54 protein-coding genes, 1 tRNA gene and 1 pseudogene (2 of these 56 running past the window's edge) are annotated in these 56,590 nt (G+C 58.5%); 24 read left to right on the forward strand and 32 right to left on the reverse strand.

Translation table 11 applies throughout. The features are described 5' to 3' along the window. From AC2FFD_RS05705 to AC2FFD_RS05730, 6 genes are all read left to right on the forward strand, one after another. Positions 1–665, forward strand: partial view of an AEC family transporter gene (locus tag AC2FFD_RS05705; RefSeq protein WP_170345299.1) — the 3' portion only. Its footprint begins 265 nt before the window's first position; the window shows 665 of its 930 coding nt (coding positions 266–930); the start codon falls outside the window, past its left edge; the stop codon is at positions 663–665. A gap of 103 nt (positions 666–768) precedes the next feature. Further along, positions 769–1,602: an S-formylglutathione hydrolase gene (gene fghA / locus AC2FFD_RS05710; RefSeq protein WP_496872409.1), complete on the forward strand. Its 834-nt coding sequence runs from the start codon at positions 769–771 to the stop codon at positions 1,600–1,602. Positions 1,603–1,605: 3 nt separating this feature from the next. After that, the gene (sthA, locus tag AC2FFD_RS05715; protein WP_496872411.1) at positions 1,606–3,063 is read left to right on the forward strand and encodes a Si-specific NAD(P)(+) transhydrogenase; all 1,458 of its coding nucleotides are present in this window, start codon (positions 1,606–1,608) and stop codon (positions 3,061–3,063) included. Then, positions 3,060–3,515 (forward strand): YaiI/YqxD family protein, encoded by a 456-nt coding sequence (locus tag AC2FFD_RS05720; RefSeq protein WP_496872412.1) that lies wholly within the window; start codon positions 3,060–3,062, stop codon positions 3,513–3,515. Before sthA ends, AC2FFD_RS05720 begins: the two co-directional genes overlap by 4 nt. 121 nt (positions 3,516–3,636) lie before the next feature. After that, entirely contained in the window at positions 3,637–4,731 is a 1,095-nt protein-coding gene (gene mtnA, locus AC2FFD_RS05725; RefSeq protein ID WP_496872414.1) for an S-methyl-5-thioribose-1-phosphate isomerase, read from the forward strand. Positions 4,732–4,806: 75 nt separating this feature from the next. Further along, positions 4,807–6,846: a bifunctional aldolase/short-chain dehydrogenase gene (locus tag AC2FFD_RS05730; RefSeq protein ID WP_496872416.1), complete on the forward strand. Its 2,040-nt coding sequence runs from the start codon at positions 4,807–4,809 to the stop codon at positions 6,844–6,846. Between the two features lie 45 nt (positions 6,847–6,891). On the opposite strand, the gene AC2FFD_RS05735 is transcribed toward AC2FFD_RS05730, so the two are convergent. After that, positions 6,892–8,127: an MFS transporter gene (locus tag AC2FFD_RS05735; RefSeq protein WP_496872417.1), complete on the reverse strand. Its 1,236-nt coding sequence runs from the start codon at positions 8,125–8,127 to the stop codon at positions 6,892–6,894. A gap of 148 nt (positions 8,128–8,275) precedes the next feature. On the opposite strand from AC2FFD_RS05735, the gene zapE reads away from it, so the two are divergent. Next, positions 8,276–9,343 (forward strand): cell division protein ZapE, encoded by a 1,068-nt coding sequence (gene zapE / locus AC2FFD_RS05740; RefSeq protein WP_496872418.1) that lies wholly within the window; start codon positions 8,276–8,278, stop codon positions 9,341–9,343. Between the two features lie 62 nt (positions 9,344–9,405). Here zapE and AC2FFD_RS05745 read toward each other — a convergent pair whose 3' ends face one another. The 4 genes from AC2FFD_RS05745 to AC2FFD_RS05760 are packed head-to-tail and all read right to left on the reverse strand — an operon-like array spanning position 9,406 to position 15,651. Then, complete coding sequence (locus AC2FFD_RS05745) at positions 9,406–10,680, reverse strand: bifunctional folylpolyglutamate synthase/dihydrofolate synthase (RefSeq protein WP_496872419.1); 1,275 nt, start codon at positions 10,678–10,680, stop codon at positions 9,406–9,408. Further along, positions 10,677–11,606: an acetyl-CoA carboxylase, carboxyltransferase subunit beta gene (gene accD, locus AC2FFD_RS05750; RefSeq protein ID WP_170345291.1), complete on the reverse strand. Its 930-nt coding sequence runs from the start codon at positions 11,604–11,606 to the stop codon at positions 10,677–10,679. Before accD ends, AC2FFD_RS05745 begins: the two co-directional genes overlap by 4 nt. A gap of 60 nt (positions 11,607–11,666) precedes the next feature. Beyond that, on the reverse strand, positions 11,667–12,551 hold the full coding sequence (locus AC2FFD_RS05755) for a CPBP family intramembrane glutamic endopeptidase (protein ID WP_425079702.1): 885 nt from the start codon (positions 12,549–12,551) through the stop codon (positions 11,667–11,669). Further along, positions 12,544–15,651, reverse strand: a complete 3,108-nt coding sequence (locus tag AC2FFD_RS05760; RefSeq protein WP_496872423.1) for an ABC transporter transmembrane domain-containing protein — start codon at positions 15,649–15,651, stop codon at positions 12,544–12,546. Before AC2FFD_RS05760 ends, AC2FFD_RS05755 begins: the two co-directional genes overlap by 8 nt. Before the next feature lie 252 nt (positions 15,652–15,903). Here AC2FFD_RS05760 and AC2FFD_RS05765 point away from each other — a divergent pair, with 252 nt between their 5' ends. The 3 genes from AC2FFD_RS05765 (at position 15,904) to AC2FFD_RS05775 (ending at position 18,641) form a co-directional block, all read left to right on the forward strand. Then, positions 15,904–16,665 (forward strand): DUF6478 family protein, encoded by a 762-nt coding sequence (locus AC2FFD_RS05765; RefSeq protein WP_496872425.1) that lies wholly within the window; start codon positions 15,904–15,906, stop codon positions 16,663–16,665. A gap of 11 nt (positions 16,666–16,676) precedes the next feature. Continuing rightward, positions 16,677–17,036 (forward strand): hypothetical protein, encoded by a 360-nt coding sequence (locus AC2FFD_RS05770; RefSeq protein ID WP_480684955.1) that lies wholly within the window; start codon positions 16,677–16,679, stop codon positions 17,034–17,036. A gap of 78 nt (positions 17,037–17,114) precedes the next feature. Then, positions 17,115–18,641, forward strand: a complete 1,527-nt coding sequence (locus AC2FFD_RS05775; RefSeq protein ID WP_496872428.1) for an MFS transporter — start codon at positions 17,115–17,117, stop codon at positions 18,639–18,641. Between the two features lie 42 nt (positions 18,642–18,683). On the opposite strand, the gene AC2FFD_RS05780 is transcribed toward AC2FFD_RS05775, so the two are convergent. The 7 genes from AC2FFD_RS05780 to AC2FFD_RS05810 form a co-directional block, all read right to left on the reverse strand. Further along, on the reverse strand, positions 18,684–20,024 hold the full coding sequence (locus AC2FFD_RS05780; protein WP_170345285.1) for a S41 family peptidase: 1,341 nt from the start codon (positions 20,022–20,024) through the stop codon (positions 18,684–18,686). Positions 20,025–20,030: 6 nt separating this feature from the next. After that, positions 20,031–21,161 (reverse strand): murein hydrolase activator EnvC family protein, encoded by a 1,131-nt coding sequence (locus tag AC2FFD_RS05785; RefSeq protein ID WP_496872430.1) that lies wholly within the window; start codon positions 21,159–21,161, stop codon positions 20,031–20,033. Further along, entirely contained in the window at positions 21,158–22,675 is a 1,518-nt protein-coding gene (gene gpmI / locus AC2FFD_RS05790; protein WP_496872432.1) for a 2,3-bisphosphoglycerate-independent phosphoglycerate mutase, read from the reverse strand. Before gpmI ends, AC2FFD_RS05785 begins: the two co-directional genes overlap by 4 nt. 192 nt (positions 22,676–22,867) lie before the next feature. After that, complete coding sequence (locus tag AC2FFD_RS05795) at positions 22,868–24,538, reverse strand: sulfatase-like hydrolase/transferase (protein WP_496872433.1); 1,671 nt, start codon at positions 24,536–24,538, stop codon at positions 22,868–22,870. A gap of 71 nt (positions 24,539–24,609) precedes the next feature. Continuing rightward, the gene (nqrM, locus tag AC2FFD_RS05800; protein WP_170345281.1) at positions 24,610–24,846 is read right to left on the reverse strand and encodes a (Na+)-NQR maturation NqrM; all 237 of its coding nucleotides are present in this window, start codon (positions 24,844–24,846) and stop codon (positions 24,610–24,612) included. A 15-nt stretch (positions 24,847–24,861) separates the two neighbouring features. Then, entirely contained in the window at positions 24,862–25,887 is a 1,026-nt protein-coding gene (locus AC2FFD_RS05805; RefSeq protein WP_496872435.1) for an FAD:protein FMN transferase, read from the reverse strand. Positions 25,888–25,953: 66 nt separating this feature from the next. Continuing rightward, positions 25,954–26,139 carry a hypothetical protein gene (locus tag AC2FFD_RS05810; protein ID WP_170345279.1) on the reverse strand — a complete coding sequence of 62 codons (186 nt, stop codon included), beginning with the start codon at positions 26,137–26,139 and terminating at the stop codon, positions 25,954–25,956. 123 nt (positions 26,140–26,262) lie between these two features. Between AC2FFD_RS05810 and AC2FFD_RS05815 the strand changes: the two genes are divergently transcribed. After that, positions 26,263–26,787, forward strand: a complete 525-nt coding sequence (locus tag AC2FFD_RS05815) for a CBS domain-containing protein (RefSeq protein ID WP_171119143.1) — start codon at positions 26,263–26,265, stop codon at positions 26,785–26,787. Between the two features lie 11 nt (positions 26,788–26,798). On the opposite strand, the gene AC2FFD_RS05820 is transcribed toward AC2FFD_RS05815, so the two are convergent. Continuing rightward, positions 26,799–27,512, reverse strand: coding sequence for a metallophosphoesterase family protein (locus tag AC2FFD_RS05820; protein WP_425079677.1), 714 nt, complete (start codon positions 27,510–27,512; stop codon positions 26,799–26,801). 235 nt (positions 27,513–27,747) lie between these two features. Between AC2FFD_RS05820 and AC2FFD_RS05825 the strand changes: the two genes are divergently transcribed. Next, positions 27,748–28,761: an NAD-dependent epimerase/dehydratase family protein gene (locus tag AC2FFD_RS05825; RefSeq protein ID WP_425079678.1), complete on the forward strand. Its 1,014-nt coding sequence runs from the start codon at positions 27,748–27,750 to the stop codon at positions 28,759–28,761. Between the two features lie 59 nt (positions 28,762–28,820). Here the strand turns inward: AC2FFD_RS05825 and nqrF are convergent, their stop codons facing one another. Genes nqrF through AC2FFD_RS05855 form a run of 6 tightly spaced genes read right to left on the reverse strand, consistent with a single transcriptional unit; the run spans position 28,821 to position 34,693 of the window. Then, positions 28,821–30,044, reverse strand: coding sequence for an NADH:ubiquinone reductase (Na(+)-transporting) subunit F (nqrF, locus tag AC2FFD_RS05830; protein ID WP_480684964.1), 1,224 nt, complete (start codon positions 30,042–30,044; stop codon positions 28,821–28,823). Between the two features lie 10 nt (positions 30,045–30,054). Then, a complete protein-coding gene (gene nqrE, locus AC2FFD_RS05835; RefSeq protein WP_050603817.1) occupies positions 30,055–30,663 on the reverse strand; it encodes an NADH:ubiquinone reductase (Na(+)-transporting) subunit E in 609 nt (202 codons plus the stop codon). Further along, entirely contained in the window at positions 30,663–31,316 is a 654-nt protein-coding gene (locus AC2FFD_RS05840; RefSeq protein ID WP_117873115.1) for an NADH:ubiquinone reductase (Na(+)-transporting) subunit D, read from the reverse strand. The genes nqrE and AC2FFD_RS05840 overlap by 1 nt, the downstream gene beginning before the upstream one ends. After that, complete coding sequence (locus AC2FFD_RS05845; RefSeq protein WP_170345274.1) at positions 31,316–32,143, reverse strand: Na(+)-translocating NADH-quinone reductase subunit C; 828 nt, start codon at positions 32,141–32,143, stop codon at positions 31,316–31,318. Before AC2FFD_RS05845 ends, AC2FFD_RS05840 begins: the two co-directional genes overlap by 1 nt. Further along, a complete protein-coding gene (locus AC2FFD_RS05850) occupies positions 32,136–33,344 on the reverse strand; it encodes an NADH:ubiquinone reductase (Na(+)-transporting) subunit B (protein ID WP_170345273.1) in 1,209 nt (402 codons plus the stop codon). Before AC2FFD_RS05850 ends, AC2FFD_RS05845 begins: the two co-directional genes overlap by 8 nt. A 5-nt stretch (positions 33,345–33,349) precedes the next feature. Further along, positions 33,350–34,693 (reverse strand): Na(+)-translocating NADH-quinone reductase subunit A, encoded by a 1,344-nt coding sequence (locus AC2FFD_RS05855; protein ID WP_496872438.1) that lies wholly within the window; start codon positions 34,691–34,693, stop codon positions 33,350–33,352. 297 nt (positions 34,694–34,990) lie between these two features. Here AC2FFD_RS05855 and AC2FFD_RS05860 point away from each other — a divergent pair, with 297 nt between their 5' ends. The 3 genes from AC2FFD_RS05860 to AC2FFD_RS05870 all read left to right on the forward strand — a co-directional run bounded on the left by AC2FFD_RS05860 (position 34,991) and on the right by AC2FFD_RS05870 (position 37,148). Next, positions 34,991–36,106 (forward strand): THUMP domain-containing class I SAM-dependent RNA methyltransferase, encoded by a 1,116-nt coding sequence (locus AC2FFD_RS05860; RefSeq protein ID WP_496872439.1) that lies wholly within the window; start codon positions 34,991–34,993, stop codon positions 36,104–36,106. A 397-nt stretch (positions 36,107–36,503) separates the two neighbouring features. Then, a tRNA-Pro gene (locus tag AC2FFD_RS05865) sits at positions 36,504–36,580 on the forward strand. Positions 36,581–36,950: 370 nt separating this feature from the next. Beyond that, the gene (locus AC2FFD_RS05870) at positions 36,951–37,148 is read left to right on the forward strand and encodes a hypothetical protein (RefSeq protein ID WP_170345270.1); all 198 of its coding nucleotides are present in this window, start codon (positions 36,951–36,953) and stop codon (positions 37,146–37,148) included. A gap of 228 nt (positions 37,149–37,376) precedes the next feature. Here AC2FFD_RS05870 and AC2FFD_RS05875 read toward each other — a convergent pair whose 3' ends face one another. Next, entirely contained in the window at positions 37,377–38,726 is a 1,350-nt protein-coding gene (locus tag AC2FFD_RS05875; protein WP_496872441.1) for a cytochrome-c peroxidase, read from the reverse strand. On the opposite strand from AC2FFD_RS05875, the gene AC2FFD_RS05880 reads away from it, so the two are divergent. Continuing rightward, complete coding sequence (locus tag AC2FFD_RS05880; protein WP_170345269.1) at positions 38,664–39,134, forward strand: tetratricopeptide repeat protein; 471 nt, start codon at positions 38,664–38,666, stop codon at positions 39,132–39,134. The genes AC2FFD_RS05875 and AC2FFD_RS05880 overlap by 63 nt on opposite strands. Positions 39,135–39,164: 30 nt before the next feature. Here AC2FFD_RS05880 and AC2FFD_RS05885 read toward each other — a convergent pair whose 3' ends face one another. From AC2FFD_RS05885 to AC2FFD_RS05910, 6 genes are read right to left on the reverse strand one after another with little or no spacing between them, the layout of a single operon-like run. Further along, the gene (locus AC2FFD_RS05885) at positions 39,165–40,226 is read right to left on the reverse strand and encodes a TRAP transporter substrate-binding protein (RefSeq protein WP_257601053.1); all 1,062 of its coding nucleotides are present in this window, start codon (positions 40,224–40,226) and stop codon (positions 39,165–39,167) included. A gap of 24 nt (positions 40,227–40,250) precedes the next feature. After that, positions 40,251–41,540, reverse strand: coding sequence for a TRAP transporter large permease (locus AC2FFD_RS05890; RefSeq protein ID WP_170345268.1), 1,290 nt, complete (start codon positions 41,538–41,540; stop codon positions 40,251–40,253). Beyond that, entirely contained in the window at positions 41,541–42,128 is a 588-nt protein-coding gene (locus AC2FFD_RS05895; protein WP_425079286.1) for a TRAP transporter small permease subunit, read from the reverse strand. Positions 42,129–42,181: 53 nt separating this feature from the next. Then, entirely contained in the window at positions 42,182–42,700 is a 519-nt protein-coding gene (locus AC2FFD_RS05900; protein ID WP_425079285.1) for a flavin reductase family protein, read from the reverse strand. Continuing rightward, entirely contained in the window at positions 42,697–43,587 is an 891-nt protein-coding gene (locus AC2FFD_RS05905; protein WP_496872444.1) for an aldo/keto reductase, read from the reverse strand. The genes AC2FFD_RS05900 and AC2FFD_RS05905 overlap by 4 nt, the downstream gene beginning before the upstream one ends. Further along, on the reverse strand, positions 43,587–44,741 hold the full coding sequence (locus tag AC2FFD_RS05910) for an LLM class flavin-dependent oxidoreductase (protein WP_170345264.1): 1,155 nt from the start codon (positions 44,739–44,741) through the stop codon (positions 43,587–43,589). Before AC2FFD_RS05910 ends, AC2FFD_RS05905 begins: the two co-directional genes overlap by 1 nt. A 105-nt stretch (positions 44,742–44,846) precedes the next feature. On the opposite strand from AC2FFD_RS05910, the gene AC2FFD_RS05915 reads away from it, so the two are divergent. Then, a complete protein-coding gene (locus AC2FFD_RS05915; protein WP_480684973.1) occupies positions 44,847–45,557 on the forward strand; it encodes a GntR family transcriptional regulator in 711 nt (236 codons plus the stop codon). A gap of 12 nt (positions 45,558–45,569) precedes the next feature. Continuing rightward, the gene (locus AC2FFD_RS05920) at positions 45,570–46,664 is read left to right on the forward strand and encodes a Gfo/Idh/MocA family protein (protein WP_480684974.1); all 1,095 of its coding nucleotides are present in this window, start codon (positions 45,570–45,572) and stop codon (positions 46,662–46,664) included. Here AC2FFD_RS05920 and AC2FFD_RS05925 read toward each other — a convergent pair. Next, on the reverse strand, positions 46,603–47,100 hold the full coding sequence (locus AC2FFD_RS05925) for an NAD(P)-dependent oxidoreductase (protein ID WP_480684975.1): 498 nt from the start codon (positions 47,098–47,100) through the stop codon (positions 46,603–46,605). The two genes, AC2FFD_RS05920 and AC2FFD_RS05925, sit on opposite strands and share 62 nt — an antisense overlap. 232 nt (positions 47,101–47,332) lie before the next feature. Next, the gene (locus AC2FFD_RS05930; RefSeq protein WP_496872755.1) at positions 47,333–47,788 is read right to left on the reverse strand and encodes a hypothetical protein; all 456 of its coding nucleotides are present in this window, start codon (positions 47,786–47,788) and stop codon (positions 47,333–47,335) included. Between the two features lie 129 nt (positions 47,789–47,917). Here AC2FFD_RS05930 and AC2FFD_RS05935 point away from each other — a divergent pair. Then, a pseudogene (locus AC2FFD_RS05935) lies at positions 47,918–48,079 on the forward strand (helix-turn-helix domain-containing protein); the annotation flags it as partial. Between the two features lie 70 nt (positions 48,080–48,149). On the opposite strand, the gene AC2FFD_RS05940 reads toward AC2FFD_RS05935, so the two are convergent. Next, positions 48,150–48,356 (reverse strand): LysR family transcriptional regulator, encoded by a 207-nt coding sequence (locus AC2FFD_RS05940; protein ID WP_480684977.1) that lies wholly within the window; start codon positions 48,354–48,356, stop codon positions 48,150–48,152. Positions 48,357–48,553: 197 nt separating this feature from the next. Here AC2FFD_RS05940 and AC2FFD_RS05945 point away from each other — a divergent pair, with 197 nt between their 5' ends. The 5 genes from AC2FFD_RS05945 (at position 48,554) to AC2FFD_RS05965 (ending at position 52,666) form a co-directional block, all read left to right on the forward strand. Continuing rightward, positions 48,554–50,221: a GMC family oxidoreductase gene (locus tag AC2FFD_RS05945; RefSeq protein ID WP_496872448.1), complete on the forward strand. Its 1,668-nt coding sequence runs from the start codon at positions 48,554–48,556 to the stop codon at positions 50,219–50,221. Positions 50,222–50,682: 461 nt separating this feature from the next. Beyond that, positions 50,683–50,868, forward strand: a complete 186-nt coding sequence (locus AC2FFD_RS05950) for a hypothetical protein (protein ID WP_496872449.1) — start codon at positions 50,683–50,685, stop codon at positions 50,866–50,868. Positions 50,869–50,970: 102 nt separating this feature from the next. Continuing rightward, positions 50,971–51,360 (forward strand): COG4315 family predicted lipoprotein, encoded by a 390-nt coding sequence (locus AC2FFD_RS05955; RefSeq protein ID WP_496872451.1) that lies wholly within the window; start codon positions 50,971–50,973, stop codon positions 51,358–51,360. A gap of 47 nt (positions 51,361–51,407) precedes the next feature. After that, positions 51,408–51,917 (forward strand): RNA polymerase sigma factor, encoded by a 510-nt coding sequence (locus AC2FFD_RS05960; RefSeq protein WP_496872452.1) that lies wholly within the window; start codon positions 51,408–51,410, stop codon positions 51,915–51,917. Continuing rightward, positions 51,914–52,666: an anti-sigma factor family protein gene (locus AC2FFD_RS05965; RefSeq protein WP_496872454.1), complete on the forward strand. Its 753-nt coding sequence runs from the start codon at positions 51,914–51,916 to the stop codon at positions 52,664–52,666. Before AC2FFD_RS05960 ends, AC2FFD_RS05965 begins: the two co-directional genes overlap by 4 nt. Positions 52,667–52,671: 5 nt before the next feature. Here AC2FFD_RS05965 and AC2FFD_RS05970 read toward each other — a convergent pair whose 3' ends face one another. The 3 genes from AC2FFD_RS05970 to AC2FFD_RS05980 form a co-directional block, all read right to left on the reverse strand. Further along, positions 52,672–54,405 carry a SulP family inorganic anion transporter gene (locus tag AC2FFD_RS05970; protein WP_257601062.1) on the reverse strand — a complete coding sequence of 578 codons (1,734 nt, stop codon included), beginning with the start codon at positions 54,403–54,405 and terminating at the stop codon, positions 52,672–52,674. A gap of 133 nt (positions 54,406–54,538) precedes the next feature. Next, entirely contained in the window at positions 54,539–56,221 is a 1,683-nt protein-coding gene (locus AC2FFD_RS05975; protein ID WP_496872456.1) for a bifunctional protein tyrosine phosphatase family protein/NAD(P)/FAD-dependent oxidoreductase, read from the reverse strand. A 15-nt stretch (positions 56,222–56,236) separates the two neighbouring features. Continuing rightward, positions 56,237–56,590, reverse strand: the end of a protein-coding gene (locus AC2FFD_RS05980) for an MBL fold metallo-hydrolase (RefSeq protein WP_170345382.1). Its footprint extends 531 nt past the window's final position; the window shows 354 of its 885 coding nt (coding positions 532–885); its start codon lies off the right edge, out of view; its stop codon occupies positions 56,237–56,239.

Genomic DNA, 56,590 nt, shown 5'->3' on the forward strand with positions numbered 1-56,590 from the left:
TCGACATCCCGACCGCCGCGGTCGAAGCTCAGTGCGCGGCCATCGGCAATGTCGGGTTCCTGGGTCTGCCCATGCTTGCTCTTTTGTTCTCCGAGGCTGCGATTGGGCCCGTGATGCTGGTCCTGACCGTCGATCTGGTGGTGTTTTCATCCTTGATCGTGATCCTGATCAATGGCGGCCGTGACGGTAAATTGACCCCGACCACCTTCAAGCTGATCGGAATGGGTTTGGTCCGGAATCCCATGATCGTATCCATCTCGGCCGGTCTCATCTGGTCCTCGCTGAAAATACCTGTTCCTGAACCTCTTGGCGATTTTCTGACCATTCTCGGCGGTGCCGCAACTCCCGGAGCATTGTTCGCCATTGGCGCATCATTGGCAGGCAAGTCGGCTGAACGTGTCCAGATCGCGGCTTGGTTGAGTTTCTGCAAATTGGTGATCCATCCGGCCTGCGTCGCGGTCGCACTGCTATGGCTGATACCGATTGAAACTTTTCCGGCAACTGTAGCCATCTCTGCCGCGGCTTTACCTGTTGCGGGCAATGTTTACATGCTGGCTGCGCATTACGGCATTGCCCCGCATCGCGCGTCGGCGGCAATCCTTCTATCCACGATCGTCAGTATTCTCACCGTGCCGATGGTGATCGCCTGGGCGGGCACTTTCTGACCTTCACCTTTTCGAAAAATACTCTCACCGAAGGCGCACGGACTTTACGCCGGGTCCGCGGATCGTTAGCCATGTTGCGACTCGAAAATAAGGACGGTGCCTGATGGAAACCCTTTCGGAAAATGCCTGTTTCGGCGGTGTGCAGGGCGTGTACCGCCACGCCTCCTCGTCGTGCAAGTGTGACATGACTTTTGGCCTGTTTCTTCCAGCCGAGGCCAAGGACGGCCCGGTCCCGGTTCTTTGGTATTTGTCGGGATTGACCTGCACCCATGAAAACGCAATGACCAAAGCCGGGGCTCAGGCGTGGGCCGCGGAACAGGGAATTGCGGTGGTGTTTCCGGATACGTCACCGCGTGGTGAAGGTGTCGCGGATCATGAGGATTACGATCTGGGTCAGAGCGCGGGATTCTATGTGAACGCGACACAGAAACCTTGGGCGCCTCATTTCCGGATGTGGGACTATGTTGCCGAAGAGCTGCCCGCCCTGCTGTTCGAAAACTTCGCCATCGACAGCGAACGTCAGGCCATTACGGGCCATTCCATGGGGGGTCACGGTGCCCTGACACTTGCCATGAACCTGCCGGGACGCTTCCGTTCGGTGTCAGCCTTTGCGCCGATCTCGAACCCGACCGGAGCGGATTGGGGCCGCAAACAGCTGAGCGCCTATCTCGGTGACGACGAAGCGCTTTGGGCAAAACACGATGCGTCTTTGTTGATGAAGAAAACCGGTTTCGACGGTCCTATCCTGATCGACACCGGTGCAAACGATCAGTTCATGGATCTTTTGCGCCCCGAAGCGTTGGCGCAAGCCATTGCCGAACGCCGCCAGCAAGCGACGTATCGCTTCCAGCCGGGTTACGATCATTCGTACTTCTTTGTGTCCACGTTTATGGAAGATCACGTCATCTTCCATGCCGAGGCCCTGTACGGAGACTGAGGGATGAGCAATTACGATTATGACCTGATCATCATAGGGTCAGGGCCTTCTGGGCGTTCTGCGGCGATTCAGGCAGGCAAACTGAAACGGCGCGTGCTGGTCATCGACCGCAAAGACCGTTTTGGTGGCGTCTCTGTCCATACCGGTACAATTCCGTCCAAGACCCTGCGCGAAACGGTGCTGAACCTGTCGGGCTGGCGCGAACGCAGCTTTTACGGGCGTTCCTACCGGGTAAAGGATCAGATCCGGGCAGAGGATCTGAAAGCCCGACTGCATATGACCCTCGACCACGAGGTCGACGTGTTGGAGCATCAGTTCAACCGGAACCACGTCGAAACTCTGGACGGTCTGGCCAGGTTTGTCGGACCGCACGAAGTAGAAGTCGCAACCGATGCCGGAGAAACAACGCGCGTGACGGCCGCGAAGTTCCTGATTGCGACAGGCACGAAAACCTATCGCCCGGATTATGTTCCGTTCAACGGCAAGACGGTGGTGGATGGTGACGAATTTCTGGAAATGGCAGAGATTCCGCGCTCGCTGGTTGTCATCGGTGCCGGGGTCATTGGTGTGGAATATGCCACGATGTTTTCAGCCCTGGACGTGCGCGTCACGCTGATTGAACCCCGCGACACGTTTCTGGATTTCATCGACAGCCGGTTGATCCACGACTTTACGCATCAGATCCGGGAAAACGGTGTCGACCTGCGTTTGGGCTCGGCTGTCGAGAAGATTGAAGACGCCGGCGAGCATGTGGAAGTGACACTCGACAACGGTCGCCACGTTCGTGCTGAAATGCTTCTGTTTGCGGCCGGACGCATGGGAGCGACGTCCAAACTCAATCTGGATGCCGTCGGGCTGGAGACGGACCATCGCAACCGGATCAAGGTCGACCGCAAGACCTATCAAACGGCTGTGCCACATATCTATGCCACGGGCGATGTGATCGGACATCCGTCGCTGGCATCGACCTCTTTGCAACAGGGGCGCGTGGCTGCCTGTCACGCGCTTGAAACGCCCACGCTGCCGGAAAGCCCGTGGTATCCGTACGGCATCTATTCAGTGCCCGAAATATCAACCTGCGGAATGTCGGAAGAAGAATTGCAGGAGCGCAACATCCCGTACGAGGTCGGAGTGGCACGGTTCCGCGAGACGTCACGCGGGCATATCATGGGGCTGGAACACGGCATGTTGAAAATGCTGTTCTCGCTCAAGACCCGCAGGGTGCTGGGTGTCCAGATCGTTGGTGAAGGCGCGACGGAGTTGATCCATATCGCGCAGGCCGTGCTGAACCTGAAAGGTACGGTGGACTACTTCGTTCAGAACACGTTCAACTACCCGACACTTGCCGAAGCATATAAAATCGCGGGCCTGGATGCGTTCAACCGCATGCCCATACCCGAGGAATTCAAGGTCAAAAAGAAACCCGCGGAACCGGCAAGGAAAGAGGCGAAGAAGGCGTGACGACGCTGTATGTCGATGGCGATGCCTGCCCTGTAAAAGCCGAGGCCGAACGGGTCGCGACCCGGCACAAAGTGCCGATGGCGCTGGTGTCCAATGGCGGGCTTCGACCATCGGCCAACCCGCTGGTGCAGATCATTGTCGTTTCCGAAGGCGCCGATGAGGCCGACAAATGGATTGCCGAACGTTGTGGAGCGGGGGATGTCGTCATTACGTCCGACATTCCTTTGGCTGCAAAATGCGTCGAAGCCGGTGCGCGCGTGCTGCGCCCGAACGGTGAAACCTTCACGGCGGCGAATATTGGTCAGCAACTGGCCATGCGTGATTTGATGGCTGATCTGCGCGCGGCCAATCCGTTGGGAACCGGCGGCGGTGGGCGGCCCTTCGGCAAGGCCGACCGCTCGCGGTTTCTGGACGCCCTGGAACGGGAAATACGTGCTGCCAGAAAGGGATGATCTTTCCTTTTGCCCGATCAAATACTGACCCGAATTCCGAAACGCCCGTTTACAAGTACCTCATTAGAACGCACCCTGTGCTTGAATTCCGATCAGGCTTTTCGAATACGGAGACTGCGTTATGAAAGTAAAAGGCACCCATTATCGGTCTATTTGGTGGGACAAACCGGAAGGCGAGGTCCGGATCATCGACCAAAGGTGGTTGCCGCATGATTTTCGGGTCGTAACCCTAAAAACGCTTGATGAATTTGCAGCTGCGATACGGGATATGTGGGTCAGGGGCGCACCTTTGATTGGCGCGACCGCTGCGTTTGGAATTGCCGAGCAGATGTCTCGGGACAGTTCCGAAGCTTCCTTCGACGCTGCGTATGACGTTTTGCATGCAACCCGACCCACGGCAATCAACCTGCGTTGGGCATTGGACAGATGCCGAGAAGCGCTGATGCCGCTTGCTCCTGGTGATCGTGCCGAGCGCGCCTGGTCGCTGGCGCAGGAGATTGCAGACGAAGATGTCGAGATCAACTCCGCAATCGGCCGCCACGGGTTGGAACTGATCAAGGATATCGCGGCCCGAAAACCCGCCGGTGAGCCGGTACGGTTGTTGACTCATTGCAACGCGGGATGGCTGGCGACTGTGGATTGGGGCACGGCCACAAGCCCGATGTATCACGCGCATGACGCGGGCATCCCCCTGCACGTCTGGGTGGATGAAACCAGGCCGCGCAACCAGGGCGCGCTGACATCCTGGGAATTGGGCGAACATGGCATTCCCCATCGTTACATCGTGGACAATGCCGGCGGTCATTTGATGCAGCACGGTCTGGTTGATTTGGTGATTACGGGCACGGACCGAACCACGGCCCAAGGTGATGTATGCAACAAAATCGGGACTTATCTGAAAGCTTTGGCTGCGCGGGACAACGGTGTGCCATTTTACGTCGCCCTGCCCTCACCCACGATTGACTGGACCGTTCGCGACGGTGTGGCTGAAATCCCGATCGAGGAACGTGATGCCAGGGAAGTCACCCATGTCATGGGGGTTGATGGGCAGGGGAGTATCTCGGATGTACGCGTGACGCCGGATGGCACGGAAGGTGGCAATCCTGCCTTTGATGTCACCCCAAACCGGCTGGTGACGGGGCTTATCACCGAGCGCGGAGTCAGCGAGGCTTCTGCCGACGGGCTTTCCCGGTTGTTTCCCGAACGGGCTGGTTAACACTTTGTTTAGCACAGTCCTGAATTGTGCAATCGCCCATGCGGATCATGCACCCGCTTAACTTGCTGAGAATGAATGATGATTGAAAACTGGTACAGGGCCGACGAGGCACGGAAATGGCGGGATCGGGCCGGAACAGATCCCGCAGATCAGGAGCTGGGCGAACGTGTCTATACCTCGCGGCTGATCGGTCAGAACCCGGACCTCCTGATGCACGGAGGAGGCAACACGTCGGTCAAGCTGGAACGCCCTGATCTGTTCGGCGATCCGCAGCGCGTTCTGCATGTCAAGGGATCTGGGTGGGATCTGGACAGCATCGAGGCGCCGGGCCTGCCAGGTGTGTGGCTTGATTCTTTGATGAAACTGCGCGCATTGGACCATCTGTCAGACGCGCAGATGGTCAATGTTCAGCGCGCCAATCTGTTGGACTCGGGTTCACCGAACCCCTCTGTGGAAACACTGTTGCATGCATTTCTGCCGCATAAATATGTGGATCACACGCACGCGACACCCTTTCTGGTGCTCGCCAATCTGCCAAATGCCAAGGATGTCTGCCGCGAGATTTTTGGCGACCGATTGGGCATTGTGCCCTATATCATGCCTGGCTTCGGGCTGGCCAAAAAGGCGGCCGAGGTGTTTGACGAAAACCCGAATGTCGAAGGGCTTCTGCTGCTTCAGCACGGGCATTTTACGTTCGGCGCGACGGCGCAGGAAAGCTATGACCGGATCGTGGCGCATACCAACGAGGTTGCTGCCTATTTCGGAATGAAGGACCTGACGACAATTGGCCGTCGCGATCCGGCTGAGAATCTTGAGGTATTGCCGATCCTGCGCGGGGTCATCGCCGAAGTGGCGGCTCAACGGGATGACCCGATGCCGGTTTTTGACCTTCGCAACGGGCCGGAAGTGATGCGGTTTTTTGATCGTCCGGACATTGATACACTGGCCCAGCGGGGCATGGCGTCGCCGGATCACGTGTTGCGGACAAAAGGCTGCCCGCTTGTTTTGCGGGCGCCGGACCTATCCGGGGGACGGTCACGGATCAAGGCAAAGGTCGAAGAGTTTGCCAAAGACTATCGGGAATACTTTGAACGGCAGGCGCCGCAGGCCGACGAACCCAAGAAACTGTTGCCCCAAGACCCCAAGCATGCCTGGATCGAGGGTGTGGGGATCCTGGGAATGGGCCCGAACGCGAAGGCTGCCTCGGCAGCGGCGGATCTTGCGGAACAAAACCTGCGGGTGCGAACGGTGGGCGAAGACGCGGGCGGTTTTTTCCCCATCAATGAAAAAGATCGCTTTGATTGTGAATACTGGTCCTTGGAACAGGCGAAGCTGGGCAAAAGCTCAGCGCCTCCGCTTCAGGGTAAGATCGTGATGGTGACCGGCGGTGCTGGGGCGATAGGTCTGGCGACCGCCAAGGCCTTTGCTGATGCCGGTGCAAATGTCGTTCTGGTGGATCGGGATGAACGGGCGTTGGCAGATGCCAAATCGACCCTTGGCACGTGGCATTCGTCATATGCCTGCGACGTCACCGAGAAAGGCGCCGCAGATGCCGCGATTGCGGCGGCGATACACCGGTTTGGTGGGCTCGATGTAATGGTATCGAATGCCGGGGCCGCGACTTCGGGCGCGTTGCTGGATCTTGGCGACGAGGAATTCCGTGCGGCTTTTGAACTGAATTTCTTCGCGCACAAGGCGTTTGCGACACAGGCTGCCCGAGTGATGCAAGCTCAGGGCCGCGGCGGTCAGATCCTGTTCAATATCTCGAAACAGGCGATCAACCCGGGCCGGAACATGGGGGCCTATGGCACGCCAAAAGCCGCCACCCTGTTCCTGTTGCGCCAGTTGACACTTGAATTGGCCGAATATGGAATCCGTGTGAACGGGGTGAATGCAGATCGAATTCGGTCTGGCCTGCTGACGGATGGGTTCATTCAGGAACGCGCTGCCGCACGTGGCGTTTCCGAGGAGACCTATATGTCAGGCAACCTGCTGGGCCGCGAAGTCGAGGCAAAGCATGTCGCGCATGCCTTTGTTGCGCTGGCGCTGATGGAACGCACCACCGGTCATGTCGTGACGGTGGATGGCGGCAACACCGAAGCCGAACTTCGGTAACGCCTTTACCCGATTGGTTCCCGGCCTGTGGCGTATCGTTGTGCCTCAGGCAGGAACCGCTGTTCGGTTCTCGCGGATCGGCAGGTGTACTATCGCGCTGAAGGCACCGATCGCGACCCCGATCCACCAAACCATGTTGTAGTCGCCATACTGGTCATACATGCGCCCGCCAAGCCAGACACCCAGAAAGCTGCCGATCTGGTGGCTCAGGAAGATAAAACCATAGAGCGTTCCCATATAGCGCAAACCGTAAAGATGCGCGACGAGACCCGAAGTCAGCGGCACGGTGGCCAGCCAAAGCGATCCCATCACCAGCGAGAACACGATGACCGTAAGCGGTGTGATCGGGAACACGATGAACAAAGCCGCGGCAATCGTCCGGCCCGTATAGACTGCGGCCAGAAGATATTTTTTCGGAAAGTGGTTGCCGGCCCAACCCGCCAGTAGCGTACCGCCGATATTGGCCAGACCGATCAATGAAATCGACACGGCACCCAGGGCCGATGTGGAGGTGATCCCGATGGCGTGCAGTACGCCTCCGGGCTGGATTGGCCCGCACATCTCGGTCACGAATGCCGGGAAATGCGCGGTGATGAAGCCCAGTTGATATCCGCAACTGAAAAACCCCAGAAAAATGAGAGCGTAGGAAGGATCGCGGAACGCCTTGCCCAGTATCTCGCTCATGCTTTCTTCCAGCTCAAACTTCGAGGCGGGCTGTGGTGCGCGCATAAAGGGCAAGGTCAACACAAGCGCAAGAATCGCCACGGCGAACACGACAAAGACGTGCTGCCATGGCAGGAATGACAGCAGCCATTCCGCGGTTGGCGCCCCCAGAACCTGCCCAAAGCTGCCCGCGGCGGTAACGATGGCCAGCGACATGGACCGGTTTTCGTCGGTGGACGCGCGACCGACAACCGCCAGAACCACACCAAACCCGGTTCCGGCGATGCCGAAACCCACCAGCCAAGCGTATATCTGATGCTCGAACGGCGTAACGGACCATGCCGTCAGCACCATGCCAGCCGCGTAGGTGAGAGCGCCAAGAATGATGGCTCGGCGGTCGCCCACCTTTTCGGCAATCGCAGCAAAGATCGGCTGCCCGATGCCCCAGGCCAGGTTCTGAACTGCAATCGCCATCGAGAAATCGGTCCGCAGCCAGCCGAACTCATCCGCTATCGGAATCTGGAATACGCCGAACGAAGCGCGCACGGCGAAGCTGACCGTGATGATGATACATCCGACAATCAGAATCGGATTCAACAAGCGGACGGATTGGAACATGGGACCTCAGGCGTTACGTCCGGAGGACCGTATTACTTTTGGTGTCACCGTCAATTCAGCAGATTTGCGGACACGGATAAACAAAATTGATGTGTCGTCAAAAATGGCTTCTTTTCAACGGGCGAGGTGACGGGTAAGGCTCGGATTCATGACGGATCTTATTTCGCTTTACGAGGCCCGCATCGCGGACGGAACCCTGACACGCGACGACGCGCAAGAGGCCGTTCTGCCCCAATTCGAACGTATCCGGGCGGCACTGTCCAAGCCGGTCAAACGCGGGCTCTTCCGCAAGGCGCCTCCGCCCCCCAAAGGATTGTACCTATGGGGCGGTGTCGGGCGTGGAAAATCGATGCTGATGGACATGTTCGTCGATACGCTGGGCAATATCCCGGCACGGCGTGTGCATTTTCATGCCTTTATGCAGGAAATCCATGCTGGAATGCACAAGGCCCGGCAACAGAATGTCGAGGATGCCTTGGCACCGGTGGCGAAGGAGGTGGTCAACTCAGTTCGCTTGCTCGCATTTGACGAAATGCAGATCACCGACATTACGGACGCGATGATCGTCGGGCGGCTGTTTGACTTGTTGCACGAGGGCGGCGTGGTCGTGGTTACCACGTCGAACAGGCATCCCGACGATCTGTACAAGGATGGGCTGAACCGGCAGCTGTTTCTGCCGTTCATCGCGCATATCAAAGAGCAGTTGCAGGTGTGGGAGTTGGTGTCGCCCACGGACTATCGGCAGAACCGGTTGGAGGGTGCCCCGGTCTATTTCACTCCGATTGGCCCAGAAGCCCGGCAAAAAATCCGGCAGGTCTGGACAGATCTTGCCGGTGGGCCCGCTGATCCGCTTGTGTTGCACGTCAAAGGTCGGGCCGTTGAATTGCCCGCCTTTCGCAACGGGGTGGCGCGGGCTTCCTTCTATGATCTGTGTGGCCGCATGTTGGGACCGGGCGATTATCTGGCGATTGCGGAAGAAGTGAAGGTGCTGGTGCTTGAGGACATCCCGCGCCTGTCTCGGAACAATTTCAACGAAGCCAAGCGTTTTGTCACCCTGATCGATGCGCTTTACGAAGCTAGGGTGCGTTTGATCTGTTCGGCTGCGGCCGAACCCGAGATGCTGTATGTCGAAGGCGAAGGAACCTTCGAATTTGAACGCACGGCATCGCGCCTGCGGGAAATGCAGGATCAGGATTGGGGGCGACAGAGGCGCTGATCCGCCCGTATCGCCCGCCCCATCCAAGACCGTGTCAGCCAGATCATGAGGCTGGAACGGGCCTACGCGTTTTCTTGCAGAATTTTTCCGGCCAGGTAGAGCGAGCCGCAGATCAGAACACGCGCCTGTGGGTCATTGTCCGTGATCACTTTCAATGCGTCCGCTACGCTGTCAGCGGTGGATGCGGGCAGGTTGACCCTGGCCGCAGCCGCAGCGGTTTCTTCCGCGCTGAGCGTTGCGGTCTCGCCCGGAATGGACACGGCTGTCAGACTTGTCGCCTTCTCTGCCAGAGGTGCGAGATACCCGGTCACATCCTTGGTGTTGAGCATGCCGCAGATCATGTGCGTCGGTTTTGGCGGCAGATTCGCCAACACATCCGCCAACGCGACACCTGCGGCGGCGTTATGACCACCGTCCAGCCAAATCTCGGCCTGCGGCGCCTGATCTACGAGCGGGCCGGATTTCAGACGCTGCATGCGCGCCGGCCATTCGGCCTTGGTCACGGCAGCTTCGTACGCGTCGTCGCCCATGTTCAGATGGCGCAGAACAGCCAACGCTGCGCCCGCATTCTGAACCTGATGTGCGCCCAGAAGGTTGGGCAGAGGCACATCCCGCAAACCGGTTTCGTCCTGATAGATCAGACGTCCGTTTTCTTCCTGCACGTGCCAGTGCTGACCATGAACCAACAAAGGCGCACCCAATCGGGCGGCCGTGTATTCGATGACCTCAAGCGCTTCGTCCTGTTGCGGGCCGACAATGCACGGAACGCCGGGCTTGATGATGCCCGCTTTTTCCGCCGCGATCTTGCCCAAAGTACCACCCAGGAACTGTTCATGATCGATGGATACGGGGGTAATAACCGTGACGGCCGGGTTTTCGATCACATTTGTGGCGTCCAGACGCCCGCCCAGCCCGACCTCGAGCAGAGTGTAATCTGCCTTGGCACGGGCAAAGGCCAACAGGGCGGCGCATGTGGTGATCTCGAAATAGGTGATGTTTTCGCCGCCATTGGCAGCGTAGCATTCATCCAGAATTGCCGTCAGTTCTGGCTCCGAGATCAGCTCTCCGGCCAATCGAATGCGTTCATGGAAACGGGCCAGGTGTGGCGAGGTATAGGCGTGTACCGAGCGCCCTGCCCCCTCAAGCCCCGCTCTGATCATCGCCTGAGTCGAGCCCTTGCCGTTGGTCCCGGCAATATGGATGACCGGCGGCAGTTTCAGCTGAGGATTGTCCAGTGCAGCCAGCAAACGCCAGACACGGTCCAAGGTCAGATCAATGATCTTGGGGTGCAGCGCCATCATCCGGTCGAGGATGGCGTCGGACGTCTTGGCCGTCATTTCTGATCTGTCTCTTCGGCGGGGGGGTCTGTTGCGTCGGTTGGTTCCGGTGCAGGCAGATCGCCCATGATCGCCGGCGGCAAATTCATCAGCATCCGCGTGATGGTGATCAACTCGTCGCGCATTTCGGTACGTTTGGTGACACGGTCCAGCATACCGTGATCCAGCAGGTATTCGGCACGCTGAAAGCCTTCGGGCAGTTTTTCGCGGATCGTCTGCTCGATCACGCGAGGTCCGGCAAAGCAGATCAGCGCATTGGGTTCCGAGATATGGACATCGCCCAGCATCGCATAAGATGCAGTGACCCCGCCAGTCGTCGGATGAGTCAGAACAACGATATATGGCAGGTTGGCTTCCTTCAGCATCTCGACTGCCACAGTGGTGCGCGGCATCTGCATCAGGCTGAGGATACCTTCCTGCATACGGGCGCCACCGGCTGCCGAGAAAAGGATCAGAGGACGCTTGAGTTTTACCGCTTCCTGCGCGGCAGCGATGATCGCGTTGCCGACATACATCCCCATTGATCCGCCCATGAACGAAAAGTCCTGCGCGGCGGCCACGATTGGGGTGCGGCCGATTTCACCCAAGGCGACCAGCATGGCTTCTTTTTCGCCGGTCTTCTTCTGCGCTGCCTTCATGCGGTCGGGGTATTTCTTCTGATCGCGGAATTGCAACGGGTCGTCTTTTGGCGCAGGCACCTCAAGTTCCGTAAAGATCCCGCCGTCAAACAAGTGCTTGAACCGCTCACGCGGCGTGATCGCCATGTGGTGGTCGCACTGTGTGCAGACATTCTGGTTTTCCGCCAGCTCGCGATGGAACAGCATCGTTCCGCATTCGTCGCATTTGTGCCAGAGGTTTTCAGGCACTTCGCGGCGTGAGAAGATCGAGTTTATCCGGGGGCGGACGTAGTTTGTGATCCAGTTCATGTCGGAACCTTGGCTTGTGCGGTGTTGACGTCAAATAGGACGCCACGGAAGGAATTGCAATCAACGCCTGAGCGCAAGTCGCGCGGCCAGCCAGCAAACGAACATCACCGCAAGGTCCACCAGAAGCCAGGGACGAAGCTGTTCGGCATCAGATGCATCGAACGGAAGGGTGAACAGGGCCAGCCCGTTCAGGTTGTCAGGCAACGAGATGAACAGCAACGCAATGATGTTGTTGAAAAAATGCAAGGCGATAGCTGGCCCCAATGTTCCGGCCCGTGCCGTCAGGTCCGACGTCAGCACACCGAAAACGCAAGCCCATAGCGCAATCAGCAGCGCGTTGTCGCCAGCCATGTCGGGCGTGTAATGTCCGATTGCAAACAGGATGGAGGGCACCCCCATCCAGATGACAGGGGATTGGAATCTGGCTGCCAGGGTTTGCTGAATATATCCTCGGAACAACAGTTCTTCGGCGCTGGTCTGCACCAGAACAACCAAGGCCGAGACCGGCAACAGAAGAAGCCAGGTCGACAATGGCAGGTTCTGCGACAGAGATCCGCCAAAGCCGTAAGGCGGCAGCAGGAACCCGACAACGCCCAGAATAAGCAATGCTTTCAACACTTTCAGGAATTGACCCGCTGCCAATCGGTACCCGCCGACAATGGACACCAATGACCTGTGCTGAACCTGCCGCGCGGCGACGGCCACGCCCAGAATGATGAAACCGAAGCTGGCCAACAGCAATAGCAGCGCGAGGGGTGAACCGCCCATCAGAAGCGTCTGCGCCCAGCTTTCCGGGCCCATCCCGGCAACCACGGTAAAAAACACCATGTTCAGAACGCTGACCAGCACGGCAACCAGCAAGAGCCCCAGCAACAGGCGCCAGATTTCCGGTTTGCCGCGTGCGGTTTCGACCAGATGGTCATGAGCGGAATATGCTTTAGGCATTTTCACCCGTGCTTTCCTGAATCGCCTGATCCGTAATGGTCGGGAGCAGTTCCTCGGGGTTCTGCGCCGCATTGATTCTTGTGGACAACGTAGTCAGATACCCCGCAACAGTCTGTAGCAATTGCGTCGCAACCGAAGCATCGCTTTCGACCACCGCACGCAGTTCCTCGGCACCGATACGCAGGAAACTGCAATCTTCGGTGGCGACCAGATCCAGTTGTCTGGGCTCTCCCGTGATGATCGAGAGATCACCGATCAGTCGCCCGGGCTCGATGATCGAGATCGGGCGTTTTTGTCCATCATCCGTGGGCCAGTCCAGCCTGGCCTGCCCCGAGACGCACAGATACGCCGCGTCGGGCGCCTGACCACGCGAGAAGATGACTTGCCCCGCTGCTGCTTCGTACCATTGCGCTGAGAAAGCAAGCAGCCGCTGGTTGCGGCCATCCACACCGGAAAACAACTCGGTCGCGGAAATGATCTCGAGCTTGCGGCTCAGATCGTCAGACGTGCTGTCTTCTGGCGTGGATTTGGATCGAGACACACCGTCGATACGACCATCCTTGATTTCCACAAACAGATCATACGCTTCGGGATGTGCAAAGTGATCTTCCATAAAGATCATGATGGAATCCGGCAACAATTCCCGCAGTTTCAGGCGGGTGCGCAACCGGCTTTCGGAATCATGACTTGCCAGGGCCCTGTCCAGAATCAGGACGTCAGGCCGTTTGATCCCCGCGCGTGAGAACGCGGCACGCTCCTGAAAGACGGTCGGCAGATTGTTCCCGCCCAGGCCTGTTGGCAGATCGTAGATGATGGCAGCTGCACGGCGTCGCAGGCCGGCTTCGTTCATGGCTTCGGCCACAACGTCTTCTATTTCGTCCGCGTGTGCACCGGCCATCAACGACACCCGGCCGTAGATCGCGTTTTCCATCACGGTCAGGCGCGGCACATAAATGTCCGGCGCAACTGACATGAACATGCCGCCCATCGCATCCCGCAGCCGCTTGGCCTGGCTTTTGCGGATGGCAAGAATCTTTTCCTTGTATTCTTCCGGGAAGTTTGGGCCGATCTGCTCGGCCGTCAACAGGAACGGCACCGTCAATAGCAAGGCACGCTCCTGGTCGCTCACTGCCGTATCGCCTTTGGATTTGCGCCGTTCTTCGATATCCAGCAATTTGTGATACATGTCTTTGGACATGCCAAGCTTCAGGAAAAGCGGGTGATCCGCCCCGTCCCGCCCGAAGGTCTTGCTGAGCGTGTCCATGACAGCCTGAGAGATGCTGATCACGTCGTCCGCCAGATCATGGGCGCTGAGCATCTGAACGAACCGTTCGTCACCCGCCAGTATATCCGGAGAAATGTCCCTGGATGGTGCGGCGAACAACAGGTTGCCACCCAGCGGAACTGCCGGGTTGAACCGATCAGGGTCAAACCGGTACACATAGCGATCAAGCCCCTTTTCAGCCAGGCGCTTGGCGATGGTCCCTCGTAGATTGACAACTTCCTGTGCCAGAACCGGGTGAATCTCCGGGTCGAACTGCGTACGCAATGTGCGGCGGAACATGAACTCGTCGATGCCCATCGCTTCCACCAGCTGGAACCACCAGTCACGTATGTCGTCGATATCGTCAAGACCGGCGAGGCCGGGATCAATCCATTCATCGTCCAGAGAATCCGGTGAATTGCCTGCGCGAACAGCTTCGATCTGCCACCGCGTCGGGGCCCTGAGCGTATCTGCTTGATGTCGCGGATGCGTGCGCAAAGGCATCAAGAGGTTGTCGCCCAACGTCCCGTCGAACAGGTAAGGGCGCGAATAGGCATAGCCGATCCGGGCCGCGATGACGGCCTGATGCAGACCCCGCAGATCATGCCCGGCTATGATCACCTCACCCTGAGCCGGCAACACCTCACGAGTCAGAAGCTGTCCCAACGCACTGCGTTCCGACGCCTGTCCAGACTGAATTGCGACGCGCGCGCCACGCGGAATGGTCAGATCAAGATCTTCGAGAACGGTTTTACCATCGCTGTCGCGAACCGTCACGTTTCGCAGCTCGATGTCGCCAGTCAGTCGCGGGATGGTTTCAGGTTCACCCTCGAACAGTTCTTCCGGTATCATGTTGTCCGGCGCAAACTTCTCGGTGACGATTTCCCACCGCAAAGACATGTCCTGGACTTGGTTGTAATAGGTCAGCAAATCCTTCCACGGGCCGCTCAGATCCTTGTAGGCGCCCAACGCGGCAACCAGCGCACCGACGGTCACTTCACCGGTAATCGCCAGATATCCACCCACTGAATAAAACAGGAAAGGTGTCATCTGAGTTATCAGGTTGTTGAGGAACTTCATGAAGAATTTTTTGTTGTAGATCTTGAAACGGATCTCGAACAGTTTCCCCAGCCGATGGCTGAATTGCGCAAGGCGATAGCGCCATCCTCCGTTGGTACGCAGATCGCTGATACCCGCCGCAGTTTCGCCGATCTCCGAGCTCAGACGTCGAACTTCCTGAATGCGGTCCTTGTTCAGAAGGTTGATTTGCCGCTGAAGCTTGGGGATCAGCCAGGCCTGAAGCGGGATCAGCGCGATACTGGCAAGTCCGAACCAAACGCTTTGCATGAACAGGAAGGTGACGATCGTCATCATCTGGCCGAACTGGAAAACCGGCTGCGCGATGGCATCCCCCATCAGGCCACCCATCGGTTCGGCCTCGGACGTGATCATCGATACCAGCTCACCCTGGCTGGTTGTCGCAAAATAGGATTTCGGAAACCGCATCGACCGTTGAATCAACGTGTAGCGCAAGCGCCGCAGCATGCGCTCTGCAAGGACACCCTTCATCGTGTTGATGCGCATCTTCATGACACCGCTCACGATCACCGTCGCCAGGAATGCAACGCACAGTATCATCAGATACTGAACCTGCGTCACGGTGAAGTTCCAGATGGTTACCGTGTCACCCGGCGCGCCGATTGCGTCGTTGATGATTTGTTTGGGCAATTCCAGCGAAGCGTAAAGAAACGGGAACGACAGGACCGTGAGCAGTAGAAGAACAAGTTGCTGTTTCTTCGAATATTTCCAAATGAAGGCAAATAAAGTGGACTCCATAACCTGGCCTTGTCATGCGCTAAACTGTTGTGTGGCTGTTCTTGGGGTGACCCACTTTGCAGGAGCCAAACGGTAAGCACTGACCCGGTACATTGCAAGAATAGACCGGGTCAGTTTCAGCATGTTGCACCTAACCAGATTGCGGGCAGACCCCAACAGGAAAACACAAAGCTTCGACAGCAATTCAGTTATTGCGGTTTTGTTCATGCCGTTGTTCTTGACTAAGGCCGAACATTATCGGACGACGTGGCCATGGGCAGGATTCTGGATCGCTATTTTCATCGCAAGATTCTGAGGCGCTGGCGCCGGGCCGCGCATCAGGCGCCGTTTGCCAGCCAGGCGGATTTGCGTTTGCAACGGGATCAGGCCCGCGGTTTGCGCAGGCATCTTGATCATTTGATTCAGCAGGCAGACAGCCGCCTGATCCGGCCAACGATTGGGTCCACGCAATTTCCCAAACCCGTCGGAACAGACTGGAGCTGCCGACCCGACCTATGGCGCGGACCTCTGACGCAACCGGGTGTGGCTTCGGCGCCGCGAAAGACCGTTCTGGACCGTCAGGTCAGCCTGTTCCACGATTGCCCGCTTTCCGAAATTGCCGTGCGGCAAATCCGAAACAGAGGGGACAGAGATCTGGCTCCGTTCAGTCTCGTGGTCGAGGTTTTCAGCTTTGGGGGATCCTTTCTGTCCGTTTCGGTCGAATTGCCTGAGGACGCTGCAATTCACCTAACGCGCGAGCACCTTGTGAGGGTGGAAACCCTGATCGAGTGTGAAAAGCCATTGGGCGTGTTCGCGCGCCTCAACATTCAGCACGGGCCCAATATGGAACAGGTGTTGCGAAGCCTTGATCCCGGCGAGGTGTCAAAAGCCGTGGATTTTGATCTTGCGCACCTTCCCCTGAATGAGCGCAGGATCGAAAAAATGTGGCTGGATCTGATTTTTGAATCGCCCGAAATGAATCGCATGGTGGTCCGGGATCTTACGTTTTGCCGTTTTCATCGCGCCGATTTGTGAGAAGATCAGTCATGACGCAGACCAAGCTAACCTTCATCCGTTTCGAAAACGGAATCTGGCAAGGCCACATTCAAGCCAGCAATACGCCAAACCCCGAGGTAAGCTATCAGGGCGAAACCCTGAGCGATGTTGACCTGTCGCCCGCAGAAGACGGATGGGACTTGCGCATTCAGGTGCCTGTTGCCGCTCTATCCGAAGGCGTCCACACGTTCGTCGTTGCAGATGCAACCACGACCGAGAAACTGGGAAGCTTCACCGTGATTGCCGGTGAGCCCGCCGCAGATGATCTCAGGGCCGAAATTGATTTGCTGCGGGCTGAGCTGGATATGCTGAAACGCGCTTTCCGCCGGATCTGCCGAGACGACCCCTGATCCGTTCCGGCCGGTTTTCCCGTCAATCTTGCCAGATTCGTGCATCATCAGCGTTTTCAGAGCGGATCGCGCCTTGTCATGGATCGCAGCAGCATAGTCAAAGTCATCGCGTTGATGGTGACAGGGTTTGGCATCGGCATCGATTTTACCGGTGCCCTGATGCTGGTGCCTGCGATCGAAAACAGCTTTGACGCCGATATCACCAGCACCCAATGGGTTCTGAACATCTATGCCTTGTTTTTCGCCATGACCATGGTCGCAGGCGGACGGCTTGGCGACATGTACGGCCACCGCAGGATGATGCTTTTTGGCCTGTCGATCTTTCTGTTTTCCTCGGTCATGTGCTTTGTTTCGCCCAGTCTTGATTTTCTTGTCATTGCGCGTGCGCTGCAAGGCATCGGCGCGGGTTTTGTGTGGCCCTGCACGCTGGCCTTCGGGGCAACCAAAGTATCAAAACCAGAACATCGAGCCTTGGTGATGGGGCTTATTCTGGCGGGTGTGACGACCGGCAACGTGTTTGGCCCGATGATCAGCGGCTTGGCTGTGAACCTGGGAGAGTGGCGGTATTTCTTCCTCGCCAATGTGGTCTTTTCCTGCATTTCGATGGCCACCGCGCTGATCCTGATGGAACGGGAAACCCACCACAAAAAGGGTGAGCATCTCGACCTCGCCGGAATGGGTGTTTTGTCCTTTGCCGTATTAATTCTGCTTTACGGTCTGGATGTGGGCGCGGATTGGGGATGGACGTCCGTTCCGTTGGTGATGCTGTTTTTCATCAGCGCTGCGCTTTTCATTCTGTTCCCCAAAGTCGAAAAACGCGTGACAGAGCCGCTGCTTTTGCCGCAGATGATGCAAAACCGCGAGTTTCGCATCACCCTTGGCCTGAACATGTTCAACGTGTCCGCGGCTTTTGTGGGGCTGCTGTATTTCCCGCAATACATGCAAAAGGTGCTGGGCTGGTCGACGTTTGAATCTGCACTGGGCCTGGCGCCGCTAACCGTGTTGCTTGCCGTGGGATCAATTGTTTCAGGCACGCTTTACAATGATTTTGGCCCCAAGCGGTTGCTGTTCTGGGGGTATCTGATTGCCACGATTGGGGCCGCGACGATTGTGGTGATGCCCAGCGATCTGGGGTACTATCGTATCCTGCCCGGCATGGCGATGATCGGACTGGGCGCAACCCTGACCGTTGGGCTGTCCGGCACGGCTGCAGTGTGTGCCGTGAAGCCGGAACGGGCTGGGCTGGTTGGCGGCCTGAGCTTCATGACCCACCTGGTTTATGGCGCAATCTCTGTCGCCTGCGCCACGGCCATCATGTACGTCGTCAGCCTGTCTGAGCTTCGCCAGTATGTGGCCGCTTCGGGCATCAAGCTGACGGAAGCAGAGCTTCGCGCGATCAACGGCGGAACACTTGATACGCCATCCGCCCACGCGGTTATCAGCCGGTTGTCACCTGGCGAGGCAGAGACGGTTCAACGGGCATTGTCGGCAGCGTTTGACAGCGGGATGAGTATGGCTTTCGTCTTTTCGGCCTTGTCCGTTTCGGTCGGTCTCGTTCTGGCGCTGCTTCTCGACGAAAAGAAACTGCACCGGATCGAAAGCTGAAACCGGTCCGAAAGGGCTGCGACATGCGCAGCCCTTTGCGTTTTACTGTGACGGCCCGTTGGGGTTGAAGGCCGACAACCCCTTCAGGATATCAATGGCATAGGCCAGCTGGTAATCCTCTTCCCTCAGCTCTGCCGTTGCCTGAGCCTTGGCGCGATCTTCCTCGATCTGGCGGATCTCGTCTTCGCTCAGGCTGTCATTGTTGAGGCTGCCGCGCAGGTCGGCCTCGGACCGTGAACGGGCATTGGTTTCTTCCTCTTCCGGTTCAGGCGCCGGGCGGGGTTGTTCCACGATGATATCAGGGCTGACGCCCAGAGCCTGAATCGACCGCCCTGACGGGGTGTAATACCGGGACGTGGTCAGGCGCATCGCACCATCGCCCCGCAGCGGCATCACCGTCTGAACCGACCCCTTGCCGAAGCTTTTGGTGCCGACGACGATAGCGCGGCGATGATCCTGCAAGGCACCGGCAACGATTTCGGACGCAGAAGCCGAACCGCCATTGATCAGCACGACAATGGGTTTGCCTTCCGCCAGATCGCCGGGGGTGGCATTGAACCGCTCACCCTCTTCCGGGTCCCGTCCACGGGTCGAGACGATTTCACCTTCGTTCAGGAACGCATCCGAAACTTTGATGGCCTGTGTCAACAGACCGCCCGGGTTGTTGCGCAGGTCCAGTACGACACCATTGACCTTGTCGATGCCACCGGCTTCTTCGATCTGTTCCCGTAACCCTTCCTGCAAGTTGGGGAAGGTCTGATCATTGAAGGTCGTTACGCGCAGGACGACGCTCGTGCCTTCGGTGCGCGCACGAACGGCGGTCAGCTTGATCGTGTCACGGATAATGGTGACGTCGAAGGGATCAGGCTCGCCTTCGCGCACGACGGTAATGACGATCTCGGAGCCGACCGGACCCCGCATCAGATCCACCGCCTTGTCCAGCGTCAGGCCCAGAATGCTTTCGCCATCCACATGTGTGATGAAATCGCCGGCTTCGATCCCGGCCTCGTCAGCGGGTGTGTCGTCTATGGGAGACACGACTTTGACAAAACCGTCTTCCTGCGTGACCTCAATGCCCAGCCCACCGAACTCGCCCCGGGTCTGCACGCGCATCTGTTCGGCATCATCGGGCGAGAGATAACTGGAATGCGGATCAAGAGAGGTCAGCATGCCATCGATTGCAGCCTCGATCAGTTCTTCGGGCTCGACTTCTTCGACATATTGTGCGCGGATGCGCTCGAAAATGTCACCGAACAGGTCAAGCTGTTCATAGACGCTGGCCTTGTTCACGGCCTCTTGCGCCAACAGGGGGCCTGCGATCTGCGTTGTTGCAAGAATGCCTGCCAACGTTCCGGCCAAACCGGCCATCACAAATTTCTTCATACTCGTTTATCCATCCTTGTCGGTCCGAAACCACGTTTCCGGGTCCACCGGGCTGTTATCTTCTCTTACCTCTATATAGAGCGTTTCTGGGCGATCAGTTCCAGTGCCATCACCGCTTGTTGACAATATTGCGCCGATTTCCGGCGTTTCACCCGGCATCAGGCCAACCGGAGTGCCTTTGGGGATCACCTGCCCGGGTTGACCATAGACCTCTTGCAAGCCCGAAAACACGAACAACAGGCCCGGTTGCGGCTCCAGAATGACCAGGTTTCCCAGATCCAGCAATGGCCCGCGATAACGGATCGTGGCCGCGGTCGGGGATGTTACAAGCGCCCGGGAACGGGTGCCGATGACCAGACCTGCGCGGGCGACGCCTGCGGCGTCCGGTTCACCGGCCTTGTGCAGCATGACGCCCTGCACCGGCAAGGGAATCTGTCCTTTCTGATCCAGGATGCTTGCGTCGGTTTCAATGATCTCACCTTCCGAGATTTCTGACAGACCGCTTGCAAAGCCATCCAGAGTCTCGGTCGAAGATATCAGAATGGCCGTGCGCACCGGGTCTTCGACAAACCGACGCGGCAAATCGGTGCGATCGGCAATCGCTTCGCTCAACTTTGTGCGGGCATCCTGCACACCGCGCAGCCCTTCGGTCAAAGTTTCCGAGGCGCTTTGTTGCAGCAGACGCAAGGTCTGAACCTCTTGCAGGTCCTGCGCCAGCGCTTGCGCTTTTGCATTGAGCCCAGGCGTGACCTCAGACAGCATCATTCCGGCCCGCGCCGCGCCCAATGGGCCTGAAGGGTGCAGCATCAGCACTGGCGGTGCGGTCGTTTCGATGGTCTGCAATACGCCAAGCAACTGCCTGACGTCCTTCTCACGCGCGCTCAGTTGCGCGCTCAGTTGCGCTTCGCGTGTTGCAGCCTTGCGCAGACCGGTCCGCATCGTGCTCAGCCCGGCCTCATAGGCTTGTATCGTTTTGGTCAGCGCCCGCACCCGATCCCTTGCGCCTTCTGCTTCGCTCAGAGAGATCGACGCCTGTTCCAGCATCCTTGCCGCATCCAGTGCTGCCCGAGAAGAGTCGGCCTGGGCAAGGGCCTGACAAGCTGAAAGCAGCACAATCGCTAGGGCGGTCAGCCTCATGACAGCAGGCTTTCTCCGGTCATTTCCGCCGGTTTGGGCAGGTTCATCAAGTCAAGCAGCGTCGGCGCCAGATCAGATAACCGCCCCTGACGCACCTGCGCGTCCTCTGGCCCTCCGACCAAAGCTATGGGCACCGGGTTCAGCGTGTGCGCCGTATGCGGGCCGCCGGTCTCCGGATCAACCATCACTTCGCAGTTACCGTGATCGGCGGTGAGGATCATTGCACCACCTGCTTTTTCCAAGGCGGCAACGACCTGAGCCAACCCTGCATCAACGGCCTCGCATGCCTTGATCGCAGCTTGAAGATCGCCGGTATGCCCGACCATATCAGGGTTGGCGTAATTGGTTACGATCAGGTCGTAGCCTTGTTCAATCGCCTCGACAAATTTGGCTGTGACCTCGGCCGAGGACATCTCGGGTTGCAAGTCATAGGTCGCAACCTTGGGTGACTTGGGCATAAAGCGATCTTCACCCTGTTCAGGGGTTTCCTTGCCCCCATTCAGGAAAAAAGTGACATGGGGGTATTTTTCGGTTTCAGCCAGCCGGAACTGACGCAACCCCTGCTTGGCGACCCATTCCCCGAGCGTGTTCACAATCGCCCGTTTCGGAAAAACCGTGGTCATATATGCGTTATGACCGTCCGAATACTCTACCATACCCAGCAGCGCCGACAGTTTCGGCCGCGGCCCGGTTTCGAACTCGGCAAAGCCCGGTTCACCAATCGCGCGCAGGATTTCGCGAGCACGATCTGCACGGAAGTTAAGGCAGAAAAAGCCATCGCCGTCGGTGACGCCCTTGTAACCTTGCAACACGGTTGGCGTGATGAATTCGTCAGACTCAGATTGCTTGTAGGCATGGTCCACGGCGCCATGTGCGGTGCTGGCGACCCTGCCCTTGCCGTTGATCATCGCGTCATAGGCTTCTGCGATCCGTTCCCAGCGATTGTCGCGATCCATGGCGAAATAGCGACCGCTTACCGTGACAACACGAGCCCCCTCGGGCAGCCGTTCTTCCAACTGGGAAAGATAGGTCAGCGCAGATTTGGGGGCCACGTCGCGCCCGTCCGTGACGGCATGAAGGGCGACCGGAACACCGGCATCCGTAATGGCCTTGGTTGCCGCGATGATGTGGTTCAGGTGCCCGTGGACACCACCGTCCGAGACCAACCCCATGAGGTGAGCCGTCCCCCCTGAGGATTTGACCTTGGAAATGAAAGCCTGCAACGCCTCATTGCCAAAGAATGAACCGTTTTCGATAGCCAGGTCGATCTGACCCAGATCCATGGCCACAACACGGCCCGCGCCTATGTTTGTATGACCGACTTCGGAGTTACCCATCTGCCCGCTGGGCAGACCTACATCCGGGCCATGCGTTGTCAGTGTGGCATGCGGGCATTTGGCCATGATCGCGTCAAAGGTCGGCGTATTCGCCAGATGGGGCGCATTCGCCTGTGTGTCGTCTGACACGCCCCACCCATCAAGAATGCACAGAACAACGGGTTTGGGGGTTGGCATTGAAATTCTCCGATTACTGCTCTTGGGTCTTCTTCTAGCGTCTGGCCGGCAAGGGGTGAACCATCTTTGCGGCAAATTACGCAGAATTAATCAAACGGCCTGCCAGCTTCGGGCCATCGCTGGAAGACAACGGTCCCCTGCATTTTTCGACGCAGAGCCATCATGGTATGATCGGTGGAAACCCGGACGAGACTAGCCTTTGAGGTAACGCGTGTATGGCTTTGCCTTGCGGTTGCGATACTTGACCGTCAGTTCCAGCGGCGTGTCGTTTTCATCATAGATACCGATCATGATGCCCGTACCCCCGCTTCGGGTCCGCATATCGATCAATTGCTGTTCGGACCGGGTGGTGCGCTGTGACGGGCGCCGCGCCCAGGCAAACAGATGGTCGTACATTTGCGCGATGACATCCGAATGATCCGCGCTGTCACCCAGATCCACCAGTTCCTCGGGGTCGTTTTCCAGATCGAACAGGATCGGCCGGTACCCGCCCTCGCAATGGATGAGCTTCCACTTTTCATTCGCGACCATGAACATCACCGCGTCGCGAACGGATACGTTCAACCGCTGCGCAATGGGTGAGGCGGAATAGTCATACTCGCAGATCGCGACCTGTCGGGGCGTTTTGTCGGACTGACCATGCAGGATCGGCAGCAGGGAATGCCCCTCGAGAATATGTCCGGCATTTTCGCCACCTGCCAGTTCCAGAAACGTCGGCGCAAGATCGATCGACTCGACCAGCGCGCCGCAGGTGGTGCCGCGCGTGAGGTCCGCTTCGGGTGACGGGTCATAAATGATCAGCGGCACTTTGGTAGAGGCATCGTGGAAGAAAGTCTTCTCACCCATCCAGTGGTCGCCCAGAAAATCACCGTGATCTGAGGTCAGCACGATCATCGTGTCGTCCATCCTCCCGGTTTTCTCCATCCAGTCGAACAGGCGGCCCATCTGGTCATCAGCTTGCTTGATCAGCCCCATGTAAGCCGGGATCACCGCCTCGCGGACATCCTTTCGTGAAAATGCCTGCCCGACCTTGGTATCCATGAAGGCCTTCAGGACGGGGTGGGCATTCTTTCGCTCAGCTTCCGAGCGGACCACGGGCACGACATGTTCGGGCCCGTACATCGAAGCGTAAGGTTCCGGCACGATGTAAGGCCAGTGAGGCTTGATGTAGCTGAGGTGACAGCACCAAGGTCCGTCATGGCTGTCCATGAACTCGATTCCACGGGTGGTCAGATATGGTGTTTCACTGTCCTCTTCCGCGATGTTTGCAGGCTCGGATGAATTCTTCAGGAACCAGCCCGACAGCACGTTGCCATCCGCATCCAGACCGGAATTGGCAAAGTCATGCCACGGATTGTCGCTCTCGTACCCCTTGTCTGCAAGGTAATGGTTGTATTTCTTTGCCCCGTCCGGGTCATAGAATCCATCCGGACCCTCGGCACGCAACCCGTCATCGCGTTCGAACACGTCAAACCCGCATTCCGCGACGCGGGCGCCGATGACGCTGTCGGGCTCCAGCCCAAGACGGGCCATCCCCTCGGCATCCGCGGCCATATGGGTCTTGCCGACCAGCCAGCAATCCATTCCCGCTTTGCGCAGGTGGTCGCCCAACGTGATCTCACCCACTTTCAGAGGGATGTTGTTCCATGAGGCCCCATGGGAATGCACATATCGTCCGGTATAGGTCGACATGCGGGAACTGCCGCAAATCGGCGACTGGATGTAGGCACGGTCAAAGCGGACACCGCGCGCGGCCAGACGATCGATATTCGGAGTATGCAGATGTGGGTGCCCATAACAGCTCAGATAATCCCAGCGCAGCTGGTCGAACATGATGAACAGGATATTCTTTGCCTTGGCCAACGCGGTGCCTCCCCGAAAGTCATGGGGACCTAGTTAGCCACTTCCATCCGCAGAGCGAAGCAAAACTTGCTTCAGGTCTGCTGTTCCATCTGTTCCAGCATCTTCCTTGCACGTTTGCATTGCAATTGGTCGCGCAGCGGGCTGTCCGGGTCGACATCCTTTTGGCACACAACGCATTTATCGGCGCCCGAGATCGCATTCAGGCCACCGCAGCTGCCTTTGATGGTCTTGCCCATCAGCATGACACCCAATGACATACCGACCATGACAAGCGCCAAAAGAATAAAGGCCAGAATAAAAGTACTCATCTCGGTTCCTGCCTGTCAGTTGGTTCCCAAAGCGTCTTTGAACGCGGTGCTGTGCGACGTAATATAGGCATCTTCGCCGCCTGTCACATCCCGCGAAATGAAGTACACGGCAAGTTTGTGCTTTTCCGCAATGTCCATTCCCTTCTCGTGACCCAACGCCAGCATGGCTGTTGCCCAGGCATCCGCCAACATTGCGTTTTCCGCCAGAACCGTGACAGAGGTCGTGCGATGTGTGATCGGGCGTCCCGTTGTCGGATCGATGATATGCGAATAACGCACACCATCCTGTTCGAAGAAATTCTTGTAGTCACCCGAACTGGCCATGCCGCGATTATCCAGGGAAACGATCAATTGAATGCTCTGAGCACCCGTTTCAGGCTTTTCGATGCCAATGCGCCAGGCTTCGCCCTGCTCATTCTTGCCTTTGGCAACAAGATCACCACCGATCTCGACAAGGTAATCGTCGATACCGGCATCCTGCAAAGCGCCGGCAACCGCATCGATGCCATAGCCCTTCGCAATCGCCGACAGGTTGATGCCCACCTGCGGATCAGCCTTCGACAGCGTGCCGGCTTCGGTGTCGAGCGTCAGCAGACGGGCTTGCCCGACGCCGCTTAACGCCGCCTCGATTTCGGCATCCGATGGCACGGGATCCTCGGGCTTGCGTGGGCCAAAGCCCCAAAGTTCGATCAGCGGGCCCAGAGTTACGTCAAAGGTTCCGCCGGTTTTTTCGTGCACGTCATTGGCTGCCGAAAGGACCAGCGCGAGTTCGTCCGAGACCGGAACGGGGGCTGTGCTGGTTGCAGCGGAAAAGACGGAAACCTCGGATTTTGGATCCCAGTTGGACATCTTGGCGTTCACCTCGGCCAGCGTCTCTTCGACAGCCGCGGCCAATCCGGCCTCATCAAGATCTTCGCCGATCGCGGTTATGTTGAAGGTCGTGCCCATCGTTTCGCCCGACAGACGAACCACCTCGGGTTCTTTGTCGAACAAACAGCCGGAAAGAAGGGTGGCAACGGCCAGTAATGGCATAAGACGCATCGGGCGATCTCCGGGAAATTCTGTGCCCGGCATATGCCAGTGGCCCCTGCCAGAGTCAAACTGCGATCACATCTTCAGCGGCAGGAATCCCAGCACCAACAGGCCGACCCCCGCCGGCACGCCAAACAACCACGCACGCTTTTGCCAACCCGGCGGCTGTTGCTTCCACGCCATGCGAAAATTATGACCGCATACAACAACGGCAAAGAAGATCAATGCCGCTATGGGTGGAGTAAGATAGAGTTCACTCAATGGCTTGAACGTCCTTTCCGGGCCCGCGTTTTTGCCGATCGGCGCAATTGCACCCTATACAGGTCGTTTAGCTGCGCTAAGGTGAAAGGGAAAGACTTTGCAAGAACCACAAGGAGATTGCCCATGGCTCCAACCTCTTACCAGTCGCCCTCGCGTGGCGACAAGGCTGACAAGACGACGTACAGCCAGTCAGCGGAATCGAACCTGTCGCATTCGCAGACAACCGTGGCCAAGCTGCTTGAAGGTAAAGGGGACGCGGTTTTTTCGGTGCGACCAAATGACACCATCCATTCTGTGGTCAACACGCTGAAGGAAAAGCGGATCGGTGCTGTTCTCGTGACGGATCAGAACGGGGCATTGCAGGGGATTTTGTCAGAGCGCGACATCGTTCGGCGCATGGCAGACACACCCGGCCAGACCCTTCCGCAATCGGTCGAAGATCTCATGACCAGGGATGTTAAGACCTGCACACCGGACGATCTGCTGAATGAAGTTCTGAAAACGATGACCGAGGGCCGTTTTCGCCATATGCCGGTGCTGCGCGACGGTCACTTGTGCGGCGTCATCACGATCGGAGACGTTGTCCACTTCCGCCTCAAAGAGCTGGAATATGAAGCGCTTCGCATGAAGCAAATGATCGTCGGTTAACGGCCCACTGTTCACACGGTCGAGGTGAACCGAACACTGCCGGCGTTGATCTCGGCGGCTGTCAACCGACCCGAAGCGAAAGCGCCCGTGTCAAGCGACACCACCTGGTTCCTGACCCGGGGGAGGTCCACGATGGTGTGGCCATGCACCACCCATTGACCATCGCTGCGGGCCAGCCTGGGAAACATGGGATGTCCCCAGAGGCAAATCTGGCGATCCTGGGCCTCAGCCGGATGTCGGGGGTCCAGGGCCGCATGAACGAAAGTGACGTTGCCAGTGGTCCAGGTCAAAGGCCGGTCGGCAAGCCAGTTGATCAGGCTTTCCCCCATCTTAAGGCGAAGATCATCCGCCAGTTTTCGAATCTGCTGGTTGTTGTCGATATCCCCGGGCGGTTTCAACCCGAAAGACGCCAGTGTATGTACACCCCCATTTTGAAACCAAAGCCGGGCGTTGCGTTCCGGCGCCTCCAGGAATTGCAACAGAAACTCTTCGTGGTTTCCAAGAAGACATTGAACGCGTCCTCCTGACGTCTCGCTCAGGTGAAACAGGTGGCGCAGCACCTGCGCGCTGTATGGCCCCCGATCAATGTAATCTCCGACAAAGACCAGCAAGCTCTGATCGTCCAGTCGGGGCAACAACGCCTGCAACAAGTCCAGACGACCGTGAATATCGCCCACGGCCGTCACTTTCTCGGCCGGAGCGATGTCGCAAGACACTGCATTCATTGTCCGCCCCGCCCTGCGGTCGAACCACCGTCTGATCCAGTTCGTAATCATACATGTTGATCCCTATCCTTCTCGCCCATTGGCGGCAATGAGCATCTGATTGAATCAGCAAAGAGTTGACCAATGACGTCTGGATGTTCGATATGACCTTCAGCGCAGTTCAGAATGTTTGACCCGGCATCAGGGGCAGTACCTTTTGTTCGGCGATGATCGTGCAGGGCGTTTTGAGGGTTCTATGAAACGGGTTTTGATTACGGGCTCTGCGGGGTTCATCGGGTTCCATTTGGCGAAGCTGCTGTTAGAGGAAGGGTTCCGCGTGCATGGATACGACGGGATGACGGATTACTATGATGTGGTCCTGAAACAGCGTCGCCATCAAATTCTGCTTCAGACACCCGGATTCACGGCAACCGAGGATCGGTTGGAAAATTATGATCGGCTGTTGCAGGTCGCCGAAGAATTTCAGCCGGAAGTCATCGTTCATCTGGCGGCTCAGGCCGGTGTGAGACACAGTTTGGAACACCCCCGCAGCTATGTTGAATCGAATGTCGTCGGAACATTCAACGTGATGGAAATTGCACGACAACATAAGGTGGATCACCTTTTGATGGCATCGACCTCTTCGATTTACGGTGCCAACGAAGATATGCCGTTCACCGAGACGGAAAAAGCCGACACCCAACTGACCATCTATTCCGCGACAAAGAAGGCGAATGAGGCGATGGGGCATTCCTATGCGCATCTGTGGGATTTGCCTACGACCATGTTCCGCTTCTTTACCGTCTACGGCACCTGGGGACGGCCGGACCTGGCGTATTTCAAATTTGTCGCTGCCATCCTGGATGGCCGCCCGATCGACATTTACAATCACGGCGACATGTACCGGGATTTCACCCATGTCCAAGACCTTGTACGCGGCATCAGATTGTTGATCGACGCGCCTCCGGTGCGGCCAGCCCGTCGTGAGGATATCGAGGACGGAGACAGCCTGTCGCCCGTCGCGCCCTACCGCATCGTGAATATCGGCAACGGAGAAAAAGTGCGCCTGATGGATTTCATTGAAGCCATCGAACAGGCCGTGGGGCAGAAGGCGATCAAGAACTTCATGCCGATGCAGTTGGGTGATGTTCATGCCACCTGGGCGGACAATCGGCTGCTGCAAAAACTGACGAATTATCGTCCTCAGACAGACCTGAAAGACGGCATCACCCAATTCGTCGCGTGGTATCGGGATTATTACGGAAAATAACGCGGGCCGACCGCCAAATGAAAGAACCGGCGCCTTCCACGCCGGTTCTTTTTTGTTCCCTACCCGCCGAAATCGTCGAGCATGATGTCTTCGCGGTCCACGCCCAGATCCAGCAGCATGTTGATGACCGACTGGTTCATGATTGGCGGACCACACATGTAGTATTCGCAATCCTCAGGCGCGGGATGGTTCTTGAGGTACTCTTCGTACAGAACGTTGTGGATGAAGCCGGTATAGCCTTTCCAATTGTCCTCGGGTTGCGCGTCCGACAAGGCCACATGCCATTCGAAATTGTCGAATTCTTCAGCCAGACTGTCGAAGTCTTCGACAAAGAACATCTCTTTCTTCGACCGCGCACCGTACCAGAAGCTGATCTTGCGGTTGCGGTTCTGAAGACGCTTGAGCTGATCGAAGATATGGCTGCGCATTGGTGCCATACCGGCGCCGCCGCCAATGAAGACCATCTCTTTGTCCGTATCACGGGCAAAGAATTCGCCGAATGGACCTGAAATGGTGACCTTGTCACCCGGCTTCAGGTTGAAGATGTATGACGACATCTGGCCCGGCGGAATGCCTTCGGACCCCGGCGGCGGCGAGGCCACGCGGACGTTCAGCATGATCATGCCCTTTTCGTCCGGGTAGTTGGCCATCGAATAGGCGCGTTCGATGGGTTCGGTCACGACCGATTCATATTGCCACAGATTGAAGCGATCCCAATCCTCGCGATATTCCTCTTCAATGTCGAAATCCGTGTATTTCAACTTGTGTGCAGGGGCTTCGATCTGGATGTAGCCACCGGCGCGGAAGTTCACGTCCTCGCCCTCGGGCAGGTCCAGAATCAACGCCTTGATGAAGGTCGCTACGTTCTCGTTCGACCGAACGGTACATTCCCATTTCTTGACGCCGAAGACTTCTTCCGGAACTTCAATTTCCATGTCCTGCTTGACGGCCACCTGGCAAGACAGGCGATCACCACACGACGCTTCGCGTTTCGTGATATGGCTTTCTTCGGTTGGCAGGATCGACCCGCCCCCCGAATGCACCCGCACCCGACATTGCGCACAGGTGCCGCCGCCACCGCAGGCCGAAGGAACAAACAGCTTCTCGGCAGCCAGTGTCTGAAGCAGCTTGCCACCTGCCGGAACGGAAATGGTCTTTTCGCCGTTGATCGTGATGTTGACGTTGCCAGTCGATACCAGCTTGGATCGGGCGGCCATGATAATGGCCACCAATGCCAGAACGATTAAGGTGAAAAGAGCTACGCCTAAGGTAAAGGTTTCCATCAACGCCCCCTTACAGTTTCACGCCCGAGAAGGACATGAAGGCCATAGCCATCAGACCTGCGGTAATGAAAGTAATGCCCAGACCTTGCAGACCATCGGGGATGTCCGAATATTTCAGCTTTTCCCGCACTCCGGCCATTGCCGTGATTGCCAGCGCCCAGCCAAAACCGGAAGACAAGCCATAAGTCGCCGCCTCGGCAAAGTTATAGTCACGCTCCACCATGAACAGCGACCCGCCAAGGATGGCGCAATTCACCGTGATCAGTGGCAGAAAGATCCCCAGCGCGTTGTAAAGCGGTGGGAAATACTTGTCCAAAACCATCTCAAGGATCTGCACCATTGCCGCGATCACGCCGATATAGGAGATCAGGCCAAGGAAGGTCAGGTCAACATCCGGGAACCCGGCCCAGGCCAGCGCACCCGGTTTCAGCAGATAGTTCAGCAGCAGGTTGTTGGCAGGTACGGTGATGGCCTGCACGACCATGACCGAAATCCCCAGACCCAGCGCTGTCGAAATCTTCTTGGATACGGCGATGAAAGTGCACATGCCAAGAAAAAAGCTGAGCGCAAGGTTTTCGACAAAGATGGCCTTTACGGCCAGTGAGATCAGACCTTCCATCAGTGGGCCTCTACCTGCTGAATTTTGTATTCACGCTCTTCCACCTGGTTCGGCTTCCAGGTGCGGAAGGCCCAGATGATCAGACCGATGATGAAGAACGCCGAAGGCGGCAACAGCAGCATGCCGTTGGGCACGTACCAGCCGCCGTTGTTGACGGTTTCGAGAATCGTGATGCCGAACAGCGACCCTGCCCCGAACAGCTCGCGAATGAAGCCGACCAGCAGCAGGATCAGGCCATAGCCCATGCCGTTGCCCATACCGTCGATGAAGGACGCAACCGGAGGGTTCTTCATCGCAAACGCCTCGGCGCGGCCCATCACGATGCAGTTGGTGATGATCAGGCCGACGAAAACCGAAAGGGTTTTCGATATCTCAAAGGCATAGGCCTTCAGTATCTGATCCACCAGGATCACCAACGACGCGATGATCACCATCTGCACGATGATCCGGATCGAGCCCGGGATCTGGTTGCGCAGGCACGAAATGAAGAAGGACGAAAACGAGGTCACGAAGATCACCGCCAGCGCCATCACCATCGACACTTGCAACGATGATGTCACCGCAAGTGCTGAACAGATGCCCAGCACCTGCAATGTGATCGGATTGTTGTCGACAAGCGGGTCGACCAGCATCTCTTTTTTGGTCTGCGACATCAAATCTCTCCTGCTTGCAGTTTGGCCAGGAAGGGACCATAGCCCGCATCGCCCATCCAGAATTTCACAAGGTTATCGACGCCGACCGACGTCAGCGTGGCCCCAGCCAGCGCATCGACATAGAAATCTGGCCCGGCTGCGGGCTGCGATTTGGCAACGGTGATTTGCAGTTCACCTGCTTCGTCGCGCAGCTTTTTCCCGTTCCACAAGGCTTTCCAACGTGGGTTGTCCACTTCGGCCCCAAGACCCGGAGTTTCACCATGCTGATAGAATTGCAGGCCGTAGATATCGTTGCCGTTATTCTCAAGCGCGATAAAGCCATAGAGCGTCGACCACAGACCGTATCCGTGCAGAGGCAGGATCACCTTGTCCAGATCACCCGCATCATCGCGCAGCAGATAGATAACGCGGTACTTGGATTTGCGTCCGATACCGGCGGGGTCGTTGTCCAGCGCGACGCTCAGCTCGGGATCGCTGGCGGCGGCGATGTCGTCAAACGTGGTCGGATCAAACTGATCATCGACGAAGGTGCCTGTGGACAGCTCCAGCACATGTGGTTCGAAGGCGGCAAAAGCCTCTGTTACGTCGATGCCCGGCTCGAACACGCCCGCAACTTGCAGAACGTTTACCTGTTTGTCCTTCAGGCGGTTGGCCTCTTGCACCGGGCGCAGGCTGACTGCGGCCGCGGACACAACCATCGAGGCGACCAGACAGACGGCAACGGCGATGAAGATCGTCTTGCCAACAGAATCCGGCGAGGCCGCCAGGAATTTGGCCAGTACGCCCTTGGGTGCCTCGTTTTGATCTGGGGATTGCGTATCAGACATGGCGACGCGCCCTCCGTTTGATGTTGGCTTGCACGACGAAATAGTCGATCAGCGGTGCAAAGACGTTGCCGAACAGGATTGCCAGCATCATGCCTTCGGGGAAAGCCGGGTTGATCACGCGGATCATCACGACCATGACACCGATCAGCGCGCCGTAGATATAGCGACCCACATTGGTGTGGCTGGCCGAAACCGGTTCAGTCACCATAAAGGCCAGGCCGAAAGCATAGCCACCCAACACGATATGCCAGTACCATGGCATCGCGAACATCGGATTGGTGTCCGATCCGATCAGGTTCAGCAACAAAGTAAAGCCGATGGTACCGGCCAGACAGCCCACAATCAGGCGGTAGTTGGCGATCCTGGTCATCAGAAGGAAGGCCAGACCGATCATGCAGGCCAGTGTCGATGTCTCGCCAAAGCTGCCTTGAATGGTGCCGAAAAACGCGCTCGACCAGGTTATGCCTTCGGCGGCCAGCGCCTGCACGCCTTCGGCCGCAGACACGCCCAATGCAGTCGCGCCCGAGAACCCGTCAACGGGTGTCCAGACTGCATCACCCGACATCTGCGCCGGATAGGCGAAATACAAAAACGCCCGTCCCACAAGCGCGGGGTTGAGAAAGTTCTTGCCGGTGCCCCCGAACACTTCCTTACCGATCACAACACCGAAGATGATGCCCAAAGCCACCTGCCACAGGGGAGTGGTTGCAGGCATGATCAGCGTGTACAGCATTGATGTCACAAGGAAGCCTTCGTTCACCTCGTGGCCGCGCACGGTGGCAAAGATGACCTCGAAGATACCGCCCGCGACCAGCGTGACGATGTAGATCGGAAGGAAATACATCAGACCATGCATGACGTTGGCAAAGATGCTGGACGGGTCCAGCGAAATTCCGAACATCTGCAACAAGGCAATCCGCCAGCCGGTGGCCGATTCCGGACCCAGCAAAGCAATCGCCGAGTTTGCCTGATAACCAGTGTTCCACATCCCCCATAAGATACAGGGGATCGTCGCGATCACGACATAGGTCATGATCCGTTTCATATCCACGTAAGACCGCGCGTGCGGCGCCACCGTGGTCACGGTTTTCGGAGTGTAGATAAAGCTTTCCACCATCTCGTAGATGGGAAAGAACTTCTCGTACTTGCCGCCCTTGGTAAAGTTCGGCTCGATCCTGTCAAAGAAGCTGCGCAAACCCATTCGGCTCAGCCCTCCTTTTCAATTTTGGTCAGGCAGTCGCGCAGCGCCAGCCCGTATTCATATTTCGCCGGACAGGCAAAGCCCACAAGGCCCAGATCCTCTTCGTCCAGCTCCAGCGCACCCAGGGCCTGGGCAGTGTCCGTATCCATTACCAGCAGCGCCCGCAGCAACTGAGTGGGCAGATAGTCCTGCGGCATCAGGTCTTCGAAAACACCTGTGGGCACCATGGCACGACGACCGCCGTTCAGGTTGGATGTGAACGCATACAGCTTCTTGGCGAATGCCGAACCCAATACAGGCTGCACCGCATATTTCGACGGCATCGGACGAATCCAGCCCAACGGGATTTGATCGGGATCTTCACGGATGATGCTGATCTGGCGCGCGAACCGGCCCAGATAGGCGGTCGGGCCCTCAGCGTGCCGGCCCGACAGGATCGAACCCGAAATGATGCGGGGCGTGCCGTCTACATTGACTTCGTCGCGGGTCAGATCGTCAGTTGATGCGCCCATCACGGTACGGATCAAACGCGGTTGACGCGCACACGGCCCCGTCAGGGCAATCACGACCTTCGGATCCAGATGACCGGTCTGCATCAGGCGGCCAATGGCGATGACATCCTGATACCCGATGGTCCAGACCTGCTTGTCGCCTGCAAGGGGTTCGAGAAAGTGAATATGCGTTCCGGCCAGGCCCGATGGGTGTGGGCCTGCGAAAGATGCGGTTTCGACACCGGCGACTTCTGCGCCGGGTATCGTGTCACCCTCTTTTTGGCAAAGATAGGTTTTGCCCTCGGTCAGTGTGCTGACTGCCGCCAAACCGGCGGTAAACTCTTCGGGCGCCTCGGCAATGATCGTGGCAGCGTCAGCGGCCAGCGGGTCACTGTCCATGGCGGTGACAAAGATCGCATCCGGTTTGATGCCGGGCTCCGGCATTTTCGAATAGGGACGCGTGCGGAACGACGTCCACAGGCCGGCGGCGCACAGCTTGGCTGTCACGCCTTCAGCGCTGTCAGCATCCCCTATGCCCGAGAAATCCAGCCCGGCGTCATTGGCGTCGGTCACTTCGATCACGACGCTTTGCAGCACCCGACGGGCACCACGGTTGATCGCGACGACTCTGCCACTGACCGGGGCGACCATCATCGCGTCAGGCGCGTCCTTGTGGCAGAACAGCGGCGTGCCGCGCACAACACTGTCGCCTTCCTGCACCAGCATCTTGGGTTTCAGGCCGATGTAGTCACCGCCCAGGACGCCTACGGTCGAGTATTCCGGGCCCGGGTGAATGGTCTGGTCAGGAGCGCCTTCCACTGGCAGATCCAGCCCTTTTTTCAGTTTGAAAGTTTGCATGTTGCTACGTTCTTCCAAGCCTCTTTTCTGCGCCAGCTCTGCCAACGCCCTTTCGGGGTCATGCAATAGCGCGGTTTTTTCGAACCTCCGTCGCAGAAGCGTCGAAAACGGTCCAAATTCCGCAGGCGTATTTCCGATCAAGGACCCTTTACGCGGGGAAGGTCACAAACGCAAACCTGTTACCGCCAAAACTTGAGGGCGAACCACACAATCCTGCGATTGATCGGTCATTTCTTCTGAATCCATGGCGCATAATTGCATATCGCGCCCACCAAGGTTCCAGTGTAAGCAACCGGAATGGAAAAAGACACAGATTTGGAAATCTTTCTGGTTGCCACGCCGGGCCTCGAAGCGCCTCTCGGTGACGAGGCGGAACTCAACGGATTCGCGCAGGTCAGAACTGTACCGGGCGGCGTGACATGCCGGGGTTCATGGCCCGAGGTCTGGCGCGCCAATCTGACGCTGCGCGGCGCCAACAAGGTTCTGGTGCGACTGGGCAGTTTCCCCGCCGTACACCTTGCCCAATTGGACAAACGTGCTCGGAAATTCCCTTGGGGCACCGTTTTGCGTCCTGACGTGCCGGTCAAGGTGGAAGCCATCAGCCGCAAATCCAGAATTTATCACGCCGGGGCAGCGCGTCAGAGGATCGAGCGGGCAATATCCGAGACATTGGGCACCTCGATTTCATCCGACGCGAACCTTCGGGTCTTGCTTAGAATCGAGAAAGACATCTGCACGATCTCGGTCGACAGTTCTGGCGAGCTGTTGCACAAGCGCGGCCACAAGGAAGCCATTGCCAAGGCTCCAATGCGCGAAACAATGGCCGCCATGTTTCTGAGAGAGTGTGGCTACTCGGGCGATGAACCCGTACTGGACCCGATGTGCGGATCGGGTACCTTCGTGATCGAGGCCGCCGAGATCGCTCTGGGCCTGCGCCCTGGCCGCTCCCGCAGTTTTGCATTCGAAGACCTGGTGGGCTTTGACCCTGATCAGTGGCAGGAAATGCGGCAGGAAACAAAGACGGCGGAATGCGCGCTTACCTTCTACGGCTCGGATCGCAACTCCGGCGCGGTTGACGCGGCGACTGCCAATGCCGAAAGGGCCCAGGTCAGTGATGTGACACGGTTTCAACAGCGTTCCGTCAGTGACATGAGACCCCCCGAAGGTCCTGCGGGGCTGGTCATTGTGAACCCGCCCTACGGGGCGCGAATTGGTGACGAAAGACGCTTGCGGTCGGTCTATGGTGCCATGGGCAAAACCCTGATGAACCGGTTCCGGGGATGGCGGGTCGGCATGATCACCAGCGCTCCGGGGCTTGCCCGGGCCACACGTCTGCCTTTGCTGGCGCCGGGGCCGGTCGTCGACCATGGTGGAACCAAAATTCGTCTGTACAAAACGGATGCCTTGCCGTGATTGCCTGGAAGGCTTCGCAGCCAATTCATGACGATGGCTGCGCGGGCGAGAGCGGACAAGACAACCACTGGGTTTCCGCCGCAAAGGCTTGCGATTCCCTTGTCTTTCAACGTGCCTGTGAACCAGTCGACGTCTTGGACCGGTGCAATCACGACCTGCCCGGCAGGGGCGAACAGGTTGGCGGACACCCTCGCGCGCCGGTCAACCAGAAGAATGCAATCTTGAAAACGTGCGTTTTTCGAACCGTGAACCCGGCGACCCGCTCAGATCACCGGGTTCCGAGCCCATTGCTCCGCTGCCATGTTTTTTCGGTTGTTGAGATCGAAAGATTCGGGTGATCGCAATACAGAATCCTCTTGCGCATCAGACGCGCCGCGTATAGATCACCCGCCACGGTCGGAGTGTAGCTCAGCCTGGTAGAGCACTGTCTTCGGGAGGCAGGGGTCGGAGGTTCGAATCCTCTCACTCCGACCAATAAATCAAGGCGCCCATGGGCGCCTTTGTTGTTTTCAAGACAGTGATCCGAGGTTCGTTGAACCTGAGCATTAGTCGAACACCAATGCACTGGCAGCTTTATGCAGGTGCTCGGGACTATAGCGTGCTCAAACGGACCTGGACCCGTCACGGAATTGTTCCGCTCCTTTAACTTGGTATTTTGCCACAAAGGAGAAACATCATGGCACGAAAACAACCTCGGAATTCCGCGCAGCTCATTGGGCTATCGTCCGCCTGCTCCGGAAAGCATCGTTCCGATAGACCAGATGCCCATGGTCTTGCCCCCTGAAACTGGTCCGAATTGAGTGCGAAGTTTTGGGTACATTTCCGGCAACAGAGGAGTGTACCGATGCCGAAGAAACGATATAGCGACGAACAGATTGCCTTTGCATCGAGGCAGGCTGCGCCACGGTGCGCAGCAATTCCTCGTGCCGGATCATGCCCGGCGATATTCGAAACCCGGCGGGCGCGTATTGCGGCCTTGCTGGTGGATTCATCCAATCCGGGGGTGGCGATAACGGTGCCGGTCGATATCGAACTCATCTGATACCGGGAACATTCCACTATCTAGAACAGTACCCCGGTTACCGATGTCGGTCTCGTGAGATTGAACTGGTTTGATACCGTATCATATGCCCGTATTTGTGTTTTGCGCCGCTCTGCGGAGGTTTTTTCTCTTCTGATCAACTCACTCCACGCTCTCGCCATAATGAAGCGCCAAGAAAGACGGCAGGATGCGATTTCTCTGGCTTTACCTTGATGATGTGAGAGATGGCTAAGGGGTAAACCCTTTCGGCACACCGAATATCGGAGAGTCTACGCTGCGACCTGTCAACGAATGCAGAAACGCAATCAGGTTTTCTATTTCCAGTTCCTCAAGCTGGATCGGATCAATGTCAATTCTTTTGCGTTGACGCTCCATTTCATAGTGGTCCTGCCAAACCAGGAAATCCGTTTTTTGCAACCATGGTACCTCGGGCAAGGCAGCCATGTGAGGAGTCCATTTGTCCAGGCTTGCCTGCGGGTCCAAATGATGGCGAATAACGCTTTCAAGATCGGGGAACGCGCCATTGTGACCGTAAGGCGCGGTCAGGGCAACGTTGCGCAGCATCGGGGTGCGGAATCTGTAAGCATCCTCAAGGCGGTTGCTTTCACCCATGCGGCCCACATCCCGGACGAAGGGGTCCCATTGTCGTGTGCGACCCGGCCCAAAGGGCGGCAAACCCAACGCATGGAACTTCTGATCTGACATGAGCGGCCCAGTGTGGCAGGTCGAGCAGCGAGCTTTGCCGTAGAAAAGCTTCATCCCCTCGATTTGTACCGTTGAAAGGGCATTCGAGTCGCCCGCAAGATAGTGGTCAAACGGGCTGTCGGTGCTACGCCACTCGATCGCCATGAAAGCGGCCAGAGCGTTGACGACTTGCGTGATCGTGATGTCCTCGGTCGTCTCGACCTCATCAAAGGCGGCGACGATGGCCGGACCATAGCGCGGATCGGTGCGGACGCGTTTCGCCAGAATGGGCCAGCCCTTGTCGATACGATCATGCACCGCGCCCGTGACCTCATTTTCGGCCACATTGCCCGCCATCTCGAATTGGGAGGTCAGGGGAAACAGAGCCTGTGCCGCAAGCAGAGAATTCAGGCCCTCGGGCAGCCACTCCTGCGCAGGGGAATTGAAGCCGTTGCCGTAGACGTCGGAAATGCTCAGCCTGCCGTCATGAAAGACGGTATGTATGTCCTTGGCCCCAAGGTTCCATAGGCCCGGTGAGTTGCGGGGGATGCGTTTGCGTATTCTGTCGGCCCCGGTGCCGGGTGTGCGGTCCGGTCCCAACCCCTGCCCGCCTTCTCCTATGCCAAGTGACAACCCGTCCGAGGTGCCGAAATCCGGGTGGTGACAATGGGCGCAGGCGATGTTGCGGTTGCCTGAAAGGATCGGGTCGTAAAACAGTTGATGACCGATGGCGGCCTGTTCCATATCAAAGGGGATAAAGTCATCATCGGTCAGCGGGCGCGGCAAATCCTGTGCCGCAGCGGCCCCGACCCAGAAGAAAGCAACGATCCCATGCGCCAGCTTGTTTTTGCCCTTTGCGTATTTGCTTCTCCGGCTCTGGCTGAACTGGAGCAAGCGCGCGATATGATGGAAGCCGGACAGTTTGCAGCCGCACGCAAGGAACTTCTTCCAGCCGCGCGCTCGGGCAACGCCGAGGCAGAAGAGCTGATCGGCGTGATGTACGGGCTGGGTTTGGGGGTCGAGCAGGATTACGAACGGGCTTTTGAATGGTATCTGCGGGCCTCGATGAAGGGGCATCCGGGGGCGCAGTCGGGCGTCGGCTGGTATTACGAATTGGGTCTGGGCATGCCCGCGCCCGATCTGGTGCGTGCGTATATGTGGTACACGCTCAGCGCCATTGGCGGCGACCCCGACGCGGCGATCAGCCTTGAGGAAGTGGTCAAGAAAATGTCGCCGGAGCAGATCGAAAAGGCGCATGTTCTGGTCAACGACTACAAAGGGTGGATGTACCCGTTTCGGTGAGGGCCAGGCCGCAAAGCCCGGCCCAACCGTTCACTTCAGATCCGCATCGCGAGCGGCGTTGACGTCCGCCTCAGCCGCCGCGACCGCCTCGGTCAGTGCAGCAAAGATCTCGTCGCCTCGCGCAACGTTGGACTGGAACCAATCATAGACTGGCGTTGCGGCCTCTTTGAACGCAGCCTTCTGGTCGGGTGTCAGCACATAGAGGTCTCCGCCGCCGGCGACGAAATCCTCATAGGCTTGGATCGACTTGCGCTTGGGGGATGCAAAAGTGGCCTGTTGCAACGCATAGAACCCGTCGACCACGACGCGGCGCATATCCTCAGGCATCTCTTGGAACTTGGCGTTGTTCATCCACCACAGTGCGCCCATATAGGCATGGCCGTCCAGCGTTACATATTGCAAGCCCGCATCCGGGAATTTCATGCCCATGATGTCGGTGATGCCGTTCTTGGATCCTTCAACGACACCGGTCTGGAAGCTGGTGAACAGTTCCGGCCACGGGATCGGGGTAGGCGAAGCGCCCAACGCCTTGACCAGTTCCTGCGGCAGATCGGCGACCACGGTACGGATTTTCAAACCTTCCATATCCGCAGGCTCGGCAATGCGGCGCTGGGTGTTGGCAAAGTTGCGCCAGCCGCCGGTGTTGCCGATGGTCATCAGACGGATCGCGCCGCCCGAGTCCTCAAGCGCCATGTCACGCATGGTACGGGTGAAGTCGCCCGACAGGACATGCTCGGCAATGCGGTCATCAGCCATCAGATAGGGCAGGTCCAGAACCTGCACGTAGGGAAAGATGCCTGAGGCACCGCCCGAGGTCGAGATGTAGATGTCGATGGTGCCGTCTGCCACGCCCTGCAAACATTCGGCCCCGTTCGAGCAGAGCTGTGTGCCGATGAAAAGCTCGACCTCGATCGCGCCGTTCGAGGCAGATTCGACATAGTTCTTGAAGACGATCAGCCCATCATAATCCTCATCGTTTTCGTTCGAATTTGCGGTTGCGCGCAGCGTATAATCGGCGGCTGTCGCAGCCATGGCGGACGCCGCCACCAGCGATGTGGCCACCGCTGCGGTTTTGATGAATTCTCTGAGCATGCGTTTCCTCCCTGTGAAACTCAGTTAGTTGGCAAATCCCGTTATCCTCGGGATCGTCATGGAAAGTGCGGGTATGTAGGTGATCAAGAAAATCACGATGATTTCGACCGCCAGGAACGGCAGGATCGCCTTGGCGATGGTTTCAACCCGTTCGCGCGATACGGCGGCAGCCACGAATAGCACCAAACCCATTGGCGGGGTGGCGAGGCCGACGGTCAGGTTGACGCTCATGATGATGGCGAAATGGATCGGGTCGACGCCGAGGCTGGTGAAGATCGGGCCAAGGATTGGTCCAAGGATGATGATCGCGGGGCCTGCGTCCAGGAACATGCCGACGATGAACAGTAGCAGGTTGATCAGGAACAGAAGGATCAGCGGGTTTTCTGACAGGCTGAGGATCAGCGAGGCCAGTTGTTCCGGCGCATGGCTGAGGCTGACAACCGTCTTGAACGCCATTGCCGCACCGACCAGCAGAAGAACAACGGCTGAGGTCATGCCCGCGTTGCTGAGCACCTCGGGAACTTCTTTCCATGTCAGTGTGCGCAGGACGAAGAAACCGATGATGAAGGCATAGCCCACAGCGACTGCCGCAGCCTCGGTCGGTGTAAAGATACCACCCAGAATACCGCCCAGAATGATGACCGGTGTCAAAAGTGGGAAGAAGGCCTTCAAACTGGCCTGACGCCTCTCGGACCATGTGTATTTGCGGCTGGCGACGGGGAAGTCGTAGCGGTCGGCCATCAGTTTGATCATCAGCATCAGACCGACACCGACCATCACGCCCGGAACGATCCCCGCAAGGAACAACGCGGCCACGCTTTCGCCCATCACATAGGCATAGATGATCATGATGCCCGAGGGCGGAATGATCGGCCCGATCACCGAACTCGCCGCCGTGATCGCGGCGGCGAATTTGCGGGTATAGCCCTGTTTCTCCATCGCCGGGATCAGCATCGACCCCAGCGCCGAGGTGTCCGCCACGGCGGACCCGGACAGGCCCGCAAACAGGATCGAACTCAGCACGTTCACATGCGCCAGACCACCGCGCAGATGGCCCATCAGAGCTTGGGAAAACTCGACAAGGCGGATGGTGATGCCGCCTCGGTTCATGAGCTCTCCGGCCAGCATGAAGAAGGGGATCGCCATCAGAGGGAAGCTGTCCATGCCGTTATAGACATTGCGATAGAGCAGCGTGATGTCGTTTGTCTGGCCGTTCAGCCACAGCAGGATTCCGGGCGCCGCGAGCAAAGCGAAAAAGACCGGCAGGCCGATCAGCAGGAAAATCAGGAAGGTGGGCAGGAACCAGATCAGCATTTATTCGGCCCCCACTGCCGCATCGGGAATTTCGGGCAAAAGGTGGCCGCCGCCCAGCAGAGTAATGAAGGATCTCAGGATCAGCTCGATATTCACCGAGATCAGCAGGACGATCCCCACCAGCAGCGATGCCATCATCCAACTGCGCGGAATGCGATACCATTCGTCGAACCCGAAAGTGGTGGGCAGATACAGCGCGGCGGTGGCGAATTTGCCGCCAAAGCCGGTAACCTCGGACCAGCCGATGTTGACCGCGACCAGCAGGACGACGAGCGCAATCAAAAGCAGGAACAGATTCAGCGTTTGACCGATGATACGGGGAAGGAAGCGTTCCAGCATGTCTATGGCCACAAAGCCGCCGCGCCGAAAGGCGGTGGGCGCCATAAGACCGGTCATCCACAACATGCAGAACCGCGCGGCCTCATCCGGCCACGGCAGCGCATTGCCCAGAACGTATCGGAAAAACACCTGGATCAGGATTGCGATCACCATGAGCGCAATCGCAACAACACCAACCGCGCGGCCCAGACGCAGCACGGTTTCGTTCACGAATGCAATCGGCGCAAGCACCGATGCCAGTCCGCCCATGCGGATCCTCCCTTGTTCAGCCGCGGGTGTCCCCCGCGGTCATCAAATCGCGCTTAGGTTTTCGCGAATTGGCCGAGTTTCCCGGCATAAAAGGTCAGCGCGTCTCCATCCGACATGCTGACCCGAAGAACTTTTCCAACCACGATAACGTGATCGCCTGCATCGTGATACGCGTGCTGTTCGCATTCGAATCGCGCCAGGCAGTCCGCCAACACCGGTGTCCCGTTCTCACAGCGCTCGTGGCGGATGTCCCGCAGTGCAAAGGCGTCTTTCGAGCAGCCGAAACACAGCTCGGCCTGTTCCGCGGACAGCACGTGGACGCTGAAATGGCGCGCCTTGTGGAAATAGGGGAAGCGGCGCGAGTTGCGGTCTCCGGCCCACATGATCAGCGGTGGGTCGAGCGATAGGGACGAAAAGCTATTCGCGGTGATGCAGACCGGCCCGTCCGCGCTGTCGCAAGTCACGATCGTGACGCCGGTTGCAAAGCGGCCGAAGGCGTCGCGCAGGGTGCGTGTGTCGTCCTTATGCGGAATGAAGGTGCGGGTCATGTCCTTTGAGATTGCGTTCATCATGGTACCTCATGCCCCAGTGCCGCCTCGTACAGGCGGAACCAGCTTTCGCGATCCAGTTTGACTTTCAATGCGTCCGAGGCGCGTTTGATCCGGTCCAGATTGTTGGTGCCCAGAACCGGCAGGATGTTGGCCGGGTGGGCCAGCAGGAACGCCACTGCGACGGCCGCGCGATCCACGCCGAACCTGGCTGCGATTTCGTCGGCGACGACCCCAACCGGTGGGTTTCCGGCCATCAACAGGCCTCCACCCAGCGGCGACCATGCCATCACCGGATGGCCATGCTGTTGGTGAAACGCCAGGTCCCCGTTGGTGAAGGGGCTGATCTCACCCAGAGAAGTTTCGATCTGGTTGGTGACCAACTGCGTTTTCATCGCCGATTGCAGCAACGACCAATCCCACGGGCGGAAGTTGGACACGCCCACCGCGCCGACCTTGCCGCTGGCGACAACCTCATCCAGGGCGGCTCCGGTTTCATGGTGGTCCATCATCGGATCTGGACGGTGGATCAACAGCAGATCGATGTGGTCAATCGCCATTTCCGACAGCGACGTTTCGACCGACTTCAGTATGTGGGCGCGCGAGGTGTCGTAGTATTTTACCTTCGCATCCGCGTAACGGCCAACCGGCGCGACGATGTCGCACTTGGTGACGATCTCCATCTTCTGACGCAGGCTTGGATTGGCGCGCAGGGCCGCGCCCAGCACGGCCTCGGCCTGATAGCCGCCATAGATGTCGGCCTGATCGAAGGTGGTGATACCCTGATCCAGACAGGCCTGAATCTTGGCCTCGACATGGCCCGCGGACGTGTCACTGTCATCGCCCAACCGCCACATGCCATAGACAAGGCGGCTCATTTCCAGCGAGTCAGATAGTTTCACACGTTGCATCAGCGGCGTTCTCCTTTGCCCAGCGGTGTGGCCGGGGTCGTATCTGGAACCCTTCCGTAAGCTTCGGGAAGGGAGCAGGTTTTCAGGTTTGGCAACACGCGGGCACCGAAATGGCGGGCTTCGTCCAGATGCGGGTAGCCCGAGAAGATGAAAGCGCGGATGCCCATCTTCTGGTATTCTTCGATCTTCGACATAACCTGATCGGTTGATCCGACCAGAGCGGCACCGCAGCCAGACCGCGCCCGGCCAACACCGGTCCAGAGACCGGGTTCGACATAGCCGTACTCATCCGCCAGATCGCGGTTCCTGGCCTGGTGCGCCACGCCCAGCGAGGTCGAATCCAGCGCCCGTTCGCGGATGGCACGACCGTATTCGTCGTCCAGCTTCGAGACGATGTAATCCGCGTATTCCTGTGCCTCAGCCTCGGTATCGCGAACGATCATATGGACACGCAACCCGTAATCCAGCGTGCGGTCGTAGTTTTCAGCGACGGCGTGAACAGCCTTCATCCGCTCGGCCAGTTGGTCCTTGGTTTCAGGCCACATCAGATAGACATCGCAGTGCTCGCCACACAGGTTCAAAGCGGAAGGAGAATAGCCGCCGAAATAAAGCAGCGGGCCGCCGGTCTGATATGGCTTGGCCGGGTCAGTAGTCAGGCCCGAGAAGTTATAGACCTCGCCTGCATGATTGATCTCATCCTGCGTCCAGGCCTGTTTCAGAATCTCCACCACTTCGCGAGAGCGCTGATAACGGAACGCGCTGTCGGCTTTCTCACCGGGAAAGTCGGATGAGATGATGTTGACCGTCAACCGCCCCTTCAGCATGTGATCTAGCGTTGCGATGGTGCGGGCCAGCATGATTGGTTGCATCTCACCACAGCGCACGGCGGCCAGCAGGTTGATCCGGTCGGTGATCGGGGCGCAGCCGGCGACAAAGCTCAACGTGTCTTGACCGACCTGATAGGAGGACGGGCAGAGGATGTTGCGGAATCCCTGCGCTTCGGCCTCTTTCACAATGCTCGAGCAATGCTCCCAACTCGACCGCAGGTCGCCATCAGGGACGCCAAGGAACTGGTAATCATCGGAACACAGCGCGGCAAACCACGAAACTTCGGCCGCATCCAGATCGGGGGATGTGATGGGGACGATGCTCATTTGATTCACGCTCCGTACATCTTTGACTTTCCTCTTGCGTAGCAATCGCTTTGATGTAGATCAATAGTGTATCAATTTTTCCTGCGACCGAGTGAAGCGTCTGCCGTGCCTGCATCCAACCGAAACCCTAATGCCCTGCCGGTATTTATTCAGATCGCGGAACTTCTGATCCGTGACATCGCGGCTGGTCGCCTTATTGAAGGTGAGCGCTTGCCACCCGAGCGCGAGATGGCCGCAGAGCTGAATGTCTCGGTTGGAACTCTGCGAAAATCGCTCTCTGAGCTAGAAAAAAAGGGCATGTTGGAGCGTATCCAAGGCTCGGGCAACTACATCCGCGAGACCGGCACACAAAACAGCGTCTATGCAATGTTCAGGCTGGAACTGCCTGAAGGGGGTGGCCTGCCACGTGCTGATATCCTGTCGGTTGACCATCTGAATAAGCCGGTCGACCTGCCGAAATTCGGTGCTTCTGACGCCGGTTCGCGTGTCCGGCGGATGCGCTACCTGAATGATACAATCATCGCTGTCGAAGAAATCTGGCTGGACGAATCAGCGGGCCTGATCGACCAGAGCCTGCTGTCCGACTCGCTCTATCGCTATTATCAGCGCCAGTTGGGCTTTTGGATCGCAAGAGCCGAAGACAGGGTTTCGGTCCGGCCCCTACCGGACTGGACGCCTTCTGACTTCACCAAGCCAGCAGGCCAAGCAGTCGGTTATATCGAGCGGTTCAGCTGGTCGGAAAACGCCGAACCCGTTGAATTCTCAAAAACATGGTTCGACCCGGATCGGGCCAACTACGTCCAACGTCTGAAGTAAAAGGAATCGCACATGACCCGGACCATCAATTACGGGCTGATTGGATGCGGAATGATGGGGCAAGAGCACCTGCACAACATCGGGTTGCTGGAAGGTACCAGTGTGGCTGCGATCTATGAACCCGATCTGGAAATGGCAAAAGCCGCCAAGGCAATTGCGCCAACTGCAACCATGGTAGGTTCCGTCCAAGATCTTCTGGCGGTAGAGGAACTGGACTGCGTCGTCATTGTCAGCCCGAACCATCTTCATGTGGACCAGATCTGCGAGATCGCTGAAACACGTCCTCTGCCGCTTCTGGTAGAAAAACCATTGTTCACCGACCCGCAGGACGCGCCCCGACTCGAGCAGTTGCAGCGCGACTACCCCTGCCCGATTTGGGTTGCGATGGAATACCGGTACATGCCCCCTATTGCTGCTTTGATCGACAAAGCCGAGGCGACGGGTGGGGTAAAAATGCTGTCGATCCGTGAGCATCGTTTTCCATTCCTGGACAAGGTCGGCAACTGGAACCGGTTCAACCGAAATACTGGTGGCACTTTTGTCGAGAAATGCTGCCACTTCTTCGACCTGATGCGTCTGATATTGCAATCCGATCCGGTGCGTATCACGGCAAGCGGTGGGCAGGCGGTGAACCATCTGGACGAGCGTTACGACGGTCAAACCCCGGATATTCTGGATCACGGCTATGTTCTGGTCGACTTTGCTTCGGGAGCGCGCGCGATGTTGGAGCTTTGCATGTTTGCCGAAGGCTCACGCTATCAGGAAGAAATATCGGCCGTCGGACCGGACGCCAAGATTGAGGCGTTTGTTCCCGGGCCCGGACGATTCTGGCCCGATCATTTGGGAACTCCGCCACTGCCGCAGGTGATCCTGAGCCCGCGCAGTCCCAAAGGTCCGGTATCAATGGACGTTCCGGTGGACCCCACCCTTTTGGCGGCAGGGGATCACAATGGGTCAACCTACTATCAGCACAAAGGATTCCTGGCCGTTCTTCGTGGCGAAAAGGCAAAACCGGATGTGAGTTTGAAGGACGGCCTCTGGGCTGTCAGGATGGGGCAAGCGGCGCAACAGGCAACAGAAACCGGTGAAACGGTTTACTTGGTCTGACATACACCCGCTGGTTCCTGCCCGGCCTGCTGGTCGGCTGGCCGGTCTGCCTTTCCCCTGCGCTCATGAACGAGTGCTGGTAACCGACCGTGAACGCAGCCCGCCGAAAATTGGCTGATTGTGCCTCGTGACCCAGCGCAACGGCAAAGTCTTCCATCGATAACTGCGATTTGCCCAGTTCATCGTCCAGCAGGGTGTCGGTACCGGTTCTGTACGTGCCCAGGCGTGGACCGGGCTGCAAGAGGGCTGGCGGGTTGGCGTAAGTCCAGTTTGCCGATGTTTCAGAGGCGCAGAGTCCCCATTGCGCCATCGATGCGCGGGCTGTTGGAACGATGTTGTCAGGCGAGAAGTCCGGATCTGACATAACCGTATGTGGACCGCCGTTTGGCAGATGCAGACGCGCGGCGCCGCCAACGACGATCAGAGCCGTACCCACGCCATTTGTCGTGGAAGCGGTTGATCGAAAACACTTCGGACGCTGTGTCTTACCTTGGCACGCGTCCGTTCGTAGATGAAATCTACGGTCTGGGCGTTTGTCAGGGCGGTTCGATCATCGCGTCGGCTGCCGTGACCGATCACCGGATCAAGAAGATTGCCATGGTGTCCGGCATGATGGCAGCGGACGTGACCTGCCCCCGAAACTTCCCTCGATCTGATGTAGAGTTTGCTCAACCTCTTAAAGGAGCAAACGAACTCTTGAAGAAGCAAACGAATGCGAAAGAGCCGTTTCGCGGAAGCCCAGATTTTTGGGATGACCAAAGAACAGGAAGCCGGGATGCCGTCACCCCAATATGCGTGTTGAAGAACTCGACCATCGTTTCGGGGTGCTCGCCAAGAGAGTTAAAGCCGATGAAGCGACGCGTATCGCTGTCCTTGATCCAGTGCAGTTTCTTGTCATCACCCGGGTTCAGATCGCAGGTTGTCTGAACGTCTTTCCCAACGTTTTTGGCGTGGAACGCGACAAGAAACGAAGGCGGCAAGGTTGCGCCTTGCAGGGTCATCGCAACAGCCAGGCCGATATCATCACCTCCAGTGTTTGAAGCCCATCCCACAATGCAAATAGTTGTCTTGTGCTCATGCGCGGCTGGCGAAATCACGCTTTGGGGCGGCTTGGCCTCGCGCAACACAGCCGCTGGACCAAACAACAAGCTTCCAAGTGCGTTTCACAAAGTGTCTGACGTCCTTATCTGTAAAACACACGACTTGATCTGACATTTCTGCTCTTTTGGAGCGCAAGTAAGGAGTGTCGATCAATGACAAGCATTCAGGAAAACATCATCAAACCGAAGCTGGGGCTGCTGGAACTGGCCAAACAGCTCGGCAGCGTTTCACAAGCCTGCAAGGTAATGGGATACAGCCGGGACAGCTTCTACCGGTTCAAGGAATTGTATGAGCAGGGAGGCGAGCAGGCGCTGGTGGGGGCTGCGTTGGAAATCACTGACTGCATCGAGCACTTGTTGAGCCTTCGCCAAAACCGCAGTGTCGTCATGAGTGATCTGCAACCCGGTTGCTGTTTCGGTTGAACAAGGTAAGCCCCTTTTCTTCGGCAAGACGCTTGAATTGATGGCTGATGGCCGGCTGTGTCAGGTTCAACACCTCGGCTGCGCGTGAAACACTGCCTTCACGGGCCACCGTCACGAAGATCAGGATGGTGATAAGGATCGAAAACCGGTCTATGTAGGACTTACTCATATGGCATTATGCAAATTGTCATTAGCTTTTTGCCTGCCGCTCCCGCAGAGATCGGTAGAACCAGCGTTGTGTGGTGGTGGGTGAACCGCCCCCACCCTCGGAGGTGAATCAAAAGGGCCTCGTACCAGTAAACAGGAATCCGTTTCCTTTCCGGTGCGCAAATGGCGAAGCAACGACAGAACAGGTGGAAGACAAAGATGTCTGACGGCGCAAACAGGTTCGACTATATCGTGATTGGCGGCGGATCGGCCGGGTGCCTGCTGGCCAACAGGCTGAGCGCCGATCCCGGGAACCGGGTTTTGCTGCTTGAGGCAGGCAAGCCCGACACCTATCCTTGGATACACATTCCGGTTGGCTATCTCTATTGCATCGGCAACCCGCGCGCAGACTGGATGTACACAACCGAACCCGCCAAGGGGCTGAACGGGCGCAGCCTGCTTTACCCGCGCGGGAAGGCGCTCGGCGGGTGCTCCTCGATCAACGGGATGATCTATATGCGGGGCCAGGCCCGCGACTATGACAACTGGGCCAAGCTCACCGGTGAAGAGGCATGGAACTGGGAAAACGCGCTGGCCGACTTCAAGGCTCATGAGAACCACTACCGGTTGGATGACGGTGCCGACCCACGCACCGGCGACAACAGCCGGTTTTCCGATCTGCACGGGCATGGCGGCGAATGGCGGGTGGAAAAACAGCGACTGCGCTGGGATGTTCTGGACAGTTTTGCCGAAGCCGCAGTCGAAAACGGCATCCCCAAGACCGATGATTTCAACACCGGCGACAATGCCGGGGTTGGCTACTTCGACGTCAACCAGCGTTCTGGCTGGCGTTGGAATACCTCCAAGGCGTTTCTGCGCCCCGCCAAGTCGCGCTCGAACCTGTCGATCTGGACACAGGCGCAGGTCGAGAAGTTGACCTTCGAAACAGGCGAGACTGGTCGGTTGCATTGTACCGGCGCAGTTGTCCACCACAAAGGACAGCCCATTGCGGTCGAGGCCACAAAGGAGGTGGTTTTGTCTGCTGGCGCCGTGAACTCGCCGCAAATCCTGCAACTGTCGGGGATCGGCCCGGCGGCGCTTCTGAAAAAGCACGGAATTGATGTCGTCATGGATGCGCCCTATGTGGGTGAAAACCTACAGGATCACCTGCAAATTCGTGCGGTCTACAAGGTCAAGGGTACCAAGACGCTGAACACCTTGGCCAATTCGTTGATAGGCAAGGCCAAGATCGGACTGGAATATGTGCTGAAGCGCTCTGGCCCGATGAGCATGTCGCCCAGCCAATTGGGGGCTTTCACCCGGTCTGATCCGGCAAGACCGCACGCCAACCTCGAATACCACGTTCAGCCGTTGAGCCTTGAGGCGTTTGGCGAAGACCTGCATGATTTCCCCGCCATCACCGTCAGTGTTTGCAACCTGAATCCGACCAGCCGCGGGCATGTCCGCATCGCGTCTTCGGATTTCCGTCACCCGCCCCGGATTAAGCCCAATTATCTCGATACAGACGAAGATCGCAGGGTTGCCGCTCTAAGCTTGCGGCAGGTGCGCGAAATCATGGCTCAGCCGGCGATGGAAGCCTATGAGCCGGAAGAATTCAAGCCGGGCATTCAGTATCAATCCGACGAGGAACTGGCCCGTTTGGCAGGCGATATCGCCAGCACGATCTTTCACCCAGTTGGTACGATCAAAATGGGCCGAGAGGATGATGAAACCGCCGTTCTCGATCCGCATTTGCGCATGAAGGGAGTGATTGGGCTGCGCGTGGTCGATGCTTCGATCATGCCAGAGATCACCAGTGGCAACACCAATTCACCCACGATCATGATCGCGGAAAAGGCCGCGGGCTGGATGCTGGCGGGTCAATAAGTCCCGTAGGCATCCGGGTGAAAGAACTTCCCAGAGGATCCATGTGCAAGCCATTCTCCGATCTTCCGGTGACCGGCGTGAAAGTCGCCGGCCTTGCCAGGTGTATCGCCGGTCCTGCTGTCGCAATGTTGCTTGGCGATCCGGGCGCGGCATCAACGGCGTTCCAATCGCGTCGCAGACCTTCTCTCCGGCGCCCGGGCAGCGGACGATCTCCGTTGCCGAGTTTACATACGTTGCCCGCAAGGTCGCGGTTCAGCTGCCCCGGACCGAGGGCGTCAGCCTGACCCACCTGGTGGGCGCCGCGGACGAGGTCCTTCGCGATACGCCCGTCTCGGAACATCCGACACCGTACGGCATCAGGCATCAGCAGCTTGCGGCCAGGGCAGCGCGCCTATTCGACCGCACCAGCCGGTCTTCTGTGCCACGGCGGTGCGCAGATCCCACTGACGAACGGTGACTCCTTGTCGACTCCCGCCGAAATCGCCAATCTCAAGCTGACCGCCCGCGACGGTCGCGCGATCTATATGCGCGATGTGGCCTTTGTATCGGATCTGGATAAACGGCATGTCGCCACGCTGCGGCGCGACATCCACATCCCGCTGTCTTTGTCCGATCAACCGGCATTTGGTGCGGCACGCATGACCTAGCTGTGCGCAAAAAAACTCAGGCCCGGGGGAATAAACCCGATCGCCTGCGTGTAAGTGTCATGTCTGCGATGGTGCAGACGCCCGACACGGAGGAACACCCGAATGACCCGCACTTCTTTTGCGCTGACCACATCCACCCTGATGGCATGCGCCCTTGCAACCGTCGCCGCCGCTGGCAATGCCTCGGTCCTGACCGGGAAACTGGGTGATCAGACCATTTTGATGGATGCCAACAAGATGACCCTTTATACGTTCGACAAGGACGAAACGGGCAAATCCAACTGCTATGATCAATGCGCAGTGAACTGGCCGCCCCTGACCGCAGCCGCGGGAACCGACCTGCCCAAGAACTATTCGTTGATCCAGCGCGACGATGGCACGATGCAGGTCGCCTACAAGGGACAACCGCTGTACCTGTGGATCAAGGACAAACAACCCGGAGACATGACCGGCGACGGCGTCAAGGGCGTGTGGCATACCGCGCGGCCCTGATTGCGGCGCAAGGGGGCGGTCCGACCGGGCCGCCTTTGACTTAGACGATGACACGGACATTCGACCAGCAACTCGAAGACGCCCTGCCCGATCTGTGGCGATTTGCGTTTTCACTGACCCGGAATCGCGACCAGGCCGACGATCTGGTGCAGGATGCGGTTTTGCGCGCGATCCGGAAAAAGGGGCTCAGATGGCCGGGCCACCCGGTCAAGCCCTGGGCGATGAAAATCCTGCTCAATTGCCATCGCAATGACCGGAGGCGCGCCGCGACCCGTCCCGAAACCGATCCTCGGGCGTTGGATCAACTGGTCTCGCCCGAGGCCACCTCCGAAGAGCGGTTGGAACTGCGCTGGCTTTGGCGCCGGATCGACGCCTTGCCGGAGGATCAGAAACTTGTTCTGCTGGCTGTCACCATCGCGGGGCTGACCTATGCCGAGACCGCCCGATTGCTGGGTGTCCCGCAGGGCACCGTCATGTCTCGGTTGTCCCGGGCCAGGACAAGGCTGCAAGCCCCGGAAGAACAGGCGGGCAAATCACGATTGCGGAGCGTGACATGACGACCGAACCGACCATTGAAACCCTGATGCAGGCCGCTGTCGACGGCCAGTTGACGCCATCTCAGAAGGACCGCCTGGACCGCCACCTGGTCGCGCATCCCGCCGACCGCGCGCGGCTGGAGGAGATGATCCGGCAGGCGGAGATGGTGCGCGCCTCGGTGCCGCAGCCCGATCCCGCGCAACTGGACCGGCTGATGCGCGGGGCGCGCGGGGGCACCAGTCACGCGGGGTTCGGACGGCTGGCCGCAGCGGTGGCGATCTTTGCCTTGGGTCTGGGCAGTGGCCTGTTCCTGTCGCGGGATTCTGCCACGCCCGTGACATTGATGGCGCGAGCACCGGTTCAGGCGGCGGCGGCACACGCCCTGTATTCACCCGAGGTTCTGCACCCGGTCGAGGTGTTCGCCGATCAGCGCGATCATCTGCAAACCTGGCTCAGCAACCGGCTGGGCGCGCCGGTGATCGCACCGGAACTGGGGGACACCGGTTACCGGCTGATCGGCGGGCGGCTGCTGCCGCTGGGCCACGGCCCGGCGGCGTTCTTCCTGTATGAAAACGAATCCGGCGACCGCCTCAGCCTGTTTGCCAATTTGACCACGGACCCGGCTCAAACCTCGTTTCAATACCGGCGCGACGGCGATTTGGGCATCGTGTTCTGGCAGGACGGGCGATGGGAATACTCCATGGTGGGCCGCTCCGGTCGCCAGGTCATCGAAACCATCGCACGGAAGGCCCATGAAGAACTGATCTGACAGGACTATTCCGCCACGCACACCCGTTCGTGTTCGGTCAGTGTTTTCCACGCGTCATATTGTGACAGGAAGACCTGTCCGTTCAGGTCGTCGAGGAAATGGGACTGTTTCAGCCGGTCCATGACCGGGCCTTTGACCTCGCTCAGATGCAGGCCGACGCCCATGTCGCGCAGGCGATGATTGATCGCCTCGAGGCTTTCGAGCGCCGAGAAGTCGACCTCGTTCACCGCCGAGAACATCAGCACCACGTTGCGGATCTCGCAGCCCTCGGTCACGCGCGACTGGATCAGGTCTTCGAGGAAGCGGGCGTTCACGAAATACAGGCTTTCATCCACCCGCAGCGTCACCAGCGTGGGGTCGGTCTCGACCTTGTGGCGCTTGATGTTGCGGAAGTGCTGGGTGCCCGGCACCAGCCCCACCTCGGCCACATGCGGGCGCGAGGTCTTGTACAGATGCAGCAGGATCGAGATCGCCACGCCGCTGGCCACGCCGGTCTCGACCCCGGCCAGCAGGGTCAGGGCGATGGTGGCGGCGACGGCGGTGAAATCCGCGCGCGAATAGCCCCAGGTCTTTTTCAGGATCGACAGGTCCACCAGGCTCAGCACCGCCACGATGATCGTCGCGGCCAGCGTCGCCTTGGGCAGGAAGTAAACCAGCGGGGTCAGGAACAGCGCCGCAATCGCCAACCCGATGGCAGTGAAGGCACCGGCCGCGGGGGTTTCGGCGCCTGCATCGAAATTGACTACCGATCGTGCGAAACCCCCCGTGACGGGGTATCCCCCGGTGAATGCGGCGCCCAGATTGGCCGCGCCCAGGCCAATCAGTTCCTGATCGGGGTCGATACGCTGGCGTTTCTTGGCGGCCAGCGTCTGCGCCACCGAGATGCTTTCGACGAAGCCGATGATCGAGATCAGTATGGCGGGAACCAACAGCGCGCCGATCAGGTCCGAGGACAGCCCCGGCAGGGTCAGCGGCGGCAGGCTCTGGGGCACCTCGCCCACGATCTTGACGCCGCGCGCGTCCAGCCCGAAGGCCCAGACGGACAAGGTGGTCGCCACCACCGCCGCCACCGGCCCGGCCTTCGTCAGCACATCCGCCAGCAGCGGCGGCACCCCCATGCGCCGCAGCGCCGGCTTGAGGTTCTTGCGCACCCAGAACAGGAACGCCGTAGCCAGCACGCCGATCACCACCGTGATCGGGTTGGTCTGATCCAGATGCGCCAGGATCGAACCCAGCATTTCCGGCAGGGTATGCCCATGCGCGCTGACCCCCAGAATGTGTTTCAGCTGGCTGGTCGCGATCAGGATGCCCGAGGCGGTGATGAAGCCCGCGATCACAGGATGGCTGAGAAAGTTGGCCAGAAAGCCCAGCCGGAACACGCCCAGCAGAACAAGAAAGCCGCCCGACAGGAAGGCCAGCGTCAGCGCCGCAACCGCATAGCCGGCGGTGCCCTGCTCGGCCACCTGCCCCACGGCCGATGCGGTCAGCAGCGACACCACCGCCACCGGACCCACCGCCAGCGCCCGGCTGGTGCCGAAGATCGCATAGAGGATGATCGGCACGATCGAGGCATAGATCCCCGCCTCGGGCGGCAGCCCCGCCAGCAGCGCATAGGCCAGCGATTGCGGGATCAGCATGATCGTCACGATCACCGCCGCGACCAGGTCATTCGACAGCGCATTGCGGTCGTATCGGCGACCCCAATCAAGAATCGGGAAGTAATTCAGTAGGCTCTGCATGGGTCCATGTCCTGAAAAGGCGGCGGTCAGAGCGAGGAGGCTCTGACCGCCAGATCATGGCCTGACATCCGGGAGAGACAGGCCAGAACTTGCGCCGGTGTCACCGGCGTCGGTTTCGAGGAGGTCAGGTTTCTTATTCGGCTGCCACCTTCAGTGCCTCGGGCTTGGCCATCCATTCCTTGCCCTTCAGCATCGCCGACCAATAGACCGGCGGCAGCAGCTTTTCTTTCAGGAACCAGGCCGCGCGGCTGGGTCTGGTGCCGTCGATCAGGAATTTCGGAAAACTGGGCTTCAGGACACCGCCATACCCGAATTCGGCCAGCACGATCTTGCCGCGTTCCACCGTCAAAGGGCACGAGCCATAGCCGTCATAAGCAGCGACCGGCGAGCGCCCTTCGATATCCGCCACGATGTTGTCGGCCACGGTCGGCGCCTGCTTGCGCGCGGCGGCCGCGGTTTTCGCGTTCGGGGCGTTCATCACATCGCCCAGCGACCAGATGTTGTCAAAGCTCTTGTGCCGCAGCGTCGTCTGATCGACATCGACCCACCCCGCCGCATCCGCCAGCGGCGAGACCCGGACGAAGTCCGGCGCCACCTGCGGCGGGCAGACATGCATCATGTCGAACTCGACCGTCACCTGCTCGGGCTCGGCGTCGGGCTTGGTCACCCGGAACGTGGCAGTTTTCGCGGGCCCGTCCACCGAAACCAGATTGTGGAAGAAGTTCAGCGTGGCGTCGTACTTCTTGACGTAGTCCATCAGCGCCGGGACATAGTCCTTGACCCCGAACAGCACGCCACCCGCGTTCATGAACTGGATGTCGACATCCTTCAGAACGCCCCGCCGAACCCACGCATCGCCCGACAGATACATCGCCTTCTGCGGCGCGCCGGCGCATTTGATCGGCATCGGCGGCTGGGTGAACAGCGCCCGGCCTTCCTTCAGGTCCTGGACAAGCTGCCAAGTATAAGGTGCCAGATCATAGCGATAATTCGAGGTCACGCCGTTGCGGCCCAGAATTTCCTCGAGCCCCTCGACCGCGCCCCAGTCCAGCTTGAGCCCCGGAGACACCACCAGACGGTCGTATTTGACCACCCGGCAGCCATCCAGGATCACCGCGTTGTTCTGCGGCTCGAACGCGGCCACGGCGGCCTTGATCCACTTGACCCCGCGCGGGATCAGCGAGCCCATCGTCTTGGCCGTCTGCTCGGGCGTGAACACGCCGCCGCCCACAAGGGTCCAGCCGGGCTGATAATAATGCACGTCGGACGGGTCGATGATGGCGATCGACAAGTCGGATTTGCGCGCATGGAGGCTGGCCGCAGTGGCGATGCCGCCGGCCCCGCCGCCCACGATCACCACGTCAAAGGACGCGTCCCCAGTGTCGGTCGGGGTCTTGCCGCCATTGGCGATACGGCGGGCCACGCCGCTCATGTCATATCCGGCGGACTTGGTCGCGGCCAGGATCTCGGGCAGAGGGCGGCCCTGCGCCGCCTCGTGCAGCGACCACAACGTGGCCGACCGCGTCCCAGTACGGCAATAGGCCAAAACCGGGCCCGGCAACTCGGTCAGGGCACCGCCAAAGGCCTGCGCGTCATCATCCTTGACCATCCCGCTCTGCACCGGGACATAGCGTGCCTCAAGGCCATGTTTTCGGGCCGCTGCTTCGATCTCGTCAAAGCTGGGCTGGTCGGCCCCTTCGCCATCGGGCCGGTTGCAGATGATGGCCCGGAACCCCGCCGCCTTGATGGCGGCAAGGTCGTCCGGCGTGATCTGCGGCGAGACCGACAGTGCGTCTGATATTTTCCTGATTTCCATCGTCGCCTCCCGCGATCAGAGCTTGTTGACCGGAACCTTCAGCATCTGGTTGCCGTCCTGATCCGTCGGGATGTCTCCGGCGCGGATGTTGACCTGGATCGACGGGATGATCAGCGTCGGCATCGCCAGCGTCGCATCACGCTCCGTGCGCATCTTGATGAACTCGTCCCGCGACTTGCCGCCGCCCACGTGGATGTTGTGTGCCTTCTCCTCGGCCACGGTGGTTTCCCAGCGGATGTCGCGACCGTTGGGGCCATAGTCGTGGCACATGAACAGGCGGGTTTCGTCCGGCAGGCTCAGCACCTTCTGGATCGAGTCATAAAGTGTCCCCGCATCCCCGCCCGGAAAGTCGGCCCGGGCCGAACCGCC

It is taken from the genome of Ruegeria sp. YTSC002, assembly GCF_059609845.1.

Coding starts and splice junctions, on each gene's coding strand:
- fghA (WP_496872409.1), top strand. CDS start 769: ATGGAAACCCTTTCGGAAAATGCCTGTTTCGGCGGTGTGCAGGGCGTG.
- sthA (WP_496872411.1), top strand. CDS start 1,606: ATGAGCAATTACGATTATGACCTGATCATCATAGGGTCAGGGCCTTCT.
- mtnA (WP_496872414.1), top strand. CDS start 3,637: ATGAAAGTAAAAGGCACCCATTATCGGTCTATTTGGTGGGACAAACCG.
- AC2FFD_RS05730 (WP_496872416.1), top strand. CDS start 4,807: ATGATGATTGAAAACTGGTACAGGGCCGACGAGGCACGGAAATGGCGG.
- AC2FFD_RS05735 (WP_496872417.1), bottom strand. CDS start 8,127: ATGTTCCAATCCGTCCGCTTGTTGAATCCGATTCTGATTGTCGGATGT.
- zapE (WP_496872418.1), top strand. CDS start 8,276: ATGACGGATCTTATTTCGCTTTACGAGGCCCGCATCGCGGACGGAACC.
- AC2FFD_RS05745 (WP_496872419.1), bottom strand. CDS start 10,680: ATGACGGCCAAGACGTCCGACGCCATCCTCGACCGGATGATGGCGCTG.
- accD (WP_170345291.1), bottom strand. CDS start 11,606: ATGAACTGGATCACAAACTACGTCCGCCCCCGGATAAACTCGATCTTC.
- AC2FFD_RS05755 (WP_425079702.1), bottom strand. CDS start 12,551: ATGCCTAAAGCATATTCCGCTCATGACCATCTGGTCGAAACCGCACGC.
- AC2FFD_RS05760 (WP_496872423.1), bottom strand. CDS start 15,651: ATGGAGTCCACTTTATTTGCCTTCATTTGGAAATATTCGAAGAAACAG.
- AC2FFD_RS05765 (WP_496872425.1), top strand. CDS start 15,904: ATGGGCAGGATTCTGGATCGCTATTTTCATCGCAAGATTCTGAGGCGC.
- AC2FFD_RS05770 (WP_480684955.1), top strand. CDS start 16,677: ATGACGCAGACCAAGCTAACCTTCATCCGTTTCGAAAACGGAATCTGG.
- AC2FFD_RS05775 (WP_496872428.1), top strand. CDS start 17,115: ATGGATCGCAGCAGCATAGTCAAAGTCATCGCGTTGATGGTGACAGGG.
- AC2FFD_RS05780 (WP_170345285.1), bottom strand. CDS start 20,024: ATGAAGAAATTTGTGATGGCCGGTTTGGCCGGAACGTTGGCAGGCATT.
- AC2FFD_RS05785 (WP_496872430.1), bottom strand. CDS start 21,161: ATGAGGCTGACCGCCCTAGCGATTGTGCTGCTTTCAGCTTGTCAGGCC.
- gpmI (WP_496872432.1), bottom strand. CDS start 22,675: ATGCCAACCCCCAAACCCGTTGTTCTGTGCATTCTTGATGGGTGGGGC.
- nqrM (WP_170345281.1), bottom strand. CDS start 24,846: ATGAGTACTTTTATTCTGGCCTTTATTCTTTTGGCGCTTGTCATGGTC.
- AC2FFD_RS05805 (WP_496872435.1), bottom strand. CDS start 25,887: ATGCGTCTTATGCCATTACTGGCCGTTGCCACCCTTCTTTCCGGCTGT.
- AC2FFD_RS05815 (WP_171119143.1), top strand. CDS start 26,263: ATGGCTCCAACCTCTTACCAGTCGCCCTCGCGTGGCGACAAGGCTGAC.
- AC2FFD_RS05820 (WP_425079677.1), bottom strand. CDS start 27,512: ATGAATGCAGTGTCTTGCGACATCGCTCCGGCCGAGAAAGTGACGGCC.
- AC2FFD_RS05825 (WP_425079678.1), top strand. CDS start 27,748: ATGAAACGGGTTTTGATTACGGGCTCTGCGGGGTTCATCGGGTTCCAT.
- nqrF (WP_480684964.1), bottom strand. CDS start 30,044: ATGGAAACCTTTACCTTAGGCGTAGCTCTTTTCACCTTAATCGTTCTG.
- nqrE (WP_050603817.1), bottom strand. CDS start 30,663: ATGGAAGGTCTGATCTCACTGGCCGTAAAGGCCATCTTTGTCGAAAAC.
- AC2FFD_RS05840 (WP_117873115.1), bottom strand. CDS start 31,316: ATGTCGCAGACCAAAAAAGAGATGCTGGTCGACCCGCTTGTCGACAAC.
- AC2FFD_RS05845 (WP_170345274.1), bottom strand. CDS start 32,143: ATGTCTGATACGCAATCCCCAGATCAAAACGAGGCACCCAAGGGCGTA.
- AC2FFD_RS05850 (WP_170345273.1), bottom strand. CDS start 33,344: ATGGGTTTGCGCAGCTTCTTTGACAGGATCGAGCCGAACTTTACCAAG.
- AC2FFD_RS05855 (WP_496872438.1), bottom strand. CDS start 34,693: ATGCAAACTTTCAAACTGAAAAAAGGGCTGGATCTGCCAGTGGAAGGC.
- AC2FFD_RS05860 (WP_496872439.1), top strand. CDS start 34,991: ATGGAAAAAGACACAGATTTGGAAATCTTTCTGGTTGCCACGCCGGGC.
- AC2FFD_RS05870 (WP_170345270.1), top strand. CDS start 36,951: ATGCCGAAGAAACGATATAGCGACGAACAGATTGCCTTTGCATCGAGG.
- AC2FFD_RS05880 (WP_170345269.1), top strand. CDS start 38,664: ATGCGCCAGCTTGTTTTTGCCCTTTGCGTATTTGCTTCTCCGGCTCTG.
- AC2FFD_RS05885 (WP_257601053.1), bottom strand. CDS start 40,226: ATGCTCAGAGAATTCATCAAAACCGCAGCGGTGGCCACATCGCTGGTG.
- AC2FFD_RS05890 (WP_170345268.1), bottom strand. CDS start 41,540: ATGCTGATCTGGTTCCTGCCCACCTTCCTGATTTTCCTGCTGATCGGC.
- AC2FFD_RS05895 (WP_425079286.1), bottom strand. CDS start 42,128: ATGGGCGGACTGGCATCGGTGCTTGCGCCGATTGCATTCGTGAACGAA.
- AC2FFD_RS05900 (WP_425079285.1), bottom strand. CDS start 42,700: ATGATGAACGCAATCTCAAAGGACATGACCCGCACCTTCATTCCGCAT.
- AC2FFD_RS05905 (WP_496872444.1), bottom strand. CDS start 43,587: ATGCAACGTGTGAAACTATCTGACTCGCTGGAAATGAGCCGCCTTGTC.
- AC2FFD_RS05910 (WP_170345264.1), bottom strand. CDS start 44,741: ATGAGCATCGTCCCCATCACATCCCCCGATCTGGATGCGGCCGAAGTT.
- AC2FFD_RS05920 (WP_480684974.1), top strand. CDS start 45,570: ATGACCCGGACCATCAATTACGGGCTGATTGGATGCGGAATGATGGGG.
- AC2FFD_RS05940 (WP_480684977.1), bottom strand. CDS start 48,356: ATGAGTAAGTCCTACATAGACCGGTTTTCGATCCTTATCACCATCCTG.
- AC2FFD_RS05945 (WP_496872448.1), top strand. CDS start 48,554: ATGTCTGACGGCGCAAACAGGTTCGACTATATCGTGATTGGCGGCGGA.
- AC2FFD_RS05955 (WP_496872451.1), top strand. CDS start 50,971: ATGACCCGCACTTCTTTTGCGCTGACCACATCCACCCTGATGGCATGC.
- AC2FFD_RS05960 (WP_496872452.1), top strand. CDS start 51,408: ATGACACGGACATTCGACCAGCAACTCGAAGACGCCCTGCCCGATCTG.
- AC2FFD_RS05965 (WP_496872454.1), top strand. CDS start 51,914: ATGACGACCGAACCGACCATTGAAACCCTGATGCAGGCCGCTGTCGAC.
- AC2FFD_RS05970 (WP_257601062.1), bottom strand. CDS start 54,405: ATGCAGAGCCTACTGAATTACTTCCCGATTCTTGATTGGGGTCGCCGA.
- AC2FFD_RS05975 (WP_496872456.1), bottom strand. CDS start 56,221: ATGGAAATCAGGAAAATATCAGACGCACTGTCGGTCTCGCCGCAGATC.